Here is a 57671-nt window from a genome sequence, read left to right on the forward strand (position 1 = left end):
GTTGATTTTTGGCACGCTGTTGAGTTCTCAAGGAACGGTCGCTTCCTTTGTACTCACCCTCTCGGGCTTTCCTCCGGGCTTCCCTTCGGTGTTTCCGACTCTATCAGATCTTTTCTCGATCCGATTTCCTCGGTGCTTTCCAGGTTCTCGCTCTCGCGTTTCCCTTTCCGGCGGTTCCGACTCTATCAGATCCTTTCGGGCCTGACCCCCAGTCAGCGGGGTTTGTCTTCCCGGCTGTTGGGCCGTTCCGACGTCTCAAACCTTAGCGGATCCTTCCGGCGATTCCCAATCGGACCGCCGAGTCCCCATTCGAATTGAATTCGGGCACGCCGAAATCAACCCGGTCGGGAGATCGTGCTGAGTTGAGGTGCCGCTCGAAGCGGCGGAGGTGCTGCCGCAGAACCGTTACGGCCCCGTGGCAACCCGGAGAACTTTACGGATCGGGTAGGGGTGTGTCAAGCATCCCCTGTCAAGATCTTTTTTGGGTGCTCAGTCCAGGTCGCTGAGCCGGCCGCCGGCGTCCGGCTGGGCGTGTTCCACACGGCGCAGGAGCCTGGTCAGGACCTCGCCGAGCACCGCGCGCTCCGCAGGGGTGAGGTCCTGGAGCAGGTCCTCCTCGAAGACGGTCGCGCGGTGCATCGCCTCCAGCCACTTCCCGCGACCCTCGGGAGTCAGCTCGACGATGACCCGCACGCGGTTGGACTCGTCGCGCTCCCTGGTGACCAGACCTTCGGCGACCATGCGGTCGATCCGGTGGGTCATGGCGGCCGGGGTGAGGCCGAGCCGCTTGGCGAGGTCGCTGGGGCCCAGGCGGTACGGGGCGCCCGAGAGCACGAGGGCCTTGAGGACCTCCCACTCGGCGTTGCTGATGCCGAGGGCGGCGGTCTGGCGGCCGTAGGCGACGTTCATCCGGCGGTTCAGCCGGGACAGTGCCGACACGATCTTCTCGACCTGGGGGTCGAGGTCCTGGAACTCGCGCTGGTAGGCGGCGATCTGTTCTTCGAGCGTCGGCTCGGTGACGTCCGGGGTCTCGGCCATGTCCGCAGTATCGCACGAGACTCCTTTGCGTTGAAGTCCTTGAATGTGTAGTCTTTAGCTTCGAACTTTAGCTTTGAAGTCTTCACTCCTAACTAGTGAGAGAGGTGAACGTGACCAGGGCGATGGGCGCAGCGATGCGCCGGATCCACGTGGGCAACGCACTCAGCGCATTCGGGCTCGGCTTCACGGTCCCCTACCTGTACGTCTATGTGGCGCAGGTGCGGGGTCTGGGAGCCATGACGGCGGGACTCGTGCTCGCCGTCTTCGCCGTGGCCGCGCTGATCGTGCTGCCGTTCGCCGGCCGGGCGATCGTGCGGCGCGGCCCGCTGCCGGTCCTGCTCGCCGCCCTGGTCACGGCCGCGCTGGGTGCGCTGAGCCTCGGACTCGCGGGGAGCGCGGGTGCCGTACTGCTGTCGGCCGCGGCGCTCGGGGCGGGGCAGGCCGTGATGCAGCCCGCGCTGGCGACGATGATCGTGGACTGCTCGACGGCGGAGACGCGGTCGCGGGCGTTCGCGATGCAGTTCTTCCTGCAGAACCTGGGGCTCGGCGTCGGTGGTCTCATCGGCGGCCATCTCGTCGACACCACCCGGGTGTCCTCCTTCACGCTGCTGTTCGCGATCGAGGCGGCGATGTTCCTGCTGCTGGTCGTGTTGATGGCGACGGTGCGGATGCCGCACTCGCCGCGGATCGCGGACGCGCCGGCCGGTTCGGCGAAGGGCGGCTGGAAGCAGCTGCTCGGGAACCGGGCGATGGTGCAGCTGTGTGTGCTGGGCTTCGTGCTGTTCTTCGCCTGCTACGGGCAGTTCGAGTCGGGACTGAGCGCGTACGGCGTGGAGGCTGCGGGGATATCGACCTCCGCGCTCGGGACGGCGCTGGCCGCGAACACGATGATGATCGTCGTCGCGCAGTTCGCCGTGCTGAAGTTCGTGGAGCGGCGGCGGCGGTCTCGGGTGATCGCCGGTGTGGGTCTCATCTGGGCCGTGGCCTGGCTGACGGCGGGGTACGCGGGGCTCGGGCACGGCAGTCAGGAGATGGCGACCGCCGCGTTCGTGTCGACGTACGCGTTGTTCGGGCTGGGTGAGGCGATGTTGTCGCCGACCGTCGCTCCCCTGGTGGCCGATCTGGCGCCGGAGGGGATGGCTGGGCAGTACAACTCGGCATTTGCGCTGGTCAAGCAGCTGGCGCTGGCTGTCGGGCCGGCGGTGGGCGGTCCTCTCGGGGCCTCGCTGCATGCCCCGTACGTCGTGACCTTCCTGCTGTTCTCCCTGGGGATCACGGTGCTGGCGCTGCGGCTGGGGCGGAGGCTGACCGTGGCCCAGGATCAGCCGTGGGCTGCGGCGAAGAGCCGTGTCGTCGCCCGGGGTGGAGCTGCGGAGCCGGTCCCCGCGGAGGCATAGGGCACCCGGAGCTGCAGCCGGCCCGGGGTGGGTTTCGCTCGCCCGCGCCGGCGGGGTGCCGCTGCGCCCCGGACGGGCCGCAGCCCTGCGGCGCCTACCCCCTCGGCAGCAGGAACTCGCACCACACTGCCTTGCCCCCGCCCGGGGTTCGTCGCGACCCCCAGTTCGAGGCGATCGTGGCGACGATGGCGATGCCCCTCCCCGACTCGTCGCCCGGTTCCGCGCGGCGCCGCCTCGGCAGGTGGTCGTCGCCGTCGGTGACCTCGATGATCAGGCGGCGGTCGGTGCGGCGCAGTCGCAGGCGCATGGGTGGGGTGCCGTGCTGAAGGCTGTTGGCGACCAGTTCGCTCGTCGCCAGGACACCCAGGTCGTGCAGGTCGGCCGGGAAGCGCCAGCTGGTCAGGACGCCGGAGGCAAACGCGCGGGCGCGGGGCGCCGCCTCCACACCGCCGAGGAGTTCCAGCGCCGCATTGCGGAAGAGGTCGCCCTCGGGACCCGTACGAGCGGGGTGCTGGAGGACGAGGACGGCGACGTCGTCGTCGTGGTCGGCGGTGACGCCGGCCGAGCGGACCAGGCGGTCGCAGACGACCTGGGGGGTGCCGGTCGCGCCGGACAGGGCGCGCTCCAGGGACGCGATTCCCTCGTCCAGGTCTTCGTCGCGGCGTTCGACCAGGCCGTCCGTGTAGAGGACCGCTGTCGAGCCGGGGCCGAGCGCGATCGATCCCGACGCGTGCATCCAGCCGCCCGTGCCGAGCGGTGGGCCGGTGGGTTCGTCGGCCCGCTGGACCGTGCCGTTCTCGTCGCGGACCAGGATGGGCAGGTGTCCGGCGGAGGCGTACACCAGGCGGCCCTCGTTCGGGTCGTGGACGGCGTACGCGCAGGTGGCGATCTGGTTGGCGTCGATCTCTGTGGCGAGGCCGTCGAGGAGTTGAAGGACCTCGTGCGGGGGGAGGTCGAGGCGGGCGTAGGCGCGGACCGCGGTGCGGAGCTGGCCCATGACGGCTGCCGCGCGGACGCCGCGGCCCATGACGTCGCCGATCACGAGCGCTGTGCGGCCGCCGCCGAGGGTGATCACGTCGTACCAGTCGCCGCCCACCGCGGCCTCCGTGCCGCCGGGCTGGTAGGTGGCGGCGATGCGCAGGTCGTCCGGCTGCTCCAGCTCCTGGGGCAGGAGGGAGCGCTGCAACGTCACCGCGGTCTCGCGTTGGCGGCGCTCGCTGGCCCGCAGGCGTTCGGCGGCCTCGGCGTGGTCGGTGACGTCGGTGGCGAAGACGAGGACCGCGCCGTCGCCGCCCGCCCGGTCGCCGTCCTCGGCCACCGGCGTGCAGGTGAAGGTGTAGGAGCGGCCGTCGACGGCCTTGCGGGACTTCAGGGTGCGGGGCTTGCCGCTGCGCAGCACCTGGTCGAGGAGGGGGAGAAGCCCCAGTTCGGCGAGTTCCGGGAGCGCCTCGCGGGCCGGTGCGCCCGGGGAGCGGGTGCCGAAGGCCGCCGCGTAGGCGTCGTTGACGTAGGCGATGCGGTGCTCGGGACCGTGCACGAGGGCGACGAGGGCCGGGACGCGGTCGAGGACGTCGCGCGCGGGCAGTTCGTCGACGGCGGGCACGGGCGGGGGCCCGTCGGCCGGCTGTTCGGCGCGGGCCGCGGGCACGGAGCCTTCCCCCCGTCGGTCCGGGGAGACCGCGGTCTCGGTCCGCGCTGCGGCGCGGCGCTGCGTTCCGGGGAGCCGGGCGCTCCAGCGCGTGAAGTTCACAGTGGGGAAAGCCTCGTGGGTGCTGAGGGCGGGCAGGTGCCCGTCCGAGGACGTGGGGCAGTCTGGCAGGTGGCCGTCCGTGGCGGTATCCGTCAGACGCCGGGACGGGCCGGGTAGTTCCTGGGTCCGGTCAGGACGACCCCTTCGGGTCGTCCGAGGGGCTGTGAGGAGGCTTTCCACCGGCCGCGAGTTCGAACTCCGCTCGGGGATGTTCGAGCGAACCGAGCGAGACGATCTCCCGTTTGAAGAGCCCGGCGAGGGTCCATTCCGCCAGGACACGGGCTTTCCGGTTGAAGGTGGGCACCCTGCTGAGGTGGTAGACGCGGTGCATGAACCAGGCAGGGTAGCCCTTCAACCTGCGCCCGTAGACCTGGGCGACGCCCTTGTGCAGGCCGAGGGAGGCGACGGAGCCGACGTACTTGTGCGCGTACGTCTCCAGGGGTTCGCCGCGCAGCGCGTGGACGATGTTGTCGCCGAGGACCTTGGCCTGGCGGACCGCGTGCTGGGCGTTGGGGGCGGTCTCCGTGCCGGGTTCGGCGGCGGTGACGTCGGGGACGGCGGCGGCGTCGCCCGCGGCCCACGCGTGCGGGGCGCCGTCGACGGTCAGTTCGGCGGTGCACTTCAGCCGGCCGCGGCCGTTGAGGGGCAGGTCGGTGGCGGCGAGCAGCGGGTGCGGTTTGACGCCTGCGGTCCACACGACCGTACGGGTCGGGAAGCGCTGGCCGTCGCTGAGGACGGCGACGCGGTCGGCGCAGGAGTCCAGGCGGGTGTCGAGCAGGACCTGGATGTTGCGGCGGCGCAGCTCGGTGACGGTGTAGCGGCCCATCTCCTCGCCGACCTCGGGGAGGATGCGGTCGGAGGCCTCCACGAGGATCCACTTCATGTCCTCGGGGCGGACGTTGTGGTAGTAGCGCGCGGCATAGCGGGCCATGTCCTCCAGTTCGCCCAGTGCCTCGACTCCCGCGTAGCCGCCGCCGACGAAGACGAAGGTGAGGGCGGCGTCGCGGATCGCGGGGTCGCGGGTGGAGGAGGCGATGTCCATCTGCTCGATGACGTGGTTGCGCAGGCCGATGGCCTCTTCGACGGTCTTGAAGCCGATGCCGTACTCGGCGAGGCCGGGGATGGGCAGCGTGCGGGCGATCGAGCCGGGGGCGATGACGAGTTCGTCGTAGCCGAGGAGTTCGGCGGCCCGGCCCTCCTCGGCGGTGGCGAGCGTGGTGACGGCGGCGGTGCGCACCGCGTGGTCCAGGGAGGTGACCTCGCCGATGACGATGTGGCACTTGTCCAGGACACGACGCAGCGGTACGACGACATGGCGAGGGGAAATCAAACCGGCGGCCGCCTCGGGAAGGAACGGCTGGTACGTCATGTAGGGGTCGGGAGTGACGACAGTGATGTCGACCTCGCCCTGCCTGAGCTCCCGCTTCAGCCTCTGCTGCAGACGCAGGGCCGTGTACATCCCGACGTAGCCGCCGCCGACAACCAGAATGCGCGTACGTTCCTTCACCATCCCATGACGCACCCGGCGCTGTTGTTTGTCCACAGCCCCGGCAATTTGTGTGACCGGCGAGCGGGTGTGCGCAGGTCCGGGCACGCCGTCGGGGCGGGGAGAAAGCGGGCAGGTCAGCGGGGGCGGACGGGAGGGAGCTAAGGTGCGGAATCGGGATGTAAATGACCCGTACTCCGATCGGGGGGCGCACTGTGCGGAACCTGCCCCTTCTGAATTGACTGCCTCTCAACTATGTTCGTGTGTCGACGGGGTGTAGGGGATGTGGTCGAACGGGTCCGCGACGGGCGGATTCCCGCTCGTGGACCGACGCCAGTTCCGCGCACTCCGGCTTCAGTGGCGGGGAGAGTCTCCGGGGGGAGACGTCATTAACCGGGGGAAATACATGCATGTTCAGGACACTCATTGGTCATCGGCAGCCGCACTCGCATCGGGCGGCGCAGCGGTGAGCGCGGGGGCGGGCAACGGGCGCGGGGACGGCCCGCGTACGACGCCGCTGCGGGTGGACGCACAGCGCAATCTGGAGCACGTGCTGCGTGCGGCGCGTGAGGTGTTCGGCGAGCTGGGGTACGGCGCGCCGATGGAGGATGTGGCGCGACGGGCCCGGGTCGGTGTCGGCACGGTGTACCGGCGTTTTCCGAGCAAGGACGTACTGGTCCGGCGGATAGCCGAGGAGGAGACCGCGCGGCTGACCGAGCAGGCGCGGGCCGCGCTCGGGCAGGAGGACGAGCCGTGGTCGGCGCTGTCCCGCTTCCTGCGGACGTCCGTGGCGTCGGGGGCGGGGCGGTTGCTGCCGCCGCAGGTGCTGCGGGTGGGGGTCCTGGAGGAGGGCTCCGCCGGTTCGGGCGGCTCGTCCGAACCGGGCGAGGAGGCTCGGGTGCCTCAGCAGCGGTCTCAGCCGGGACTGGGTCCAGGTTCGGGTTCGGGTTCGGGCGAACTTCGGCTGGTGACGGAGTCGTCCGGGATCTCCGGCGGGGATGACAGCGGGGCCGGTGCGCTGCTCGAGGTCGTGGGGCAGTTGGTGGATCGGGCTCGGGCTGCGGGCGCGCTGCGGACCGACGTGTCCGTGGCGGATGTGCTGCTGGTGATCGCCACGGCGGCGCCGTCCCTGCCGGATGCGGCGCAGCAGGCTGCGGCTTCTGCGCGACTGCTGGACATCCTCCTGGAGGGACTGCGGTCGCGGCCGGCGTAGGGATTGCTTTCCCGACCGTGCCACCCGTGCAGTTGTCGCGGTCGGGTGCGGGTGGCCGGGCCGGTGCCGCCGGGGCTTCGTCCTCGACGGCTGTTCGTCTGCTTTCTCGTTCGGGTGAGGTTCGGTGTCCGTCGGTGGCAAGTGCGCTCGGATGAGTGGATGGCGTGTACGGCAGTCCTTGACCGAAAGACAATGTGGCACCCTGAGCCGGTGACGGGTTGGGCTGGGCCGGTGTCGGGGGCTTTGCGCGATGAGCGTTGACGGGTGGGACGAGTCACGCGGTGACGGTGACTCGGAGGCCGGAGGGCTTACCTCGCCGCAGATGCCGCAGGCGCCCAAGGTGCCGAGTCAGGGCGGGCGGCGCGGGGGTGCTCCGGCTGGGGCACCCGGCGAGGAAAGCGTGCCTGCTCAGCGTGACGGGCGTGTGCTGCCGCCTCGCGAGATGCCGCGCGCCGATGGTGAGTTGATCGAGCGGATGCGTGCGGGGGACGACTCCGCGTACGAGGAGTTGTACCGGCGGCACGCCGATGCGGTGCGCCGGTACGCGCGCACCTGTTGCCGTGACGGGCACACCGCGGACGACCTCACCGCCGAGGTCTTCGCCCGCATGCTGCAGGCGGTGCGCGGCGGGTCGGGGCCCGAGCACGCCGTGCGGGCCTATCTGCTGACCTCGGTGCGGCGCGTCGCCGCGCACTGGACCAAGTCCGCCCGGCGCGAGCACCTCGTGGACGACTTCGCCGTGTTCGCCCAGCAGGCCTCGCGTGGGTCGGAGGTGTCCGAGAGCGACACCCTGGACTCGGGCGCCGATGTGCGCGCCCTGCACGAGGCCGAGCAGTCCATGGCCATGCAGGCCTTCCGCTCGCTGCCCGAGCGCTGGCAGGCCGTGCTGTGGCACACCGAGGTGGAGGACGAGTCGCCGAGCGAGGTGGCCGTCCTGTTCGGGCTGGACGCCAACGGCACCCGGGTGCTGGCGAGCCGCGCCCGTGAGGGGCTGAAGCAGGCCTATCTGCAGGCGCACGTCAGCGCCTCCCTGGCCGGCGACGAGGAGTGCGCCCGCTACGCCGACCAGCTCGGCACCTACGCCCGCCGCAAGCTGCGGATCCGTGCCGAGCGGGGCCTGCGCAAGCACCTGGACGAGTGCGCCAGGTGCCGGCTGGCGGCCGCGCAGATCGAGGAGGTCGCGAGCGGCATCCCCGCGGTCGTACCGGTCGCGGTCATCGGCTGGTTCGGGGCCGCCGGGTATGCGAAGGTGCTCGGCATCATCGCCGGAGGCGCCGGGGTGGGCGCGGCGGGTGCCGCTGCCGCCGCCGGCGGTTCCTCCGGAGGCGCGAGTGCGGGTGGCGGCGCGGCGGCCTCGGAGGGGCTCGCAGCGCCGGTGAAGGCCGGGATCGCGGCCGGTGTGGTCGCGGTGGCCGCCGCCGCGGTGGCCCTGGCGCTGGTGCACGACGGCCACCCGGCCAAGGAGGTGGCCAAGCCGTCGCCGCCCCCGCCGGCCGTCGAGCAGCCGCAGACGCCGGTCCCCACCCCCACGCCCACTGCACCTGCCAGGAAGAAGCCCGCGCCGCTGCCGGTGGTGCTGGCCCCGGAACCGGACCCGACGCCGACCCCTTCTGCGGCGCCCACGCCCGAACCCACCCCGAAGCCGACACCCACGCCCACCCCGAAGCCGACGCCCAAGCCGACCCCGACCCCGACGCCAACGCCGACGCCCATCCCCACGCCACCGCCGGCTCCCGTCGTCTACGAGTGGAGCGACCTGCGGTACGACGTCGGCGGCGACGGCACCCGGCCCGAGATGCGGCTGCGCGAGAGCAGCTGGGTGTGGCAGCGGTACGGGATGTCGATCGGCGGCAAGCAGTACGCGCGCGGTGTCACCGTGCACGGCCGGTCCTCCGTCACCATCGACCTCAACCGCCGGTGCACGGCCTACGACGCCCTGGCCGGAGTGGACGACATGGCCCTCGGGCTCGGCAAGGTCTCCTTCTCCGTCTACGCCGACGGGGTCCGGCTGTGGCAGTCCGGGACGGTCAAAGGCTGGGCCGCGGCCGTGCCCGTCCATGTGGATCTGACCGGACGCAAGACCGTACGGCTCGTCGTGGAACCGCATCGCGACATCATCGACCCGGCGGCGCCGGCCGACTGGGCCGACGCCAGGTTCACCTGCCGATAGCAGGGTTCGCGGCCCCGAGCGGGACTCACGGCCCCGGGGCGGTCGCCGGCGCCTCCAGTGCGCGCAGGATGTCCTCCATGCCGAGGGCCGCGCCCCGGGCCCGCTCGGCCGCGTAGCGGTCCGGGGGCAGTGTCGCGCGGGCTTCGGTGTCGATCTGCCCGGTCCGGGTGCGCTCCGGCTCGGGGCGCGGGTTCCCGGCGCGCCAGTGGTCGGCGGCCGCGAACAGCCGAACCGCCCCCGCCAGGTCGCCGAGCCGGGCCAGCAGGTCGGCGCCGATGTCCACCAGCCCCGCCGTGACCGACTCGGCGCAGCGCCGCTCCACCGCTTCCCGCAGCCCCTCGGCCACGATCGGCAGGGCCTGCCCGGGACCGGACTCGCCGGCCGTGATCTGGGCATCGGCCGCGTGCAGGGCGGCCGTGAACTGCGGTGGCGGCGTGCCGCCCGCCGTGACCGCGAGGCACGTCTCGTAAAGCTCCCGCGCGCGGGCCAGGTCGCCGTCGCACGCGGCGATGTGCGCCCGCAACAGCAGGACGAACGCCCGGGACTCCGCCACCCCGTACTCGTCGGAGGTGCTGCCGGCCTCGTCCAGGGCGGCGAGGGCGCCCGCGCGGTCGCCGGAGCGGTAGGCGATCTCGGCGAGCCGTGCCATCAGAAACGGGGCCTCGGCATAGGCACCCACCTCGTAGGCGAGGCGCAGTGCCTCGTCGTACTCGACGCTGGCCTCCTCGAACCTGCCGCGCGCCATGGCCGCCTCGCCGGCCGCGCTGCACACCTGCGCCCGCATCCAGCGGTCTCCCACGCGCAGGCTGAGCGTCCGCAGCTCCGCCAGGTCCTCGTCCACGCCCTGCAGGTTGCCCGGCGAGTCGACGACCACGTGGGTGCGGTACATCAGGGCGACGCCGACCTCCCAGTCCCCGCCGTACCTGCGGCAGTTGGCGACCGCCGCGGCCATGTCGGGGCCCACGTCGGCCGGGCCGCCCAGGTAGTAGGCGGTCAGCGGCCAGACGATGCCGGGCAGGCGGGCGGCCTGCGGACCGCCGTGCTCGTAGGCCGCCCGTACCCGCGCGATGTACTCCGGGGCCCGCTCGTCGGCCGCGATGTTCCACGAGTTCGACTCGGAGGTCAGGAACAGGTCGAGCATCCGCAGATCCATGCGCAGCTCGCGCAGCGGGTGGCCCGCCTCGCCGTCGGGAGCGTCGAGGAAGGCGCCGACGAGGTCGGCCGAGTCCACCGGCGGGACGGGGTCGAACGGCCGCGTCCCCTCGGGCAGGGTGTCCCGGGCGGCGGTGCCCAGGCGCAGCACCCGCCGCACCCACTCGATCGCCTCCTGGCGGTAGTTGCGCAGCCACCAGAACCAGCCGATCGCCAGGACGATCGCGCCCGCCTGCGCCTCGTCGCCGGCGCGCAGCGTCCGGTCCAGGGCCGCGCGGATGTTGTCGAGTTCGCTCTCCAGGTGGGCGATCCAGGGCAGTTGGGCGGCCGACCGCATCCGGGGCTCGGCCTGCTCGACCAGTGCGCGCACCCACGCGCGGTGGCGCCGCTCGGCCGCGACGCGCAGCTCGGGGACCTCGGCCGCGCGCTCGGTGGCGTACTCGTGGATGGTCTCCAGCATGCGGTACCGCATGCCGCCGAAGCCGCCCGGGCAGTCCGGGGCGCCTGGGGCGGCCGGTCCTTCGGGGGCCGCCACGACGAGGGACTTGTCCACAAGAGCGCCGATCAGGTCCGCCGCCGGGCCGGTGCACACGGCCTCGGCCGCCGCGAGGTCCCAGCCGCCCGCGAACACCGACACCTCGCGCAGCACGGTCCGCTCCCGCTCGTCCAGCAGCTCCCAGGACCAGTCGACCACCGCGCGCAGGGTCTGCTGGCGGGGCAGGACCGTGCGGCTTCCGGAGGTGAGCAGGCGGAAGCGGTCGTCCAGCCGGTCGGCGATCTGCCGCGGGGTCAGCAGTCTGAGCCGGGCCGCGGCCAGCTCGATGGCGAGCGGCAGCCCGTCCAGGCGGCGGCAGATCTCCGCCACGGCCCCGGTGTCGCGGAGCACGGCGTCGGCGTCGGGACGGACGGTCCGCGCGCGCTCCGTGAAGAGGCGGTACGCCTGCTCGGGGACGAGGGGTTCGACCGGGCGCACCGACTCACCGGGGACGCCCAGAGGTTCACGGCTGGTGGCGAGGACCGTGAGCCCGGGGCAGTGGGTGAGGAGGGTCTCGGCGAGGGCGGCGGCCGCGCCGATGACATGTTCGCAGTTGTCAAGGATCAGGAGGTGGCTGCGCGGGGCGCAGTACTCGATCAGCAGGGCCGTGGGGTCGGCCTGCGGTGTGACCAGGTCGTTGGTCAGCAGCACGGTCTCGCGCAGACCGAGCGCGCTGACCACCGCGCCGGGCACCGCCTCCGGCCGGTCGAGCGGTGCCAGCTCGACCAGCCATGCCTGGGGCAGCCCTGCGGCGGCCTCCTCGGCGAGGCGGGTCTTTCCTGAGCCGCCCGGTCCGGTGAGGGTGACCAGGCGGGCCCTGTGCAAGTCGGAACGAATGGCCTCGAGTTCTGGTTCCCGACCGACGAAGGAGGTCAGGCGGGGGCGGAGGTTGCCCGTCCGTTCCGGGGGGCGGGTGGGGGCCGGTGCGGCCGCGGGCGGCTCCTGCTTCAGCAACGACGCGTGCAGGGCCTTCAGTTCCGGGCCGGGGTCGGTGCCGAGGGTGTCGGCGAGGGTGCGGCGGGCCGACTCGTACGCGGCGAGGGCGTCGGCGGGGCGGCCGGTGTCGCGCAGGGCACGGATGAGGAGGGAGTGCAGGGGTTCGTCGTAGGGGTGGGACGCGGTCAGTTCCCGCAGTTCCGGTACGACGTCCTGGGCGCGGCCGAGGTCGAGGGCGGCGGTGGCGCGTGCGCGGGTCGCCTCCAGGCGCAGGGCTTCCGGGCGGGTGGCCGCGGTGCGGTCGGGGAGGTCGGCGAGGGCGGGGCCGTGCCACAGGGCCAGGGCGTCGGTGAGGGTGCGGTGGGCGGTGGCGGGGTCGCCTGCGGCGAGGGCCTTGGCGGCGGTGTGGGTGAGGCGTTCGAAGACGTACAGATCGACGTCGTCCTCGGTTGCTTCCAGGCGGTAGCCGCCCTGGGCGGAGGTGATGGTGTGTCTGCCGAGGGTGCGGCGGAGGCGGGCGACGAGGGCCTGGAGGGCGGCGGGGGCGTCCTGGGGCGGGGTGTCCGCCCAGACCTCGTCGATCAGGGTGTCGGGGGTGGCGGTGCGGCCTGGGCGCAGAGCGAATGCCGTGAGGAGGGTGCGGAGGCGGGGGCCGCCGATGGGTAGGGGGGTGCCCTGGTCGTCCGTCGCTTGGGTTACGCCCAGGATTCTGTACCGCACCCGGTCATTGTCCCGGGGGGCGCGGGGTGGGGCCACGTGTTTCGGAGCGGGTGCCTCCTGGGCGGCTCTCGCGTGCGAAGCCGGTGCTGGATCGGCGCCCGGTGCTGCAGCGGGCCGGGGGGCGCGCGCCCACGCCGGGCTCAGGCGCCCGAGGCCAAGGCGTCTCTCCTCGGCTGGATTCCGGAGGGGACCGCCCGGGCTCGGGCCGGGGTGCCTGTCCAGCAGGTTCCGCGGCGGGAGAGGAGGCGGCGGAGCCAGAGTTCGAGGGAGACCAGGTCGGCGAGGCCGTCCAGGGGGACGGGTTCGCCCGCTGCGGCGGCGCGGAGGGCCTTGCGGACGACTCGGGCCTCGACCAGGCCGGCCTCGGCCAGGAGAGGTGTGGAGAAGAGGTCCACCAGGGAGTCCGCGGCTACGCGCAGGCCCGCGCGCGTGGCCGCCGCGGAGGAGGCGTGGGAGGGGGCGCCCCAGCCGGGCGGGAGGTTGGTGACGCCGGCGCCCTCCAGGACCGTACGCAGGACGGCGGAGCGTGCTCCGGGCTGGACGCGCAGCGCCTCGGGGAGGGCGCGGCAGGCGCGGACGACCTGGTTGTCGAGGAACGGCGCGTGCAGGCGCTGGGAGCGGATCTCGGCGGCCTGCTCCAGGACGCGCAGGTCGGCCGCGTAGCGGGCCAGGACCGCACGCGCGCGGAACTCGCCGGGGCGCTGGGCGAAACCGCCGGAGGAGCGGTCCGCCTGGAGCAGAACCGATACTTCAGCCAGCGCCTCTCCCGTCAGCCAGCGTGCCGCCGGCCCCGGTCTCGCCCAGGTCAGCCCGGCGAGGGACGCGCCGACCGCACCCTTGGGCTCGTCGAAGCGGCGCCGGATCAGCCGCTCGGCGAGCAGTTCCATGCCCGCCCGGTACGGCGTACGCGCCAGCCGCCGGGCCGCGCCGTACACGCGCGCGGGGACCATCACCGAGCCGTCGGCCCGGGCGAGCGCGGCGACCGGCCGGACCAGGTGGCGCCGTTTGCGGTCCATCAAGAGGTCCGCGAGGCGGGCGGGGTGGGCGTCCAGGACCTGACGGGCGCCGTGGCCGGTGAAGTGGTCGGCGCTGCCGGCCGCGAAACGGGCGCGGTGGCGGGCCGCGGTGACCAGCGAGGGGCCCGGCTCGTCGGTGAGGGGGCCGTCGAGGTCGGCGAACGGCAGCGTCTCCTCCCCGCCGGTCACCACCACGTGGTGCAGGCGCGGGTTGGCCGCGAGGGTGCCCGCACGCTCCAGTTCGGCCTCGCGGCCGCCGACGACCAGGTCGTTGAAGGTGACGGCGAGAAGCCGCTCCCCGGCGCCCGTGCCGTGCCCTAGCAGCGTGCCGGGCCGGCCGGGCAGTCCTGCGGCCAGCAGCGCCAGCGTGCCGGAGGCCGGTCCGCCGGACAGGTCGGCGCCGATCCCCGGCACCGGCATCCCGCGCGCGGCCCGCCGCTCCGCCGGGCCCATGCCGGGCACCGGACCGGGGTCGAGGTCGGGCACGTGCCGCGGTGCCGACAACCGCGCGCGTACGGCCTCGACGAGCGCGTCCCGTACGCCGTCCAGCGCGCTGTCGGGATCGGCCGGGGGCGCGGCCACGGCGAGGGAGGCGACCGGCTCGTACCCGGCGATCTCGCGTGCCCCGGCGCGCAGCACGAGCGCATGCCCCGGGGGAATGCGCCGTACGCCGTCGTACGGGGTGGTGTCACGCAGTACGGCCGGCACCTCGGGGGCGGCGAGCAGGGCTGCCAGGTGGCCGAAGTCGAGGTTGGCCTCGATGAGGTCGGCGAGCGGCAGCGCGGCCGTGGCGTAGGCCGTGCCGCCGGCCCAGGCGGTGTGGAACACCGGACGGGCGCCCGCGAGGTCGCCGCAGACGGTGATCCGGCGGCCCACCTGGACGACGGCCGTGTAGCTGCCGGGCCAGGCGGTCAGGTGGCGCAGTGCGCCCCCGCGCGCGGCGAACAGACCGCGCCGCAGCTCCTCGTCGGTGGCGCCGCAGGTGCCGAGGACGGCGATGCGGGTCTGCGCGTCGGCCTTCACCACGCGCACCTCGTCCGGGCGCCAGTCGCCGACGGCCCACAGGGGATCGGGGTCGCCCCACAGGAGTTGGGAACCGACGGGGTGCAGCGTCTCGCCGTCGTATCCGGTGGCACCCGCGGAACCGATTCCAGCGGCGCCCGCGGCGGTGCTGCTCCAACCCACCAACCACCGCATCGACGCCTCCACAGGCTGTGGACAACCCCTGCACCGTACGAACCGGGTCCCCATGCTGCCATGAAGAACGCGCTGTGGAACGGCGGTGGCGCCGCCTTCGATCGAGGGAAAAACCGAAGGGAGGCCCAAGGGGCGCCGCGGGAAGGCCGGGTGAAGCCCGAGGGGAGATCGAGGGAGAGTCGCGGGGACGCGGGGAAACGCGAGCGAGGGGCGGGCGGGTGAACGTCCGTGCGACGCGCGGCGGGTGGGAGGACGGGCCGAGGCGGGTGCGACGCGAATGCGCCCCCGAAACGCGCCCCGAAGACGCCCTTCGCGCCCTCAAGTTCCATGGTGGGAGCGGGAATCACACGCGGAAGCCGGGGTCGATTTTCAGCCAAATCGACGGCGGGCTCCAGAATTTGAGCACGCTCCGTACAGGCTTGCGGAGCGCGCGGAGGCTCGGGAACGCGCACAGTCCGGGAGGCGGGCATCGCCTCCCGGACCGGTCCGCCACCCGCGGGGATGAAGGTGGCGGTGTCCCCCAGCCCACTGGATCCAGTACAGCGGGCCGACCCACGCAGAAGCCATGGAACCGCTCCCTCGGTGGCCGGAGAAGAGCGCACGGGCGGGCGCACGGCCACACGGGCGGGGGCACGCCGCGACGGTGTGTGCACGGTGCGTACAGGGCCGTACTCCCGTACGGACCACAATCCCGCCATCCGGAACAATGCCCCTTAACGCTTGGGATGCGGCGAACTACGCTGGGTTTACGAATGCCGCATGGTTATGCCAGCGCGGCAGCCGTCTGTGTCGAGGGGTGGCGCATGTCCAGGGAGCAACGCGGGCCGAACGAAAAACTCGGCACCGTTCTCGCCCTCGCGGGAATCAGCAACGCAGGACTCGCACGACGCGTCAACGACCTTGGTGCGCAACGCGGGTTGACTCTTCGCTACGACAAGACCTCGGTGGCGCGCTGGGTGTCGAAGGGGATGGTGCCGCAGGGCGCGGCGCCGCACCTCATCGCGGCCGCCATCGGGCAGAAGCTCGGCCGCCCGGTACCGCTCCACGAGATCGGCCTGGCGGACGCGGATCCCGCACCCGAAGTGGGCCTCGCCTTCCCCAGAGACGTAGGACAGGCGGTGAGGTCGGCCACCGAGCTGTACCGGCTCGACTTCGCCGGGCGCCGGGCCGGCTCCGGCGGCATCTGGCAGTCGCTCGCGGGGTCGTTCGCAGTGAGCGCGTACGCAACGCCTGCCTCACGATGGCTGATAACCCCCGCCGACAGCTCGGTCGCGCGGGAGGCGAGTTCTGCCGAGGGCTCCGGCGCACCGATCAAAGTCGGCCACAGCGATGTGCAGAAGCTGCGGGAGGCCGCCGAGGACGCCAGACGCTGGGACTCCAAGTACGGAGGCGGCGACTGGCGTTCGTCCATGGTGCCGGAGTGCCTGAGGGTGGAGGCGGCACCGCTGCTGCTCGGCTCGTACTCCGACGAGGTCGGCCGCGCCCTGTTCGGGGCCTCCGCCGAACTCACCCGGCTCGCCGGCTGGATGGCCTTCGACACCGGCCAGCAGGAGGCGGCGCAGCGGTACTACATCCAGGCGCTGCGGCTCGCGCGCGCGGCCGCCGACGTACCGCTCGGGGGCTATGTGCTGGCCTCCATGTCGTTGCAGGCGACGTACCGGGGCTTCGGCGACGAGGGTGTCGATCTGGCGCAGGCCGCCCTGGAGCGCAACCGGGGGCTGGCGACTGCGCGCACCACGAGTTTCTTCCGGCTGGTCGAGGCGCGGGCACACGCGCGCGCGGGAGACGCACAGGCGGCGGGCGCCGCGCTGAAGGCGGCGGAGGGCTGGCTCGAGCGGTCCAGGGACGGTGACAACGATCCTTCTTGGCTTGGTTTCTATGGCTACGACCGGTTCGCCGCCGATGCGGCGGAGTGCTACCGCGATCTGAAGGCGCCGCGGCAGGTGCGGCGGTTCACCGAGCAGGCCTTGTCGAAGCCCACGGAGGAGTTCGTGCGGTCACACGGGCTGCGGTTGGTTGTCTCCGCCGTCGCCGAGCTGGAGTCGGGGAACCTGGATGCGGCGTGCGAGCAGGGGGTGCGGGCCGTGGAGGTGGCCGGGCGGATCTCGTCCGCACGGACCACGGAGTACGTGAAGGATCTTCTGCATCGGCTGGAGCCGTACGGGGACGAGCCTCGGGTGGCGGAGTTGCGGGAGCGGGCCCGGCCTCTTCTGATGACCACGGCGTAGGGCCGGGCCGCCGGCTCTCGCCGCCCTGGGTTTGACGGCATTGTCAGTGGCGCAGTGCACTATCGAAACCGGGAGGTGGTGCAGGTGCGGGAGGGTGCGTACGACTGCGACGTGCTGGTGGTCGGGGGCGGGATCGTCGGGCTGTCCACGGCGTATGCGATCACGCGGTCCGCGCCGGGTACGCGGGTGACCGTGCTGGAGAAGGAACCGGGGCCGGCCCGGCACCAGACGGGGCGCAACAGCGGGGTCATCCACAGCGGGATCTACTACCGGCCGGGTTCGCTCAAGGCGCGGTACGCGGTGCGGGGCGCGGCCGAGATGGTGAAGTTCTGCGCCGAGTACGGCATCGCGCACGCCGTCACCGGGAAGCTGATCGTCGCCACCGAGCGGGAGGAGCTGCCGCGGCTGCACGCGCTCGTGCAGCGCGGCCGGGAGAACGGGATCCCGGTGCGGGAGCTGGGCGCCGCGCAGATCGGCGAGTACGAGCCTGAGGTGCGCGGACTGGCCGCGATCCACGTCGGTACGACCGGGGTGTGCGACTTCGTCGGCGTCGCCCGGCAGCTGGCGCACGGTTCGGGTGCGGAGATCCGGTACGGGGCACGGGTCGTCCGGGTGGACCGGCGGCCGGAGCGGGGCGTGGCCGTGCTGACCGCGGGCGGGGACGTCGTACGCGGGCGGGTGCTGGTGAACTGTGCCGGGCTGTACTGCGACGAGGTGGCCCGGCTGACCGGGGACGAGCCCGGGGTGCGGATCGTGCCCTTCCGGGGGGAGTACTACGAGCTGGCGCGGCCCGAGCTGGTGCGGGGGCTGGTGTATCCGGTGCCGGATCCGGCGTTCCCGTTCCTCGGGGTGCATCTGACGCGCGGGATCGACGGGGGTGTGCACATCGGGCCCAACGCGGTGCCGGCGCTGGCCCGGGAGGGGTACGGATGGGGGGTCGTACGGCCCCGGGAGCTTGCCGGGACGCTGGCGTGGCCGGGGTCGTGGGTGATCGCCCGGCGGCACTGGCGGTACGGGGCGGGGGAGCTGCGGCGGTCGGTGTCCAAGGGCGCGTTCCTTGAAGCGGTGCGGAGGCTGTTGCCGGCGGTGGAGCAGGAGGATCTGGTGCGGGCCCCTGCCGGGGTGCGGGCGCAGGCGGTACTGCGGGACGGGACGCTGGTGGACGACTTTCTGATTCGGGAGGGGGCTCGGGCTGTGCATGTGCTGAACGCGCCGTCTCCTGCGGCCACTGCCTCCCTGCCGATCGGCAGGGAGATCGGGAGACGGGCGCTGGACATGCTGGGCTCGCCGTGAGGTGCCCCTGTGCCACGGGCGCCGTCCCAGGGGGCTCCCGGCCTATGCCACCCACCACCCGACTCGGTCAGCTGAAAGGGCACCGTCCCACCTCGACCCGGACGGCCGAGAAGGCCCCGTAAAATCGGTGTCACTGTGTCTGACTCCCTCAACGCCCCCGAAGCACCCCGGCCCGCCCCCGCCGAGCCGCAGTCCCCGCATGTTCCCGGTCTGTCCGTTCGGCACAGCCGGGCCAAGGGGGAGCCGCGGTTCCCGGACGGGCCCAAGGCCGATCCCGCCGGATCGCACTTCGAGCGGCGGATCCGGAGTTTCCAGCCGCGGCGGAGCCGGGTCACCGCCGGGCAGGCCGATGCGCTGCAGCGGCTGTGGCCCCAGTGGGGGCTGGACATCGACGGACAGTGTGTCCTCGATCTCGGCGAGATGTTCGGGAACGGCAATCCCGTCGTGCTGGAGATCGGGTTCGGGATGGGCGAGGCCACCGCGCAGATGGCGGCCGGGGATCCGGACACGAACATCCTCGCCGTCGACGTGCACACGCCGGGCCAGGGGAACCTGCTCAATCTCGCCGACCAGAACGGGCTGTCCAACATCCGGGTCGGGAACGGGGACGCCATCATCCTGCTCAGGGAGATGCTCCGGCCCGACGCGCTCGACGGGCTGCGCGTGTACTTCCCGGATCCCTGGCCCAAGAAGCGGCACCACAAGCGGCGGCTGATCCAGCCCGAGTTCCTGACGCTGGCCGCGACCCGGCTGCGGCCGGGGGCGACCGTGCACTGTGCGACCGACTGGGAGCCGTACGCCGAGCAGATGCTCGAGGTGCTCACCGCGCATCCCGACTTCGAGAACACCCAGGCCGACGGCGGTTTCGCGCAGCGTCCCGAGTTCCGGCCGCTGACCCGTTTCGAGGGGCAGGGACTGGACAAGGGACATGTGGTGAACGATCTGCTCTTTCGTCGCGTACCGCATCAGGACCGATAGCACCCTGTCACCGTTAGGGTCGATGCCGTGGCCAGCAGTCCTCCGTACCCGACCTACTCCCCCGGCCCCGGGCGCGGAGCGCATCCGCACTGGTGGCAGCGTCGGTGGGTGCGTTACGGAGCGCTGATCACGCTGCTGGCCCTGTCGGGTCTGGTCATCCTCGCGCTGGTGCGCCGGCAGACCGGCACGGAGGGCTTCCTGGTCGGGCTGGGGCTCGCCGTCCTGCCCGTGCCCTGGCTCATAGCCGCCTTCCGCTGGCTGGACCGCGTCGAACCGGGCCCCTGGCGGAACCTGGTCTTCGCGTTCGCCTGGGGCGCCTGCGCGGCGGCGCTGATCGCCATCGTCGCCAACAGTTTCGCGACGAGGTGGATCGCCACGGCGACCGCCGACCCGGCCAACGCCGACACCCTCGGGGCGACCGTGATAGCGCCCGTCGTGGAGGAGTCCGCCAAGGCCGCGGCCGTGCTGCTGGTCTTCCTCTTCCGCAGACGGGACTTCTCCGGGATCGTCGACGGTGTCGTGATAGCCGGGGTCACCGCCACGGGGTTCGCCTTCACCGAGAACATCCTCTACCTGGGCACGGCCTTCGGGACCGACCAGGTCACCGGCGACCGCGGCATCGCCTCCGTCACCGCCGCCACCTTCTTCGTGCGCGTCGTGATGTCCCCGTTCGCGCACCCCCTGTTCACCGTGCTCACCGGCATCGGCTTCGGCCTCGCCGCGCTCTCCGCCGAACGGCAGCACGCCCGGCGCGGGCTGATCCCGCTCGGCGGGCTGCTGCTCGCGATGAGCATGCACGCCTTCTGGAACGGCTCCTCGGCCTTCGGCGAGTTCGGGTTCTTCGCCGTCTACGGCGCCTTCATGGTGCCCGCGTTCGGCCTGCTGACCTGGCTCGCGATCTGGACGCGGCAGCGGGAGCTGCGGACCGTGCAGGAGGAGCTGCCGGCGTATGTGTACGCGGGCTGGCTGGGGCCGGCCGATCCGTTCGTGCTCGGGTCGATGCGGGCGCGGCGGACGGCCCGGGATCACGCTCGGCAGCACTTCGGGGGGTGGCCGGCGGCGCGGGCGGTGGCACAGTACGAGGCGTACGCGACCTCGCTGGCGTTCCTGCGGCACCGGGGCCGGCAGGGGCGGGCCGGGGCCGAATTCGTCGTACGGGAGGGGGAGCTGCTGGCCGAGCTGTGGAAGCGGAGGGAAGTGGCTCGCCCGGCCCTGGAGTACGCGGCGAGGGTGGCCGCGCCGGCTCGGCCACCGTACGGGGCGCCCATGCCTACGGCGTACGGGGCCGCGTACGGGTATCCGTCGGTGCCGTATCCCGCGTATCCGTCGCTGCCGTATCCGGCGAATCCCGCGTATCCCGCGTATCCCGCGTATCCGACGGTGCAGAATCCCGCGCACAACCCGTATCGGTCGTAACCGTGTCGGTCGTAGCCGTGTCGGTTGCGGAGAGTCCGGCACCGCCGGGTCGCGCCGGCCCGGCTGAGCGCCGTGGCGGCCGGGGAGAAGTCAGGCGGAGGCCTGGGTCAGGCGGTCCAGTTCCTGCTGGGTGAGCCGCAGCTCCGCCACGCCCAGCAGGGCCGGAAGCTGTTCCACCGTGCGGGCCGAGGCGATCGGGGCGGTCACCGTCGGCTGGGCGGCCAGCCAGGCCAGGGCGACGGTGGCCACGGGGGCCTCGTGGGCGGTGGCGATCTCGTCCAGGGCCGTGAGGACCTTCTGGCCGCGCTCGGATGCGAGGTGCTTGGCGGCCGCGCCGGCGCGGGCGCTGTCGACCGTCGCACCGGGGCGGTACTTGCCGGTGAGGAAGCCGGCGGCGAGGGCGAAGTACGGGACCGCCGCGAGGCCCTCGCGGGCGGCGAGGTCCTGCAGCGGGCCCTCGTAGGTGTCGCGGGAGACCAGGTTGTAGTGGGGCTGGAGGGCCACGTACCGGGCCAGGCCCTCGCGGTCGGAGAAGTCCAGGGATGCCTGGAGGCGCTCCGGGGTGATGTTGGAGGCGGCGATGTGCCGGACCTTGCCCGCCTTCACCAGTTCGTCGAGCGCGCCGATGATCTCCTCGACCGGCACCTCGGGCTTGTCGAAGTGGGTGTAGTAGAGGTCGATGTAGTCGGTGTCCAGGCGGCGCAGGGAGGCGTCCGCGGCCGCCTTGATGTTGGCCGCGGACAGGCCCGGGTACTCCGGGTGCTGGCTGACCTTGGTGGCGATGACGACGTCGGAGCGGTTGCCGCGGGCCTTGACCCACTGGCCGATGATCGTCTCGGACTCACCGCCCTGGTTGCCCTCGATCCACGCCGAGTAGGAGTCCGCGGTGTCGACGAAGTTGCCGCCCTCGGCCGTGTAGGCGTCGAGGACGGCGAAGGAGGCTTTCTCGTCCGCGGTCCAGCCGAAGACGTTGCCGCCGAGGGCGAGCGGGAAGACCTCGAGGTCGGAGGAGCCGAATGTACGCAGAGCAGTCATGCCTTACGTCAACAACCGGAGCGGTTGATCGGATTCCGCTCCGGTGCGCAAAGGCCGGACAAACGATCCGTCAGGGGGTGAGACCCTTGCCGCGCAGCCAGGCCATCGGGTCGATGCCGGTGGACTGGCCGTTCGGGTGGACCTCCAGGTGGAGGTGCGGGCCGGTGACATTGCCGGTGGCGCCGACGCGGCCGATGACGTCGCCGGTGCTGACCTTCTGGCCGACGGACACGCTGATCGAGGACTGGTGGCAGAACCACAGCTCGGTGCCGTCGTCGAGGGTGAGGATCGTGCGGTAGCCGTAGGAGCCGGCCCAGCCCGCCTCGGTGATCGTGCCGCTGTGGATGGCCTTGATGAGCGTGCCGGTGGGCGCGGCGAAGTCGAGGCCGGTGTGGTAGCCGGAGGACCACATCGAGCCGGCCTGGCCGAAGGTCGAGGTGATCGTGTAGGACGAGGTCGGCAGCGTGTACTGCTTGGCCAGCGCGGCCAGGCGCTCCTCCTCGGCCTTCTTCTTGGCGGCGGCCTCCGCCTCCTTCTTGGCGGCGGCGGCCTTGGCGGCGGCTTCCTTCTGCGCCTTGGCGGCCGCGTCGGCGGCCTCCTTCTCGGCGGCTGCCGCCTTCGCCGCGGCGGCCCTGCTGTCGGCCTTGCTCTGCTGCTGCTCGGCCTGGGCCATGATCCGGTTGCGCAGGGCCTCGCCAGCGTCGGAGCCGTCCTCGTCGCTGTCGGCGGAGGTCGTGCCGACGTTGCTCAGCGAGGCCGTGGTGGCCTTGGGCGCGTCGGAGGACGAGTCGTCGTCGAAGAGGGAGCCGACGGAGGGCAGGTCGGGCATGGAGATGGACACCGGCGGCTTCCCGGTGTTGGCGCTGGCCATGCCGCCCGCGCCGACGGCGGCGATGACGCCGACACCGAGGACGGTGGAGCTGCGGGCGAGTCCGCCGCGCTGCTTGGCGACACGGTGCCGACCGCGAACCGGCCGTATGGACTCCTCGGTGGGGTTCCACTCCTCCCAGGAGCCCTCGTCGGTGCGCTGGGCGCCGAAGTAACCGAAGGTCTCGGTCTCACTCGGCATGAACGGGGCTTCGGGGGCAGGCCGGTTGGACGCCACGCGGGCGTACTCCTTTCCTTCCTCCGCCTACCGGGTTAGCTGACGGGTTCGGAGCAGGAAGGTCTCCTACGCGCGTATACCGGCCGTGGACTCAAGCAGTTCACGACGGCATCCGCGCGATTCACCCCAAGGTGGTGGTTCCCCGGTTCCCTTGCAGGATTCGGCGCGTGCGCACGGAGCCGCCTCTTGTGACGGCTGGGACGACCGCGCTGCGTTATCGAACGTTAATAGACCCACGTGCCAGATTCCAAGCCGTTCGGCTTGATCATTAACGATTCCGAGGCGGGACGTAGGGGTCAGGAGCGGTGGAAAACGGGCGACTTGACCGGCGTTCAGGAGTCACCACGTTTTTGATGGTGACTCAGCTGTTATGCGGAGGGCTCCGATCCGATCACCGTGGGTGACATCGGTCAGGGTCGTCGTACGGCGAGCAGCGCCATGTCGTCGGTCGTGCCGCCCCCGGAGTGCCGGCGTACGTCCGCGGCGAGCCGGCCGAGCAGGGAGCGGGGGTCGGGGAAGCTGCGTCCGGCGAGCCGGCGCCGGGGGTCGTAGAAGCGGCCGTGGGCGTCGCGGGCCTCGGACAGGCCGTCGGTGTAGAGCAGCAGCGTGGCGCCGCTCGGGAAGCCCGACTCGGTCACCCGGTCGGGCCACAGACCCAGGTCGGCCATGCCGAGCGGCAGGGCGGGCTCGTGGGCACTGAGGGCGCGCAGGGTGCCGTCGCCGTGCAGGAGCAGCGGCGGCGGGTGACCGCGGTTCACGATCCGTACGACACCGTCGCCGCTGTCGCCGTGCGGGAGTTCGGCGAGGACGGCGGTGGTGAAGCCCTCGAGGGCGTCGATCCCGCTGCGCCGGGTGCCCTCGCGGGCCAGCGCCCGCTCCAGCCTTCCGGCCACCGCCTCCAGCGTGGCCTCCTGCTCGGCGGCCTCCCGGAACGCCCCGATCAGCACGGCGACGGCGGCGACCGCGCCCATGCCCTTGCCGCGCACGTCCCCGACGACCAGCCGTACGCCGTGCGGGCTGTCCTGCACCGCGTACAGGTCGCCGCCGATGAACGCGCCCTCCTGCGCGGCCTCGTAACGGGCCGCGATGTCGAAGCCGTCGATGCACGCGTCCGGTTGGGGCAGCACGGCCCGCTGGGCGGCCTCGGCGATCTCCCGGGCGGAGGCGAGCCGCCGGTCGCCGAGGCGTACGACCCTGTTGATGGCGGCGGCCAGGACGGCGACCGTGGCCACGGTGACGACCTCGGTGATCGTGGTGGCGTCCGGGTCGAGTCCGAACCGGGCGTGTACGACGCAGGTTGCGGCCAGGGCGGCGAGGCCGGTGAGGAGCGTGGTGCGCAGCGAGGACAGCGGCGCGGCGATCAGCGGGGCGGCCGTGAAGAAGGGGACGGCGGTGAAGGCGCGCGGGGTGAGGAGGTCGTACACGATCCCGCCGGCGATCAGGAGGGCGGGCAGAGCGCGGGCCAGGGTGCGCGCGGCGGGACGACGGCCACGGCGCTTCTCCGGCGGGCGGGGTGCAGGCTCCTCGCCGAAGCCGGGCTCCGGGGCGGGGCCGGGTTCCGAGGCGGGGCGGCCGGGGCGTCGGCCGCCGGCCCTGGCATGCGGGCCCTCCTCCACCTCACCAGGGCACACTGCTCGTCTCCCGTGTCCTTGACGTACGTCCAGCGTGGCCGGAGAAGGGACGGCGGGCGACTGCGGTGGACCGAGCGGATGACCGCATGTGACGTACGCCACGCGCGTATACGCCTCGGCGTACCCCGGGAGGACGGGAAAACACTCAGGGCCGGAATCCATTGCTGAATTCCGGCCCTGAGCCTTCAGTAGCGGGGACAGGATTTGAACCTGCGACCTCTGGGTTATGAGCCCAGCGAGCTACCGAGCTGCTCCACCCCGCGTCGTTGTGACTCCAGTGTACGCCATGCGCAGGACACGAAGCACACGGGTTTCCGCGGGGTGACGTCTCAGGGCAGCAGGTGGGTGTTCGGCGCCTTCGCCGGGCCTTCGTACTCCGGCAGCAGGACGACCTCCACGCCCGCGCCCACCAGCACCCCGGTCCCGTCGGCCGCCGTCACGAACGTGTCCGGCTCGCGCCAGGCCGTGACCACCCGTCGTACGCCCGCCCGCAGGATCAGCTCGGCGCAGGGGGCGGGGCGGGAGGCGCGGTGGGAGCAGGGTTCCAGGCTGCTGTAGACGGTGGCGCCGGGCCGGCGAGGGTCGGCGGGGTCGATCTTCGCGAGGGCCGCCTCCTCCGCGTGCACCACGGGGTCGCCGCCCTCGCGCGAGTGGCCGCGTGCCAGCTCCGTGCCGTCGGCGGCGACCACCACCGCGCCGACGCTGAAGGCCGTGCGCGAGGGCGGGCAGAGGGCGGCCAGGTCGCAGGCGGTGCGCAGCCAGTGGCGGTCGGCGGCGACGGGCTCCGGGCCGGTGCCGGGGGCGGTGGGCTCGTAGCGCATGAGGACTACGTCCTCGATCCGGCGGGTCTCGGTGAGGCGGAGGCGGCCGCCCTGGTACGGCCCCGGCCCGAACAGGCGCGGGGCCGCCGGGTCGCCGACGAAGAGCGGGGCGAGGACCAGCTGGAGTTCGTCGGCGAGGCCCTGCCGCAGGAGCTGGGTGTGGACGGTTCCGCCGCCCTCGACCATCAGGCGCCGCACCCCGCGCACGTCGTGCAGGTGCTCCAGCAGGGCGCGCCAGTCGAGGGCGGGGCCGAGGGAGACCACGTCGGCGGTCCGGCCGAGGGCACGGGAGGCCTGCTCGGCGCCCTGGTCCGTCGTGTACACGAGCTTCTCGCCGCCCGTGTGCCAGAAGTTCGCGGCCGGGTCGAGGTCGCCGGCGGCGGTGACGGTGACCTTCAGGGGGTACGGAGCCTTGCCTTCGGCGGTGCGGGCCGCCCTTCGCTCGGGCGAGTTCACCAGCAGGCGCGGGTTGTCGGCGCGGATGGTGCCGGCGCCGATCAGAATGGCGTCGACCGAGGCCCGTACCTCGTCGACCCGGTCGAAGTCGGCCGGGCCGGACAGCAGGAGCCGGTCCGGGCCGGTGTCGTCCAGGTAGCCGTCGAGGGAGACAGCGGCGGACAGCAGGACGTACGGGTACGGCATGGACGCGGTCTCCCTGGCGAGCGGTCACGACGGGCGGGCTTGGTCCTGGACCGGCCGGCCCGGTCCAGGACTGGCGGTCCTGGCAGAGCACGGGCGATCTTGGTTCAAGTTTGAAACAAACCTACACTGGCGGCATGACGACCCGCTGGCTCACCCCCGAGGAGCAGCGCGCCTGGCGCGCGTACATCGCCGCCTCCCAGCTCCTGGAGGACGCGATCGACCGGCAGCTCCAGCAGGAGGCCGGCATGCCGCACCTGTTCTACTCCGTGCTGGCCAACCTCTCCGACGCACCCGAGCGGCGCCTGCGCATGACCGATCTCGCCGAGAAGCTGAAGATCACGCGCAGCAGGCTGACGTACGCGGTGACCCGGCTGGAGCGGGACGGGATGGTGCGGCGGGAGGACTGCAGCTGGGACAAGCGCAGCAGTCTCGCCTCGCTGACGGACGAGGGGATGGCCGTGCTGGAGCGTACGGCACCCGGGCACGTCGAGACGGTCCGCGCGACCCTCTTCGACCGGCTCACACCGGAGCAGGTCGGGCAGCTGGAGGCGATCTGCACGGGGATCGCGCGCGGGCTGCAGGAGGAGGAGACGGGGGGCGCCGCGGAGGACGTGCCGTGGCGGCGGCGGTCGTCGCCCTGTTCGGGCGGGTCCGAGGCATCGCCGTAGGGGCCGGTACGCCCGCACGGCCGCGTGCTCCACGCCCCGCGCGCCCGCATGCCGCACCCAAACCCGTTGCTTTAACTTTGAAACATGAGGTAGGGTCCCGGACCGAGCATCTGCTTCAAATCTGAAGCAGATGCAGGGAACGGAACCGGAGGCCCGCATGCCCGACACCCCCGCCGCCACACCGCGCTCCCGCGTCCGGGTACCGCTGCAGTTCCACGACGGCTACCGCGTCGACGCCGAACTCGTCACCTTCCACGGGCTGGCCGACGGCCAGGAGCACGTGGCCGTCGTCCTCGGCGAGCCCGGTCCGGTTCCGCTGGTGCGGCTGCACTCCGAGTGCCTGACCGGGGACGTCTTCGGCTCGGCCCGCTGCGACTGCGGTCCCCAGCTGCGCGAGGCGGTCGAGCGGATCGCCGAGCGCGGGGGCGTCCTGCTCTACCTCCGCCAGGAGGGGCGCGGCATCGGCCTGTACAACAAGCTCGACGCCTACGCCCTCCAGGACCAGGGCCTCGACACCTATGAGGCGAACGCCGCGCTCGGCCTCCCGGAGGACGCCCGCGACTACACGGCCGCCGCGCAGATGCTGCGCGCCCTCGGCATCGGGGAACTGGACCTGCTCTCCAACAACCCCGACAAGGCGGAGCAGTTGCGCTCGCTCGGTGTCGTCGTACGGGACCGGGTGCCGACCGGCGTCTTCACCACGGACCACAACGTCCGCTACCTGCGCGCGAAGGTCCTGCAGACCCAGCACACGCTGCCGCTGGGCGAGTTGGGCGGCCTGACGGAGCTGAACGCGGGCTGAGCGCCGGCCGTCCGCCGAGCAGGGGCCGGCCGTGCGCCGGCCTCAGCCGCGGTGTCCCGGCAGTCGCAGCGCGGGCAGGAGCGCAAGGGCCAGCAGGGCCGCGGCGATCGCGTACGTGGTCCGGAAGCCCGCCGGGTCCATGCCCGCCGAACCCAGCACCACCGACAGCACCGCCGTCCCGACGGACGCCCCCAGCTGGGAGTTGATGCTCAGCGCGGTGCTCGCCGCGGCCACGCGGTCGGCGGGCAGGTCGCGGGTCGCGGTCATCATCGTCGGCATCAGCACCGTGCCGGCCCCGACGCCCATCACCATGGCCGGTACGATCACCCGCCACATGGGCACCCCGCTCACCCCGCTCTGCAGTGCGACCAGCGCCATCCCGAGAGCACCCACCGCGATCCCGGCCGGAACCAGCCGGCGCGGCGACACCGTGTCGATCCGCCGCGCCGCGATCTGCATCGCCACCCCGACGGCCAGCCCCACCGGAGCGCCCAGCAGCCCGACGCCGGTCGCGCTCACGCCCCGCTCCTGCTGCCAGTACAGCGGCCCGAGCAGCATCGACCCGAAGTACCCGCAGGTGAACAGGGCGAGCGTGGCGATGCCGGCGGCGAAGGTGCGGTCGCCCAGCAGCCGCAGGTCCAGCAGCGGCGCGCGGACGGTGCGGGCGCGTCGTACGAAGGCGGCGGCGAGAACGGCACCGGCTAGCGTGGGCAGGAGTGCGCCCGGTGCCGTGAAGTCGCCGCGCTCACCGCCACGGGCCAGGCCGTACAGGAGCAGGGCCAGACCGGGCGAGAACATCAACAGGCCGGGGACGTCCAGGCGGGGCACCCCGGTGGTACGGGCATCGGGCGCGTCCCCGGGCAGCAGCCGTGCCGCGAGTGTCAGGGCGAGCGCGCCCACCGGCAGGTTGACCAGGAAGATCCAGCGCCAGGACGCGGAGTCGACCAGCCAGCCGCCGAGCAGCGGCCCGGCGATCGGCCCGACCAGGACGGGCAGCCCCAGCAGGCCCATCGCGCGGCCGAGCCGGGCCCGGTCGGCGATCCGCATCACCAGCGCCATGCCGACCGGCATCAGCAGCCCGCCGCCCAGCCCCTGCACCGCGCGGAAGGCGATGAGGCTGCCCGCGTCCCAGGCGCACGCGGCGAGCACCGAGCCCAGCGTGAACAGGGTGAGCGCGGTCAGATAGGTGCGCTTGGCGCCGATCCGGCCCATCGCCCAGGCGGCGGCGGGAATGACCGCGGCGAGCGCGAGCGTGTACGCGGTGGCGGTCCACTGGATGGTCTCCAGCGGCGCCGAGAAGGACTCCGAGAGGCGACGCAGCGCGACATTGACGATGGTCATGTCCAGCACGGACATCACGGAGCCGATGACGACGACGGCGACAACGCGGTGGAGCGCGGCGGACGTGTCCGCGGTGGGCGGTGCGCCGGCCTGCGGTGTCTCGACGGACGGCGCCCCGGCCCTCGGTGTCCCGGCGGGACCCGTGGTGTTCATCTCCCCCGCCCCGCCCTCAGCCGGCGTACGGGAGCTCGGCGCGGCCGGTCCGCAGGACCCGCCCCCACCAGGCGAGTTGGCCGAGCATGCCCTTGGCGGCGCCCGCGCACACCGCCGCGTCGCGCGGTTCCCCGTCCTGGCCGAGGCCGGACCACGGCCCGTGCAGGCTGACCGAGTCCCGCACGGTCACCGCGTGCAGTTCGGCGAAGACCAGCCGGAGCTGCTCGACCGCGCGGAGACCGCCGCCGAGACCGCCGTACGACACGAAGCCGACCGGCTTGGCCTGCCACTGGGCGTGGTGCCAGTCGATGAAGTTCTTCAGGGCTGCCGGGAAGCTGTGGTTGTACTCCGGTGTGACGACGACGAACGCGTCCGCAGAGGCGAGCCGGGGCGAGACGTCCGCCAGCGCGGCCACGGCCTCGGGGCTCGGTCTGCCACCCCAGCCGGGCATCACCAGCGGCAGCTCCACCTCGGCGAGGTCGATGACGTCCAGCTCCAGGCTGTCGTCGCCGGCGGCGGCGCCGAGGAACCACTCGGTGACGGCCCGGCCCTGCCGGCCCTCGCGGACGCTGCCGACGATCACGGCGACACGGAGCGGGACTTCGTGGCGTTCGGACACAGGGATCCCCCATTTCGGACTCGCGGCGGTACGACCGCCCGGTGCGGCCGCCGCCCTTCCAGGAAAGTACAACGAGCGTTGTAAAAAGTACAACGCTCATTGCAAGTCGGGTACAGTGCAGGTCCAGGAGGGAGCCGGAGTGGGCGAAACCAACGAGAGCCGGACGGCACGGGCGCGGCGCGAGGTCTCACCGCGCAAGCTGGAGAAGCAGATCGCCCTCGCGAGCGCGTCCTGCACGCTCTTCGGCCGCGAGGGCTACACCCGCGCCTCGGTCGACGCGCTGGCCGCCGAGGCCGGCGTCTCCACGCGCACGCTCTACAACCACTTCCCCGGCGGCAAGGCGCAGCTCTTCGAGACCGTGGTGACGTGGACGTCCAGCCAGGTCCGGGACGCCCAACTGGCCCGCCTCAAGGCCGTCCTGGACCCGGAGCGCCCCCCTCACCCCGACGACCTCGAACGCGACCTGGTGGCCCTCGCCCGCGCCTTCGTCGGCCTCATGACGGACTACCCGAACCACTTCGCCCTGGTCCGCCACATCCACGCCGAGGCCGACCACGTACCGGGAGAGGTCCTGAAGGCCTGGCACGAAGCGGGCCCGGAACCGGTCGGCCGGGCCCTCACCGAGGCCATGGCTCACCTGGGCGCGGCCGGCCTGCTCGACGTACACGGCGACCCGGCCCTGGCGGCCGGCCACTTCACGGCACTGACCTCGCACACCATCGTCCAGTCCACCCACTACGGCGTCCTGCCCCTGCCCAAGGAGGAGACCGACCGCCTGATCACGGGCGGAGTGTCGGCCTTCCTCCGGGCGTACCGGGTGAACCGGACGGACTGAGGGGCTCAGCTGCGGGGAGCGCCGACGGCTTGCTGGTAGCGGAACAGGCCGGTGGGGTCGTACCGCCGTTTTACGGTGACCAGGCGGTCGTAGTTGGTTCCGTAGTAGGCGTGCCGCCAGTCGGGGAGGTCCGGGTCCGGGAAGTTGACGTAGGCCGCTTGGGTGGAGAGGCGGCGGCAGAGCATGTGGTGGGCGGAGCGAGTCTGTTCCAGTAGGGCGCGGACCTCGGACGGCGGGGCGCCTGGCTTCCAGTGGGTGCCGATGTCGATCACGAACGTTGCCCTGCGGTGCGGGTAGGCCGTCTCGTACGGGCGGGGCGTGGCGCTGTCGCCGCCCATGGCGAACAGGGTGATGTAGCCGGTGGCCCGGCCGGCTCCCGGCTGCCAGCCGCGTACCCAGTCGGCGACGGCGGCCACCGTGTCGGGCGTGGGCCACCGGTCGGGGACGAGGGACTTGGAGGCGTAGGCGTCCTTCGCTCCGGGGGTTTCCATGAGGTAGTCCTGCGCGGACCAGAATCCGTGTTCCTCGATGACGGTCCGCGTCGGCCGCAAGGCCAGAAGAGGACTGAACAGGCGTCGCAGTGTGTCCGCGTGGCCCAGCCGCTGTCCGAGCAGCCAGAGCGAGGTGGTGCCGTCGCCGGCGTGCTTGAAGCCGATCCGTACGTCGAAGTCGTGGTGACGGTCCCCGTCGAGGATGTGCCTGAGTTCTTCCATCACCTCGACGCCCGCGTCCAGGCCGAAGGTCACGTCGAAGACGGTGGCGCGCAGTTGGTCGACGCGTACGGCGTCGAAGACGAAGCCGGTGTTGATGCCGAAGTTGCCGCCCGCCCCGCCCCGACAGGCCCAGAACAGGTCGGCGTTCTCGTCGTCGGCCGCCCGCACCAGCGTCCCGTCTGCGAGTACGACCCGGGTCTCGGTGAGCCGGTCGCAGGTCAGGCCCCACTTACGGTCGTTGAAACCGAGCCCGCCGCCGAGGGTGAGCCCGGCGACGCCCACTCCCGGGCAGCGCCCACCGGGGAAGTAGAGGTTTGCCGCACGTGCTGCGTACACGTCCGAGTTGGTGGCGCCACCGCCCAGCCGCAGCCGCAGCCCTTGCGGCACCACCTGCTTCAGCGCGCGCAGACTGATCACGAGACCGGGGGTGGTGGAGTAGCCCGCATAGTTGTGACCGCCGGAGCGAGGCGCGAAGGGCACTCCGTGCTTGGCACACCACCGGATCGCCGCGGCCACGTCGCCCTCGGTCGCGCACGCGAGGACGCCGGACGGCCGGACGGAGGCGTAACGCTGGTTGTCGGGCGCGGCCTGCGCCGTGTACGCCGGAATCCCGGGGCGGTACAGGGCTGCCGCCGGGCTGAGGACCTGCCTCAGTTCGCGCCACGCGGCCGGCTCGACACCCTCACCCGCGACGGGCGGACGGGCGGCGGCTGCACCGGACCGGGTGCGAGCAACGGCCGCACCGCCGCCCGGACCGATCAGGCTCCCGGCGGCCGCGAGGGCCGCTGCGGTCCTCAGTACTTTTCGTCGGTCGGTCTCCACGGGTGGACCCCTTCACGGTGAACCCGGACACCGGGCGGCAGGCCCGGGTACCGGGGAGCAGCAGCCCTGGTCGGCGGGCCGGATCCACGATGCGGGCGGATCGGGACAGTCGTCGGCTGTGGCACTCGGACAGGACCGCAATTCACGCGAACGGAGCCGGACGCCCCTGCCCGGTGAATGCCACCCCAGAGAAACGATTACCCAGAGTATTCAATGACTCCATTCCGTTACCATGCGGAAAGTGTCGACGACCCATACGCTCCGGCCGGAGGCCGATCTCGGCGTGTCCGGCCCGTTCCCGCGAGCTCCGTTGAGCCATCCGCTGGACCGCCGCTGGCTGCACTACGCCTTCCTGTCCCGACAGGGCGGACAGGCGGTGATCGCGAACCTCTCCGTCCTGGGGGCCTCCACAGGCACTGTCTCCGCCGAGCCGGGGGCGGCCCGCGAAGACGAAGTGGCCCTCCGCACCGGCCCGGAGCCGCAGCGCATGGCGATCCTGCTCGTCCACGAGGAAGGCCGGGGCTGGTCGTCGAGCCAGTTCAACGCGGAACAGCCGTCCGCCCCGTGGTCGGCCTTCCGGCTTCCGCGCCCGCGCCCGCACGGCAGCCCGGGCGCGGGGGACGGTTTCCGTGTGGCCGGGCGTGGTGACGGACCGGTGGTCGATCTGCGTCTGCGCCGCACGAGCAGGCCCTGCACATCCCAGTGCGCGCCGTTCGGTGACGGCGAGCACCTGCGCTGGCAGTCCGAGCCGGGCGTCCTGGCGACGGGCGCCCTGCGGTGGTCCCGGGCGGAGAAGGGCGACGGCGCCGGCCAGTACGCCGACCTGATCGGCTATCACGAACGGGTCCGGGGACGCTGGAGCTGGCCCGCGCTGGGCGGCTGGGTGTTCGGCTTCGTCAACGATCCGGCGGGCGAGCCCACCGGTCCGCCGCCGGCGGCCGTGGTCTTCACCCTCGTCCAGCCGGCCCGCCCGAGCCGGCCCGTCGACGCGGCGAACGGCTCGGTCATGCTGTGGCGGGACGGCCGGCTCGTACGCCACTTCCCGCGTCGCAGCCTGCGCATCACCGTGCAGGACACCCTGGCCAGGGATCGGGTGGTCCTGGTCCCGCCGCTGGCGGGGATGCTGGGCACGGCCCCCGCGGCCGCCGTTCCCCGGCGGCTGCTCATCACGGCGCGGATGGGCGAGGACCGGCTCGTCATGGACTTCCTCGCCCGCACGGCGGGCCGTATCGCCAACCCCTCGGAGACGAGCCTCAACCCGTTCAGCGTGCACGAGACCCTCGGCGAGTGCGAGGTGGACGCCCGCGTCTCCGGACGGCGTACGTCCTTCTCGGCCCTGGGCATCGTGGAGTTCGCCGGTGGTGCGAGCGGTGACTGAGCCGATCCCGCTCCGAACGGGGGCGGCCCTGCTGACCGCGACCGTCGAGGAACTCTCGCAGCGGGCGCCGGCGATCGTCGCGGCGGCGGCCGACCAGATGCGCGGCATCCGGCTGGGGCTCGGCTTCCACGACGGCAGCCGTGCCCTGCTGTCCGCCCGGCACAGCCGCCTGGTCGTCGAACATCCCGCCGACGGTGCCGAGACCGACGGCGTCGAGCCGGCCGACCCGGATGTCGAGGTCGTCTTCGACAACCGGGCGCTGAACCTCCTGTTCGACCTCCAGCACCGCCCGGCCGACCAGGCGCTGCCGGACAGTCTCGACACCCGCGGCCCCCGGGAGCAGGTGCTGGCGGTCTGGCGTGCCTTCAGCCTGCTCGCCCAGCGCGCCGCGGGGTTGCGCTCGGTGCAGGAGCTGTGGCGGTGCTACCGGGACGAGGCGCCCGTCCCGTGGGGTGGGACGGCCGACGAGGACGAGCCGCCGGAGCCCGCCGAGGACGCCTCCGGCTGGGCGGGGACGGACTACCTTCTGCGCCGCCGGCCGCAGGACGCCACGGGCGGCGAGCCCGAGCTGATCGGCGGGACGGTGGTGACCCGTCCGCGCCTGCTCTGGGACGGCCGTGGCAGCTCGCCGTGGTGGCACGAGTCGCCGGTCCACGACGCCGATCTGCTGGAGACCATGGCGGCCTGCCGGGCCCGCACCAGTGAGGCGATGGCCTCCTTCGTCCCGCATCGGGAGCCCAAGGCCGAGCTCTACGACCTGATGCGGCTGTATCCGTCCCGGCAGGGCAAGGGACTGCGACCGACCCTCACCATCGCCGCCTGTGCCGCCTTCGGCGGGCGCCCCGAGGACGCCGTACGGGCCGCCGCCGCGCTGGAGCTCTTCCACAACGGCTTCCTCGTCCACGACGACATCGCCGACGAGTCCACCCACCGGCGTGGTCTGCCGACCCTGCACGAGGAACACGGCATCGGCCTGGCGGTCAACTGCGGTGACGGGCTCAACCTCCTCGCGGTGGACGCGATCCTGTCCAACCTGGACACGCTCGGTCTCTCCCGCACCCTGGCCCTCATCCACGAGGCGATCCACATGTGCCGGGAGTCCGTGGAGGGCCAGGCCATGGAACTCGGCTGGATCCACAAGCACGTGGTGCCGGCCGAGGACGAGGCGTACTTCACCATGAGCACCAAGAAGACCGGCTGGTACACCTGCATCAGCCCGTGCCGCATCGGCGCGGTGTGCGCGGGGGTGACGGACCCCGCCCTCCTCGGCCGCTTCGACGAGGCGTTCCGGTTGATCGGCATCGCCTTCCAGATCCAGGACGACATCCTGAACCTCGTCGGCCAGGAGGAGCTGTACGGCAAGGAGCCCCTAGGCGATCTGCTGGAGGGCAAGCGCACCGTCATGCTGATCCACCTCTTCCGCCACCTGACCGAAGCGGAGCGGCCCCGGATGCAGGAGGTCCTTCAGCGCCCCCGGTCCGCCAAGGCCCAGCAGGACGCGGAGGAGATCCTCGCCGCCATGCGGCGCCACGGCTCCATCGACTACGCCGTCGATCTCGCCGCCCGCCTTGCGGACGAGGGCATCACCCGGTTCGAGGAGGACCTCGCCGTGATTCCCGAGAACGAGGGCAAGGCCGTCCTCCGCCAGATCGCCCACTACGTCACCACGAGGCTGCTATGACACACGGGACCGAGACACCCGGGACCGAGACACCGGAGACACCCGAGCCGGGCACGGCCGGGACCGCCGAAACCCAGGATGCGGCGGTGCTCGACCTCGTCCGCCGCGGCAACGCCCGGACGCGCGCGGTGCTGTGCACCCTCGCCCGGCACGGGATCGCCATGCGCCGCGAGGAGCCCGAGCGAGCCGCGCGGCTGCTCGAAGTCCTCGGCGTGTGGCCGGTGTACAAGGGCGGACAGTTCCTGTTCGACCTGCTGGAGTGGGAGGACTTCATGCTCGACGGCGACCCTCCGCCGCCGGTCCCGCCCCAGGACCTCGCGGCCACGCTGCGCCTGCCGCTGCGCCTGCTCTCCGAAACCGTCGGCGCCGCGCCGACCGTGCTCCAGGCGGTGCCGCTGCCGCGCACGGCCGCGGTCTTCGACCTTCCGCTGCGCCTGCTCACCGTCGCGGCCAAGGCGACGCTGGACGGCATCGCGGGCGACCTCGGCTCCATGGCCGCGCCCCCGGCCGACGCGCCGGCCGAGGAGGATCCGGGCGAGTCAGAGCGGGAGCTTCCCCAACTGGCGGGCGGATTCCATCTGTACCAGGACGTCGCCCTCGGCACGGTCGCGGTCGCCGGGCCGCTGCTCGACGGCGGAGCCCGCTAGGCCGTAGGCGTCGGCGATCAGCTCGTACGAACGGATCCGGGCCGGCAGGCTGTGGGCGGGCGAGACGATCATCAGCTCCTGCGCGCCGGTACGGTCCACCAGCTCGTCCAGCCCGGCCCGTACGTCCTGCGGGGTGCCGCACACGGTGTCGGCCAGACAGCCGTCGACGAACTCCTTCTGCGTCGGTGTGAGTTCGCAGCGCTCGCAGTCGCCGGGATCCGGCACCAGGCCCGGCGGTCGGCTGCTGCGGATCCTCATCATCGTGTGCGCGCCGGTGAGCGCGTGCCGACGGGCCTCCGTCTCCTCCGCCGCGGCGAAGGCGAGGACGGACACCATGGCGTACGGCCGGTCCAGCACCGCCGACGGCCGGAACGCGCGCCGGTAGAGGTCGAGCACCGCAACGGTGGCGGCGGGCGCGATGTGATGGGCGAACGCGAACGGCAGCCCCAGCGCCGCCGCCAACTGGGCGCCGGTGCCGCCGGAGCCCAGCAGCCACACCGGTGGCCGTCCCGATGCCGGCACACCGCCGGGTACGCGGCTCTGCACCGGGCCGGGCACCGCGTGCACGCCGGCCAGCGGATGGCCCTCGGGGAAGTCGTCGTCCAGGAACCGGATCAACTCGCCCACCTGGCGGGGGTAGTCCTCGGCGCGCTCCAGCAGCGGGTCGGTGCGGCGCAGCGCGGTGGCCGTGGGCAGATCCGCGCCCGGGGCGCGCCCCACGCCCAGATCGATCCGCCCCGGCGCCAGCGCCTCGAGCGTGCCGAACTGCTCCGCGACGACCAGCGGGGCGTGGTTGGGCAGCATCACGCCCCCCGAGCCGAGCCGGATGCGCCAGGTGTGCGCGGCCAGATGAGCCAGGATCAGGGCGGGGCAGGACGTGGCGACGCCCGGCACCGAATGATGCTCGGTCACCCAGAACCGGTGATACCCCCGCCGCTCCGCCGTCCGGGCCAGCGTCACACCGCCCCGCAGTGCCCGTGCGGCGGTGGACCCACTGCCGACGACCACGGGGTCCAGCACGGACAGCGGCACCGGAGCCCTGCCCCGCAGCGGCCCCCGGATCTCTGTGTTCATGCGCTCGACTCCCTCGGCCTCACTGCGCCTTGTCCCGCTCGCGGGTGGGTGACCGGAGCCGGCTCCGGTCACCCACTCTTTCTCCGTACGGCCCTCTCCGGGTCAGAAGAGGTTGCCGCCCAGCGCGCACTTGGTGACGCCGTTGATCGTCGCCAGGCCGTCCTTGTTCTTTCCGGGCTTGGCGCCGTCGATGTGGCGTACCGACGCGGAGATCAGCCAACCGTGCTGGTCGGCCTCGTCGGTGCGGACGTGGAAGTCACCCGTGACCACCATCACCCGACCGCCCTCCTCAAGACGATGCGTGGGACGCTCCGCCTCGGAGACCGGCGTGGGCGAGTAGAGGTAGGAGGGCGTCATGTAGTCGTCGAAGACCATGCCCGTCGGGGCGGTGATGCGCAGTTCGACGCGTCCCGGCCGCACCGGCACTCCGCCGGAGGTGATCAGGACGGCCAGACCGGCCGGCTTGGGGTCGTCGAGGTCGATGCTGGGGGTGACGGCCTGGTCCACGCGCAGTTGGGCGTCCACCCCGGTCGTGGTGGTCTGGCCGACGGGCTGCTGCGCGCCGCCGTTGCCCTGCCCGCGCGCCTTCAGGCCCTGCTGGTATCCCCAGTCGTAGCCGTCGGCGTAGTAGTCCTGCTCTCCGCCCCGGCCGTCGCGAGGCGGCGAGGTGCTCGGCCGTCCGGCCAGCGCGTCCATGCGGCCCTGGTCCTCGCCGCGGTCGTAGGCGTCCTGTTTCGTGGTGTCGATGCTGACAGTGGTCATGTCCAGCTCCTCACTGTGACGGGGATGACGGTGCGCCTGGGGCGACTAGAGCGTGACCTGGCCGGTCTGCTGCCACTGCTTCATGGCGGCCTCACGTCCCTGCCGCTTGCCCCGGACGTACTCCGCGGCGGCATCCCGCTGGTTCTGGCGCAGTTCCTCGGAGTTCTTCTGGCACTCCGCCAGCTTCGCGGTGAGGTCGTTGACCTGACCGGTGAGGTCGTTGACCTTGTTCCGGAGGTCCGTGAGCTGCTGGTCCTGACCGGTGGTGGTGGTGCCCTGGTTCTGGTTCTGGGTCGTGGTGCCGGTACCCGCGCTCTGGCCGTCCGTCAGGCCGATGACCGACACGTTGGTGATGGCCGACTGACAGCTGCTGGGTGCCATACCCAGGAAGCTGATCATCGTGCGGCCGCTCTTCGCCTGGAAGGAGAACTCCTTCCGCTGCCAGTTCGCCTGGCCGCGGCCCACTCCGGGGTCGAAGTCACGGGAGGTGATCTCGGTGCCGCCGGTGTCGTCGGTGACCTTCACCGTGAAGTTGTTCTGCCGGCCGTTGCAGTTGGGCCACTCGTCCGGACTGCACTCGAACGAGAGGTTGTAGGTGGCACCCGCTTTGGTCTCGATGGTCTGCTTGATGCCGCCCTGGGTGAACTCACGGCCCAGGTCGACGGCCTGAAGGCCGTTCGGGTGATGCGCGAACGCGGCGTTGAGGTGGTCATAGCCCCATATGTTCACGGGCTCCCAGCCAGTGGCCCGATGGGGCCAGGCCGGGTGGACACCGGCCCAGGACTTGCTGGCGCCGCCTACGCGGGGCTCGGTGAATGTGCCGTTGCGAACGAGGTTCTCCGTGGGCATTCCAGGTTCCTTCCAGAGAACGAACCGGACACCGTCACCGCGCATGGAGGCGTGGGGCGTCACGGTTCTGCCAGCCCTCGGTGGGATCCCCCCTCCGCCGCCACAGTAGATTCGAACTGCAACACCTGCATCTCGTGACGTCGCAGGCGTCGCACACGACCACGACCGTCCAATGTTCGATTAACAGTTCAACGACGGGGCGCCTGCCCGGTCGTCGCGCAGTCGCGGATCTACCCCTCGACGAACGTGACCGTCTCGTCGAGCGGCGCCCGGCCCGTACGGACGTAACCCACCGAGGTGTCCTCGAACCCGATCGACATTCCGCAGAAGAGCATGAACTCGTCCGGTGGTGACAGGATCTCCGCGACAGTCCTGCGATACACCGACCACGCCATCTGCGGGCAGCTGTGCAGCCCTTCGGCACGCAGCAGCAGCATGATCGTCTGCAGATACATGCCCACGTCGGACCATTGAGGCCGGCCCAAGTCGCGGTCGATGTAGCAGAACAGGGCGGCAGGCGCACCGAAACAGTCCCAGTTCGCGGCAGCGGCCCTCTGCCGCGCCTCCCAGTCCTCGCGCTCAATACCAAGGGCGCTGTAGCGCTCATGACCGAAGGCGGATCGGCGCTCGCGGTACGGAGACTTCAGTGCGGCCGGATACATCTCGTACTCCCGCTCGTCCCAGGGATCACCTGAGGCCACGCGCTCGCCGGCGCGCTTCTTGAGCTCGGCCAGCGGTCCACCGGTCACCACGTAGGCGCGCCACGGCTGGAGGTTCGATCCGGACGGCGCCCAGGCCGCGGCGGACAGCACCCGCTCCAGCACCTGCCTCGGGACGGGCCGGTCGGTGAACCCGCGCACCGCCCGTCGGCTCGTGACCGCCTCGTAGACATCCAAGATCATCCACCTCGCTCATCCACGAAACGACTGCCGGACCGGGGCAGGACACGCAGGAGGCGGAGACGGCGGCTAGGAGAGCCAGTCGGCGTAGCGGGTGGCGGCGAGGTGGGCGTCCTTGTCGGTGAGGACGTCACCCTTGACGGCGGCGAACATGCCGGCGGTGGGGTCGGTGACGACGGTGCGGTGGTCGCCCTTGTGGGACAGGGTGATCCGGCCCAGCTCGTCCAGGGAGAAGATCTCGGGGCCGCCGATGTTGCGGATGCCGTTCAGCGGGGCGCCGGCGGCAACCGCTGCCACCGCGTCGGCCACGTCCTTGGCGGCGATCGGCTGGATCGGCGTGGCGGGCAACCGGACGGTGTCGCCGTCGGCGGTCCAGGACAGGACGTCGTCCATGAACTCCATGAACTGCGTCGCCCGGACGATCGAGTAGGGAACCGACGCGTCCACGAGGAGGTTCTCCTGGAGCGCCTTGGCCCGGTAGTAGTCCAGCTCCGGCACCTGGTCCACGCCGACGATCGAGAGGATGACGAAGTGGCCGACGCCACCCTTCCGGGCCGCGGCCAGAAGGTTGTCCATCGAGGTCTGGAAGAAGGCCGGGGAGGCTTCGTCGAAGGTCGGGGAGTTCGTCAGGTTGACGACGACGTCGGCTCCCGCCACCGCCTCTTCCACTCCCCGGCCACTGATGACGTCGACGCCACTGGACTTCGAGTGCGGTACCGCCTCGTGCCCGGCGGCGTTCAGGTTCCTGACGACCTGCGACCCGATCAGCCCGGTGCCGCCGATGACTGCGATCTTCATGACATGCCTTTCGTCGGTGTTATGTGCGGAATATGTCATATGAGCGGTTACGTGGGCGGGGCAAGACACGGCGCCTTGATCAGCCGAGGGGCGGCGGTGTCACGGGCCGTGGCCGTCGACGAAGGTGACCGTCTCGTCGAGCGGCGCCCGGCCTATGCGGGCGTCTCCTGCGGTGACGTCTTCGAAGCCGATCGACATGCCGCAGAAGAGGAGGAGCTGGTCCGGGGGTGACAGGACCTCCGCGACGGTGCTGTGAAACTTCGCCCAGGCCATCTGCGGGCAGCTGTGCAGCCCTTCGGCGCGGAGCAGCAGCATGACGGTCTGCAGGTACATGCCGACGTCGGACCATTGAGGCCGGCCCATGTCACGGTCGATGTAGCAGAACAGGGCGGCAGGCGCACCGAAACAGTCCCAGTTCGCGGCAGCGGCCCTCTGCCGTGCTTCCAGGTCCTCGCGCGGAATGCCGAGTGCGCCGTAGCGCTGCTCACCGAAGGCGGATCGACGCTCACGGAAGGGCGACTTCAGCGCGGGCGGGTACATCTCGTACTCCGGCTCGTCCCAGGGGTCGCCCGAGGCCAGGCGCTCACCGGCGCGCTTCTTGAGCTCGGCCAGCGGCGCGCCGGTCACCACGTACACGTGCCACGGCTGGAGGTTCGATCCGGACGGCGCCCAGGCCGCGGCGGACAGGACGCGCTCCAGCGTCCCCCTCGGGACAGGGCGGTCGGTGAACCTGCGCACCGCGCGTCGGCTCGTCACCGCCTCGTAGACGTCCATGATCGCCCGCCTCCATCGACTCAACGGGTTCGCCTTCGCTGCACTCACGATAGTATCACTCGATACCGTATCGTGTGAAACCATCTCGGTACCGAATCCTCAGCCCCCGGCCCACGCCTCGGGCGCCGCACCTTGGAGAAAGCCCATGGCCACGCTGCTGCACATCGACTCGTCCGTGTTTCCTGGCGAGGCGTCCTCGTCCCGTTCGGTCACGGCCGCCTTCCGCAGGACATGGGAGGAGCAGCACCCGGCGGGCACGGTGATCTACCGCGACCTCGCCGTCGCCCCTGTCCCGCACATCACCGCCGACGCCTGGTCCGCCGGCTACGCCGCCCCCACCGAGCGCACCTCGGAGCAGTCCGCCGCGTTCGCCGCGCGCGTGCAGCTCATCGAGGAGCTGGAGCAGGCGGACGCCGTTCTGATCGGTGCTCCCATGTACAACTTCTCGATCCCGTCGACCCTCAAGGCGTGGCTGGACAGCGTGCTCCTGCTCGGCCGCACCGCCGGCGAGACTCCGTCCGCCCAGGGCACCCCGGTGATCGTCGTCGCCAGCCGCGGCGGCTCCTACGCGCCGGGCACCCCGCGCGAGGGCCACGAGTTCGTGCAGAACTACCTGGAGGCCGTCCTCAAGGGCACCCTCGGCCTGGACCTCGACTTCATCGTCCCGGAACTCACCATGGCCCCCCGCAACCCGGCCATGTCCGGACTGGTCCCCCTCTACGAGGCGTCCCGGATGCGCGCCTTCGAGGAGGCGACCACCAAGGCCAAGGAACTCGCCGAACGTCTCGCCGCGTAACTCTCGCGAGCTGCAGACGTCGTGTGCCCCCTGGCCCCGGGTCGTCACACGGCGTCTTCGGCACCTGCGCCCTCTTCGGCGGTGCCGATGGCCCTCCGTACCCAGGGGCAGGCGGCCCGGGACCGGGAGGTCTGCACCTGGGAACAGGCGGCCGGCACGGGGAGCGGACCGGCGTTCGGCCTGCCGGCACGACTCACGTCGAGACGACGGTGATGCCGGGCGTCGGTGAAGAGCACACCGGCCGGGCATGCGGCGCGGCAGCCGCCGGCGGCGGGTACGCGGGTGCGCCTACGCCTCGTTGTCCGCGGGATGGGCAAGCCGGGTCAGCAGATCCGTCAGCTGCTCCGGGTCGCCGGGCCCCAGTTCGGCAACCAGACGCTCGGCCAGCGGCTCCGCCGCCACGTGGGCCGCGTCGAAAAGCTCCAGTCCCTGAGGGGTGATCTCCACCGCCCGCACCCGCCGGTCCCCCGGAACGGCCTTGCGTACGGCCAGGCCCTTGCGCTCCAGGTCGTCCACGACCCGCATGATTCCCGCCTTGTCCGACCCCGTCGCCGCCGCCAGATCCCGCTGCACCGTGGGCCCGCGATTGACCAGCACGATCAGCACCGCGAAATGCCGCAACTCGATGCCGAGGGGTCGAAGCGCCTCCGTCATCACCTGCGCCGCGCGCCAGTGCGCCCGGCGCAGCAGCAGGCCGAGAGCGAAAGGCGAGGGATCCCCGGGGCGGTCGGTCGCACGCGAGGCGGTGGCTTGGTCAGGAACGTCGGCGGCCATGGGGCCAGAATACTTCATTCGATACGGTATCGTTTGAAACTAAATGCGGCGACGGGACGCCGCCTGTCGTGGTGCTTCCAGCCCGCCAGGCAGGCGAGTTCTGCGACCGCGCCGAACGACGCTGTGGAGACCCGGCCGGCTGATCACCGCCGACGTCTGCAGCCACCCCCTGGGTCGCCCTCTCCAGCCTCGGCACCTGTCTCAGCTCGGCCCCGTTCCGCGTATTCCTCAGTACCACCCGGAACTGGGGACTGACCGGGCAGACAGCGGGCATCACATCCATGCGCCTCGATGACTTCCAGTTCATGGCGGCCTCCGGCGCCAACCCCGGCTGATCCAACGCCCATCCACTCCCCACGCCGAACGGCCGGGGCTGCCTTCTATGCCCTGGAGGGCTGATGGCATCACCACTCACCGCGGGCCAACTGCTCGCCGCACTACGCTCCGAGGGCGTCACGGTCAAAACCCCGCACACAGGCTGGACCACGCACGAGCGCGACGAGGCAACGGGCAAGCCGTTCGGACCCGTTCATGGTGTGCTCATTCACCACACCGCGGCACACGGTGACTACGAGGTCGTCTACACCGGCAATTCGGCTCTGCCCGGCCCCCGGGCCCACGCATACATCACCAAGGCAGGCGAGGCGCTGATGTGCTCCGCCGGCCGGGCCAACCACGCCGGAGGCGGAGACCCGGACGTCCTGAACGCCGTCATCGACGAGTCCTACACGAGTCGGCCCCCGGCCACGCACTACGGCGAGGGCGACGCCGGTGCCGCGGACGGCAACGACTGCTTCTACGGCTACGAGTGCGAGAACCTCGGCGACGGCCAGGACCCCTGGCCGCGAGTCCAGTACGTCGCCATGATCAAGGCCGCCGCCGCGATCCTACGGCACTACGGCTGGAGCGAGAAGAGCTGCATCGGCCACCTGGAGTGGTCCGACCAGAAGATCGACCCTCGCGGCTTCGACATGGTGACCTTTCGCGCCGACGTGAACGCCTGCCTGGCACGGCCGGCAGGCGAGTGGGGCGCACCACCGGCGGACCAAGGAGGAGAGGATCCCATGCCCAAGTACGTCAACCTCGGCGCCGCCGAGGTCACGCTGAAGCCCGGCCAGGACTGGACCACCCTTGTGTTCACCACCGAGTGGACCGACGAGACCGGCGACCACGCCACCGGCGGCAGCGTCTTCGCCAAGGGCGCCGCCCGCTTCACCGGCGAACTCAACCTCCAGCTGTCCGGTCTCCCGGCCGGCTCGCAGCTGCAGGTCCGCCAGTCCGAGTACGACAGCCAGGGCGCCCACGTCCAGGACCACCCCGTCGGCGAGGTCATCGGCACGCCCGGCGACACCTTCGGCAAGGTCCCGATCACCGGCCGCCTGGCCTCCGGGCGGCAGATGCGCATCCGCGTGAAGGCGTTCGAGAACGCCCCCGTGAAGATCACCGGCGCCGTCCTCAAGGTGCTCGTCTGGAAGGAGAACTGACCGTGAAGGACTCCACCAAGCGCACCGTGCGCACCGTCCTGCAGACGCTGGTCGGCATCGCCGTGGCGCTCCCGGCCATCGTCGGCGCCTCCGGCATCCCCGAGTCCCTGCCGTGGGTCGCCTGCGCGCTCGCCGTCGCCGGCGGCCTGGCCCGCGTGATGGCGCTGCCCGCCGTGCAGGCCCTGCTCCCGGCCTGGCTGCGGACCGATGAGCCCGCGAGCGGCCAGTGAGAACTCCGGACCCCGTCGTCTGCCTCCCGCCCGCACAGATGTGCCTGCCAGTCGGCTGAGCTTCGACTGAGCCGGCGATCGAGCAGGTACCCCAAAAGGAACAGGACCCCAGCTCAGTTCGTCACTGAGCTGGGGTCCTTCTCGTAGGCCCTGTGGGACTCGAACCCACAACCAATGGATTAAAAGTCCTGGCCAAAGCTTGTTGGGTGGTTCCGGACGGTTCTTGGGTGTCCGGAACCACCAGGTCGGAGAGGGCCTCGGAGGATGCACGATCCACTCCGTGATCGTCCGTTCTACGTCATCCGCTCACGCATCGCTCACGCACGACCAGCCCGAGCGTCAGCGCTTTCGCAGGTCCTCGTGAGGCACGAGGAGGGTGCTGCCTCCCGCCCACTTCGTTCCACACACATGGCAGATCACGTACCAGTCGTCGCCCGGCGCGCTCTCGTCCATGCGCCCGTGCTGACCCGTCCCAGGGCACTCGTTGGTGATCTCTTCCTGACGCATTGCATCTCCCCTGTGTCTGGTTGATCAAGCCGCGCCTTCGCCCGCGACAGCGGTGGAGCGGATCGAGTGGATGACGGACACCATCGCGTCTACTTCGGTGTCGGGAAAGATCGCCTCGGGACCGGTCGGCGCGAGCGCGGTGAACGGCGACTCATACAGCGCGTCGACGTCAATGGTGCCGTTGCGCGCCAGATAGTCGATCAGCTCGTTGAGGAAGCGGAGCTGGTTGGCTGTGAACGTCTTGCCCTGCTGGAAGGTGTCGAAGGCCAAGGCTGCTGCTTCCCGCTCCAGGCCCGTCAGCGACCGTAGGAAAAGGCCGAGGCCGCCCTTGGCATCCTTGATGTAGTCGATGTCTGCAGTGGTGCCGAGGCCGGCCTCCACGAAGATCTGTTCCAACTGTGACAGGTCAGTCGCGGTGATCTGCTTGTTGCGACGGATCTTCTGGACGGCGAGCTGGTCCTGATGCGTGTTGAGGTAGATACGGATCTTCTGCTCGAAACGTGTGAGATCGGTGCCAATCTCCATGCCGCTGAGCGTGGCAGCGGTCAGCTCGCCGAGCTCGTCCTCGAAGTCGGTGTAGACAATGCTGCGCTTGGTCTTCTCGATCAGCCGGACGAGCCCGCGCAGACGGCGGCGCATCGTCTCCAGCAGGGGAAGCGTCACATCCTGCCACCACTCATCGCCGGCCACTTCGTCGAGCAGGGGCCGCTGGGCCTTGACCGCGGGGATAGTCAGATGGTCGAGCAGTGTGGACGCAATCTCCTGGACTTGGTCCCGCAGGCGAATAAAGCTCGGGTCGCCATTCAGAACGGCGAGTTGGAGTCGGAGCGAAAGCAGGTCGAATCGCTTGGCCTCCTCCCCGGTGTCGTCCTTGTCACGGAAGGCCGTCGGAAGTCCTGATAGGTGATCGACGACTTGGCTGTGCGCGTCAGGTGTGAATGCAAGCCACGTATCGAAGTCTGCGAAGGTTTCAATCTGCTCGCGGTGCGGACGGACAAGGAAGTTGTCCGGATTCATCGCCGTCACCTCGTCGTGCAGGCGTGTGGCGAGGTCCCAGCGCAGGCCCTCATCACTGACCGTGCCATCGGACTGTGGACGTACGGCGGACTCCGCTGCCTCTTGGCCAGGGTCTTCTGCCTCGTCGAGGGCGAGGAGCAGGTCGGCGCGGCGTTCGAAGATCCGCTGGCTCAGAGAGGGAGCGACCTTGCCTTCAGCGCGCATCAGGTTCTGGTTGAAGAACTCGATGTTCTGGCACAGGTCAAAAACCAGGAAGCCGTCCTTGCTGCGGTTCGGGCCGAACAGGTCGGGTGCGAGGCGCGTGCCGCGGCCGACCATCTGCCAGAACTTGGTCTTGGACCGCACCAGCTTGAAGAAGACGAGGTTGACGACCTCAGGCACATCGATGCCGGTGTCCAGCATGTCCACGGAGATGGCGATCTGGGGAAGCTCCGCAGCTTCGGAGAACTTGTCGATGAGGCTCTGGGCGTACTCGGTGCGGTAGGTGATGACCTGGGCGAAGGCGCCCTTGAGGTGCGGGTAGTTCTTGTCGAACCGTTCTGCGATGAACTCCGCGTGGCGGTTGTTGGCGGCGAAGATGATGGTTTTGCCGAGCTTGTCGCCGCCGTCGACCTTCAGGCCGTGCGTCATGAGGGTCTGCAGGACCTTGTCGACGGTGTCGGCGTTGAAGAGGTACTTGTTCAGTTCCTCTGTGGTGATCTCGTCAGGGATTTGCCCATCCTCGCTCCACTCCGTCTCGTCCCATTTCTCCTTATCCTCGTCGGAGAGGTCGTCGTACTTGATGCCACCCCGCTGGAACTTCAGCGGGACATCGACAGCACGCGGCGCCACCAGGTAGCCCTCTGCCACCGCCTCGTCCAGGCTGTAGACATCAGTGGGAACGCCATCCTCAAGCTCGAAGCGACGATAGGTGTTCCGGTCGACTTCGTCCTTAGGCGTTGCTGTCAGGCCAACAAGGAGCGCGTCGAAGTAGTCGAAGATCGCTCCGTACCGCTGGTAGATCGAGCGATGTGCCTCATCGATAACGATCAGGTCGAAGAAGCCAGGGCCGAAGGGACGGCGGCCCGCAGCGTCGGTCTGATCGATTAGATTCATCATCGTCGGATAAGTGGATACGAATACCCGCGCGTTGGGGTCCTTCTCCTCTAGCAGGTTGACGACGGGGGCACCAGGCAGATGCTTCTTGAACTCGTTGGTGGCTTGCTTAACCAAAGCCGTACGGTCGGCGAGGAAGAGGATGCGCTTGGCCCAGTTTGCGCGCATCATCAGGTCGCTCAGCGCGATTACGGTGCGGGTCTTACCGGATCCGGTTGCCATCACGAGCAGGGTGTGGCGCAGTGAGTCCTTTTCAAAGGAGTCGGCAATCCGTCTTATTGCGCGGGACTGATAGTGGCGGCCGGCGATCTGCTCGTTGATCGGCATCTTGGCGAGGCTGCGGCGGCTGGCCCGCCGTTGGACCAAGAGACGAAGTTCATCCTTGGTGTAAAAGCCTTGCACCTCACGGGGAGGGTAGCTGAGGTCATCGAACAAGTAGGTGCGGTAGCCGTTGGTGTAGAAGATCACCGGCCGCTGCTTGAACTGATCTTCCAGGGCCTTGGCGTAGACGGTTGCCTGATACTTGCCCTGCTGCGGGTCGCGGGTGGTTCGCTTGGCCTCGACGACGGCCAGGGGTTTGCCGTCGTCGTCCCACAGAACGTAGTCAACCTTGCCCTTGCCAGAGGGCGCGGCCGAGGGCGGCAACCCAGTCACCGGGTATTCGCGGTCCCTTGGCTGGTCCAGGTCCCAGCCAGCCTCCTTGAGGAGGAGGTCAATGATCAGGGTGCGGGTCTGGGCTTCGTTGTAGTCGTGTGTGTCCGGCTGTGCCTCGTTCGCGACCTTGGCCGCCTTGATTTCTGCCCGCAGCGCAGCGATCTCCGCGTCGAGATCCTCGTTCTTCTTCCGCTCGGCGATCAGCGCGGCATCTTGCTCAGCGTGCTTCTCTGCCTGGGCCTTCAGCTCGGCCTGCTTGGCGATGCGCACCTCTGCGGAGACCGGTCGAGGTATCAGCGTCGCATCGAAGGCAAGCGTGGACGGAGGCAGTTGGGCCTGGTCGCGGGTGTAGGTGCGGGCCATCCAGTACAGGACGTGGAATAGCTCCGCAAGTGTGCGCACCGCGTCCTGGGGGGTGATGGGTGTCTTGCGGTGCACAGCGATATTGCCTTGCCGACGGATTACATCCATTTTCGCCCGGACCGCTGGGCCAGCAACCCGCACTAGCGTCGGCTCGGCAATCAGTGCTGCTAAATCGCGACGATAAGGCAACCTAAGCGTGTCATCGGCTTCGAACAACCAGGCCACCGTGAGTTCCAGCACCCGGCGCGCATAGAACGAGGATGCCCTCGGGTCCGCATGTGCCAGCCGTTCGGCGTGTATCGCTTCACGGTGCAGGTCAGGCCACTCGGCCTGGAGGAACTCAAAGTTGCTCACTCTAGTGACCTTTCATTAGCGGTATGGAGGTTGGTACAAGGAGGACACACCGCGGCGTCTGCCGCCGCTACAGCAACACCCATTCGGCTATACAATCGGCGCCGTCGACGCAAGCCACGGTTCGTCACGAAACGCGCGGTGTTGGAGCGCGGCGAACAGAGCATCAAGCTCGGCGAGATGAGCGAGACATGCACTCTTAACTCTTCTTAGTGACGTCACTCGCTTCACAAATTTCCGCTGCGCCTCTACCGGTGGAAGAACGATAGGAAGGTCCTTGATGATTGACATATTGAGCCCTGCCATGATTGCACCCTTGGCGGTTCGGCGCAGATAGCTCCGAGCATCTGGATGCATCAAGAAATAGCTGTGCAGAAATTCTGGTAGGCACTTTTCTTGATCCAGGGTGATGCAGCACAGATGCTTGGTGTTGATGGCAATCGGGATGTCATCGGGAACGACCGCGCAGCGGCCACACGTTCCCATGATGGTAATCAGTACGTCCCCGGGATAAACCCTGTACCGTGCTAGCTTCTTATACTTCTCGTCAGTGATGAATCTCCGCCCCTGCCAAGCGAATTCATTCGTCACTGCATTGTCGATCCCGAGCACCGAAATTCCCGAGTCGGTAAACTCCTCGCGCAGTAGCTGGCTACCAAAGGGACCCGTTCGGATCGAGCCCTTGGATTTCTTCGCTACGTCGTTCACTGTGGTATGCGACCAGGTCGGGTCCGGAGCACCGAACATGTCGAGAAATGTCGATCGCACGAGGTCGTCAAGGAGGCCGATGGCCTCGCGACGTTTGGTGCGCAGCGAATCCACTCGCTCCAGCACCTGGGAGATCCGGGATTGGTGCGGAAGGGGAGGAACCCTCAGCTCAATCTCGCCGAGAGTTTTTTGATTCACCTTAAAAATTCCCGATGTCGTACGAACAGATCGCTCGATCTGGCTCCGCACGTAGGGGGAATCCCAGATTTTTGACAGATAGGCGGTGGAAATAACATCAGATCGCACTCGAATGCGGATCATTGTATCGGGAAATGCGGCCTCGATGGAACTTTCCCGAACCAGAGCACCCCTCCCAACTAGATCCAGTGACCCGTTGCCACGGCTGACTAGAAAATCACCCTCTTTGATCAAGAAGGGGGAGGCTTGATCTCGACTCCAGTCGCCGCCCTTATGTTCAGAAACGTCGATTCCGCCCGGCTGGATAGCCGTCAGTCGCAATACGGGAAACCCGCCATCGCGAGTATTCACTGAACGCCCGTTAATCATGGGCTCGCTCAATAGGTCTTTGAGCTTTACCAAATGCCATTCCGAGGGCTCGAGGGCCTCGCTCACGACGTCCTCCCGTTAGAGCCTGCGGTGAGAAGAATCTTCAACTCGCTCATGCCCTGCTGGATTTCCGACTCGATCCGTGCCAAGTCATCCATAATCTCGCCAGGAGCGCGATGCTCGACCTCCTCGTGGACGGTCTCCTTGTAGCGGTTGAGGCTCAGGTCGTAGTCCTGCGCGGCAATTTCTTCCTTCGGAACGCAGAAACTCTGCTCAGTCCGCGCCCGCTCCTGTTCGCTGCCGTTGCGGCGTCGCCAACGTGCCAGAACGTCGGGCAGGTTGTTCTTCGCATGCTCGGCCTCGTTCAACATGCCATCGCCCACGAGCGGGCCGAGCTTCTCCTCCGACAATAGCGGCGCACGCTTGTCGTCAAGGCTCCAACCGTCTGACGCAACCTCGTAGAACCAGACGTCGTCCGTGCCCCCGCTGTTGGTCTTCGTGAAGAACAGGATTGCCGTGGAGACTCCAGCGTATGGTTTGAAGACGCCCCCAGGTAGCTTGACCACGGCGTCCAGCTTGTGGCCCTCAACAAGCAGCTTTCGCAGGTCCTTGTGCGCCTTGCTAGAACCGAACAGCACCCCTTCCGGCACGATGACCGCAGCCCGACCGCCGGGCTTGAGTAGGCGCAGGAACAGCGCCAGAAACAACAACTCGGTCTTCTTGGTCTTGACGACCTTCTGCAGGTCAGACGCCGTCGCGTCGGAGTCCAGACTTCCGGCAAAGGGCGGGTTGGCGAGGACGAGGGAGTATTGGTCGGCCTCGCCTGCCGCGCTCTGTGCGAGAGAGTCGCGGTGGCGAATATCGGGATTCTCGACCGAGTGCAGCAGCATGTTCATGCTGCCGATCCGGAGCATGGTGTTGTCGAAATCGAACCCGTGGAACATGCTCTCGTTGAAGTGTTGCCTCTGGGCCGGCTCGAACAATGCCTCGCGATGCGTGCGCTCGACGTACTCGGCAGACGCCACCAGAAAGCCAGCCGTCCCGCACGCCGGGTCGCAGATCTCATCTCCCGGCTGCGGGGCCATCATCTCCACCATCAGCTGGATGATGTGCCGAGGAGTACGGAACTGGCCGTTCTGCCCAGCCGTGGCGATCTTGCCAAGCATGTACTCGTACAGGTCGCCCTTGGTGTCCTTGTCGCCCATGTCGATGCCGTTGATCATGTCGACGGCCTTGGTGAGCAGGTTCGAGGTTGTGATGGTGAAGCGTGCGTCCTTCATGTGGTGCGCGTAGGTGGACTCCTCGCCACCCAGCGTGCGCAGCCAGGGGAAGACGCCGTCCCGTACCCGAGTGAGCATGTTCTCGGGGGACTCGTTGATGAACACGGACCAGCGCAGGACCTGGGTATCGTCCGTGTAGATCGGGTTCTCGACCGGCCGCCCCGTGCGATTGGCCCTGTTCTCCTTGGCCTGCTCCAGGATGTCGAGGCGCCGGATGAACATCAGATAGGTGATCTGTTCGATGACCTCCAGCGGGTTGGAGATACCCCCTGACCAGAAGGCGTCCCACAGTCGATCGATCTTGCTCTTCAGCTCACCTGTAATCACGGATGCAGGCTAGCGCAGCCCACTGATACGAGCGGGGCACCCGAAGAATCGTTGGTCGCGAGACTGTGCCGTCCATAGCAAGGCGGTCTCACAGAGTCGACAAAGATCGCCGAGAATCGCGACAGTCACCCCGCCTGACAGCCGGGTACGGTGCACGACTCCGGCTGGCGGGCGGACGGGTTGTGAGCTCGCCAGAGGGCTTCCAGATCCAACGTGTCGCGCGCGGTGCGCATGCGGGTCAAGGCGTTGTCGGAAAAGCGCTTCAGGCGTTGGGAGCTGAATACGAACTCGTGGCAACACGCGGGATCAGCGTCGATGCCCAGGTGTCGCCGCAACGCGACGCACTTGGGTTGGGTCAAGCCAAGTGCCTCAGCGAGCTCGGCCGCCGAGCGGTGGTACTTCGCCTGGAGGTCCACCTCTCGGATCGCGGCGGCGGGCACGGTTTCATCAGCTGCATAGCGCACAGGCGGAGCAGTCTGGTTCTTGACGAAGCGCAGCTTGATCAGCAGCCCCTCACCGTCCGTAGCAGTAGCCAGCTCCTCCAAGCGAGGGAAGACTTCTGAGCGTGCCGCTCCTCCGCGTATGCCAGCCTGAACACGGTCGACGTCCTTGCTCGAGACGCGAGTCTCCGGCCCGGTGTGGGCCTCCATAGCCAACAAGGTTCGAATCCGGGCTCGCGCCTCGTGTGTCGCGCGTCGGCCAGGCTTGAGCAGGGCTGCGATCTGCGTGTATTCCTCGTCCAGAAGGAGGGCAAGGTCACGGGGCGGGGCAACCGACACCGGCAGTACGCGGTCGGGCAGGTGGTCAGCCAGTGGCTCCTTGAATACGCCCCTGAGTAGGTCGTCGAAGAGTGTCACGGCAGCTCGGGCATGCACGTACAGCAGCTGCTCGGAAACCTGGTTGAACCAGTGCTGCTCGTCATCGCGCATGGCGTCGATGGCTCTGAGCGTCCCTGCGTCAGGCTCGCTGAGCTTGATGTCCGGGTGTTCTGCAGCCTTGCGTACGCAGGTCTCAAATCCGAGTGACCGGCCCAGGGCTGGGTCGAAGACGCTAATGCCCTTCTGGACGAGCGCGGCTTTCAGCAGCATCTCGAAGGAGTGCTGAAGGTGCAGAAGTACCTTCGTTTCTCGCCCTCGGTCGTGTGGGGAGTTGAATGCCTCGGCCGCCGCAACCATCGAAGAAACGGCCTTCTCCTTGAGGACACGAGCTTCTTGCCTCAGTCTCACTCGCAGCCCTCACGTTCCAGACGCAACAGACAATAGGTCCAGGGTAGAGGTTTCCTGTCAAATACGGGCTGATAGATGTTGCGACGAGCACCAGCCCTGCTCGGTCGCCCCGTCTGTGGCCCAGCAGGTTCAACGAGGCCCCGCCGGACGTACTCCGCGACTGGGCCTCGCGGGTCAATTCCAGCGCTGCCCACCCTCTGGGGTCATCGGGTGTCGCGGATCATCACTGTGAGGACCGGTGAGGCCGGTGACGGTTGGCTCTGCCCGATGTCTTCGTACCCCCACAACTTGTAGAGCGCGTGGACCTTTCCGTCGCCGGCGGCCGAGTTGACCATGAGTGTCACGTACGGCTCGTCGCGGGTGGCGATGAGGGCATCGTGGATGCGGCGGGCGGTGCCGGTCTTCCGCCAGGTCGGCCGGACGCCGATCTCCTTCAGGGCCACGGCCGGACGCTCGGTGTACTTCTCGGCCGGCGGCGGGCTGGTGCGCTGCCAGTAGCGGTCGCCGTGCTCGATGGTGTTGCCGTAGGCGTAGCCAACTGGATGTCCGTCTGCGTACGCGAGGACGGCCGTGAACCCCGGCTCGGTGCTGTGTCGGTCCAGGCGTTCGCCGAACGCCGTGACGGCGTAGTTCGGCAGGTGGAGGAGCGGGGCGCGCACGTCGGCGTACACGTCGAGGAGGTCGCCTCGGGCGGTGTCGAGGGTGGTGAAGGTGCGCAGTTCGATGGCGGGCGCCGTGGTCATGCGGCCATCCTCCAGGTGGCGGTGTGCTCGGTCCAGGTCTGCGCGGTGGAGCTGCCCGGCGCGGTGGCGCGCAGTGCGGCCCCGAACTCCTGGAGCATGCGCGTGACCCGGGCGTGCTGGGTGGCGGCTTCGGCGGGGACCTTCATCGCGGTGGCTGTGGCGGCGTCGGGGGCGCCCTGGGCGAGCTGGGCGTGGGCGAGCCGGGTGGTGGTGATGGCCCGGGAACGGATCATGTGTGGGCGGAGGGCGGACAGGCAGCGGTGGGCGTGGTATTCGGCGGTCGAGTAGTCGCCGAGCGCCAAGTGTGCGGAGAGGGCCAGGGAGTCCAGTTCGGCTTGGTCGTAGAAGGCGAGCATCCACACCGGCCGGTAATCGGTGGGGTCGGCACGCAGCATGGCGTCCTGGGCCTGCTCGAAGGCGCGGCGGGTGCCGGTGCGGTCCTGTGCCGTGCCGTGGATGGCGCCCTGGCGGGCCAGGCCGAGGGAGGCGAACAGGGGGTCTCGGCGGGTGAGGTGCAGGTTGCGGGCGACGTCGTTGGCGGCGAATGCGTCGGCGGGGCGGCCCATGTGGCGGTACATGGTGCCCGCGTGGCTCCAGATGCGGAACTTGATCGCCTGGTCGCCGGACATCTCGGCGAGGGCCTGGGCCTCGCGCATGTGCGCCTTGGCGACGTCGTAGCGCCGGCCGTCGATGGCAGCCCACATCGCGGAGGAGCGGAAGGCGGCTGCTGAGGCGTAGAGGTTGCTTCGTACGCGCTGGGTGGCGCTGCCTGCGTTCTGGAGGTTGAGCGCCTCGTCGGCGAGGGCGGCGGCCCGCTGTTCGATGCCGAGTTGTCCGCCGTGGCGGTGGTCGCTGGCGATGATCTCGGCGAAGCGCTTGTTGAGGCGGTTGACGTCGCTCATGCCGATACGGCGCGGTGATGCGGTGCCGGGTGCGGCTGCTGCGGCGGCAGCCGCCGCGATGCTGCCGACAAGGGTGCGGCGCTTCATGTCGGGGTCCTCCTGCTGCGGTGGGGCCGGGGTGGCCGACGGCCGGCCCCGTGGCACGAACCCTAAAGCGACGGCGGGTAGCCCGGTGACGTCCTCAAGTGCTTTGCGGGCTGCTGACTTTGGCCAGGTCACCCGGCCCGCTTTCCATGCCCGGACCGATGAGCCGTCGAGTCCACCAGGGCGCCCGGTCAACCGTTCAATGGCCCTGTTCACGGCCTCGGCGAGGCTGTTGGAGCTGTAGCCGTGTTCGGTCATCCACGCCTCAAGAACGGTGTTGCGGGTGGTGTCCATGCGGGCACGGTAGTCCGCGCGATCCCTGCCCGCCAGGTAAAGGAGAGGTCAAAACGCCCTAGGCCGGTCCGTCGACTGAGCACCTGAACGTCCTAACCAACCTGCTGGGAAAGGGAGTTGTCTGGGTGCTGGTCGCCCGCCGCGCCCCACCGTGCGGGCGGCTGTTGACGGCCCGGCCCGCCCCTGAGGTTCCCCCGCGGGGGCGGGCCGGGCGCCGAGACGACACGAAGGCTCCACCCCAATGACGAGTCTGAGAACACAAGTTGAGGCCCTGTCCGTCGGCCATCCCACGTACAGCCAGACCTTCCCGTGCGAGCCGTCCACGGCCGAGCTCGGCCGCGAACTCGTTCGGGACGTCCTCGGCGTGTGGCACCTCGACGGTCTCGCCGACCGTGCCGCGCTGATCATTACGGAGCTCATCGCGAACGCCTCCAGGCACACTCCGTGTCCCGAGATTCGCCTCATGGTTGGGCGGCCGAGTGCGACTCGACTGCGTGTCGGGGTCCTGGATCGGGAACCATCGCGTCTTCCCATACTCGGCCAAACGGCTGACGACGACGAGTCGGGGCGCGGGCTGCTCCTCGTCGACGCTGTCGCCGACCGCTGGGGCTACGACCTGCACGGCTCGGACAGGCGCCCTTGGGGCAAAGAGGTCTGGGCGGAACTCCGTACCGAAGGTGGCAAGTGAGCATCCCGGCCACGGCATCCTCGCCCCTTCCGGATCTGGCACGACTCTGGCCCCGCCAGCAGATGGCCATGGACTGCGCCCTCTGCGCCTGGCCGTTGGGAGCAAGCGACGACGGCTGGGCGAGATGCGCCACAGGGGCGTGCCGTTCCAGCTCGGGGCCTGCGCTCCCAACTGCCAGGCCGCCAGATCGACCATCCCGACCAGCTGAGAAAAGGGGACGTTCCTCCATGGAGTGGCCGTGGATCACCGGCGACTGCTGGCTCGGCTGCGGGCGTACCGGAGTCCTGGTGGTCTGGCTCGGCCCGGTGCAGTGGGACGGGCAGCACGCTCCCTTCTACGCGTGCGAGCCGTGCCTCGATCGTCTCAAGGCCCAGGCACTCGCCTACTTCATGGAGCGGCGGCCGGCATCCGCTTGATCGGACTCACGGCACACGACTTCCCGGCGTGAGGCATGCAACCCGCAAGGACTTTCCTACGCGGAGCACGTCCCCTCGTGCTGGGCGGCCAGGAGCCGTCCTGGGAGCAGCCGTCTGGCAACGCTCCCGTGACGGCACCTGGTGGGCGCTCCAGCCCAGTAACACCACAACGATTACAAGGAGTTGAAGCATGACGCGCAGCACCGTAGTTCCCAGCCGCACCGAAGTACGCCCGCACATCCCTGGGGCATCGGACGGCTTCGACCTGGACGTCTCCCTCGTCGAGATCGCCGACCCGGCGGGGTTGGTCAACCTGACCGACGACAACTGCGGGTCCACCTGCGGCGCCTGCACCACCAACGTCGCCTGACCTGGACCCAGGTCACCCCGGCCTGGTGCCGCCGCGTCTCCGCGCGGCGGCACCAGCCGCCCGTCCCCTCGCTTACGGAGGTACTTGGTGGTTGCTTCGCCTGCAGCGTTCCGCAACGGTTCCACCGCTCTCGTGCGCGCCGTGGCCCGGCCCTCGCTGCCGTTCCCGCCATGCCCTGACCTCGATGACCGCTCGCACAGTGGTTCATCTGCCCGCGTGGCGTGGCTACGCGCGGTCTGGGCGGACAAGAACGTCGCCGAGGCACTCCGGCACTCCAGCCCTGTCCTGGCCGCGCAGGTACGGGCCCTGTGCACGGCTGAGCATCCCGCCCTCCGTGATGTGCAGCGCGCAGCGATGTCCGTGGCCCGCTACCTCCTGCGGGCCCAGCACCGAGCGACACCCTTCGGCCTGTTCGCCGGCGTGGCCACCGCCGAGTTCGGCCCCCAGGCCCGGGCCGACTGGAGCGAGGAGCACGTGGCCGTCGGCCGCGCGGGGGCAGAGTGGCTGACTGCCGTGGTTGAACGGCTGGAGTCGTGCCGAGACCTCCTCGAACGGCTACCCGTTGTCGTCAACAACACCGTGACGTACCGGGGAGACCGGCTCGTCGTGCCGTTCCAGCCCGACGTCCAGGACGACCGGACTCGCGCGGTCGAGGCGTCCTTGGCCCTGACCGAACCGGTGCGCGCCGTCCTTGCCGCGGGCCGACTCCCGATCCGGTTCGGCACCCTCGTGGAAAAGCTCCAGGCGGAGTTCCCCGAGGCCGGTCCCGAGAAGGCGCGTCAACTGCTGGCGGAGCTGATCCGGCGGCGGGTGCTGATCACGGGCTTGCATGCTCCGAGCACCGAGACCGATGCCCTCGGGTATCTGGTGAGCCAGCTCGACGTGATCGACGCTGGAAGCCTCGCCCCGGTCGCGGAGACCGTACGCGAACTCCAGGCGGTCCGGGCGGGCCTGGAGGAGTGCACCACGCACGGCGGTCGGGACAGCGTCGCGGCGCGGATGCGAGACCTCGTCCCTGGCCTGCATCGCCACCCCGTCGCGCTCGACCTCCGCCTGGACGCGCAGATCGTTCTGCCGGAAGCGGTCGCCCGTGAGGTCGAGCGCGTTGCTCTTATCCTGACCCGCTTGAGCAGCCGTCCGTACGGGACCGCCGCCTGGAACGAGTACCACCAGCGGTTCTACGAGCGGTACGGCATCGGCACGATGGTGCCGCTCATGGAGACCGTGGCGGACAGCGGCACCGGCTATCCCGATGGCTACCCAGGCGCTCCGGCCAGCCCACGCAGGCCCCGCGTCTCCGCTCGGGATGACGTCCTTATACGGCTGGCCCAGGCCGCTGCGCTCGACGGCCGTGACGAAGTGCTCCTCACGGACGAACAGATTGAGGCCCTGGACGTGGGGCCTGACGAGCCTCGGCTGCCGCCGCACTTGGAGATCGGGGTGCGGGTGCATGCGGTCAGCTTGGAGGAGTTGCAGCGCGGGCGGTTCCGGCTGGAGGTCGTGAGCGTGTCCCGTGGTGTCGGCGTTTCCACGGGCCGGTTCCTCAGCGTCCTGGCCCCCGCCGACCGGGAGGCTCTGGCCGCCGAGCTTGCCGACCTCCCGGCCGCAGACGGCAACACCATGCCCGCACAGTTCTCTTTCCCGCCCCTGCTCCCCGAGAGCGCCCACGTCACCCGCTCCCCACAGGTTCTCCCCACCGTGATCAGCCTTCAGGAGCACCGCACCCCGCAGGACACCGTCCTCACCCCGGAGGACTTGGCTGTGGGGTGCGACGGCCGCCGCATGTACCTCGCCGTCCCCGAGCGGGGCCACCGCGTGGAGGCCGTCGGAATGCACGCGCTGAACCTGCGCACCCACACCCCGCCGCTCGTGCGGTTCCTCACCGAGCTGTCCCGCGCCCAGTGCGCGCAAGTCACCGTCTTCGACTGGGGCGCCGCAGCGGCGATGCCGTTCCTTCCACGTCTGCGGTACGGCCGGACCGTGCTGGCCCCGGCACGCTGGCGGCTGGAAGCGTCCGAACTGCCCGGCCAAGCCCGCCCTCGGGCCGAGTGGGACGCCGCGCTCAGCGACTGGCGTGCCCGGCGGAGGCTGCCGCGCCCCGTTTACCTCGTAGAGGACGACCGGCGCCTCTTCCTCGACCTCAACGAGGCTGGCCACCGTGCACTCCTGCGCAGACACCTCGACCATTCGCGCCTGGCCGTACTCGTCGAGGCCCCGGAAC

At 70.3% G+C, this 57671-nt stretch carries 45 protein-coding genes, 2 tRNA genes and 1 riboswitch (1 of these 48 running past the window's edge); of the genes, 20 read left to right on the forward strand and 27 right to left on the reverse strand.

Annotation, left to right across the window (positions count from 1 at the left end):
• Nucleotides 1-489 precede the first annotated feature (489 nt).
• Complete coding sequence (locus tag ABZ471_RS16530; protein WP_359066976.1) at nt 490-1038, reverse strand: MarR family transcriptional regulator; 549 nt, start codon at nt 1036-1038, stop codon at nt 490-492.
• Nucleotides 1039-1148: 110 nt separating this feature from the next.
• On the opposite strand from ABZ471_RS16530, the gene ABZ471_RS16535 reads away from it, so the two are divergent.
• On the forward strand, nt 1149-2435 hold the full coding sequence (locus ABZ471_RS16535) for an MFS transporter (protein ID WP_359066978.1): 1287 nt from the start codon (nt 1149-1151) through the stop codon (nt 2433-2435).
• Between the two features lie 94 nt (nt 2436-2529).
• Here the strand turns inward: ABZ471_RS16535 and ABZ471_RS16540 are convergent, their stop codons facing one another.
• Both ABZ471_RS16540 and ABZ471_RS16545 read right to left on the reverse strand, forming a co-directional pair.
• Nucleotides 2530-4185 carry a SpoIIE family protein phosphatase gene (locus ABZ471_RS16540; RefSeq protein WP_359066980.1) on the reverse strand — a complete coding sequence of 552 codons (1656 nt, stop codon included), beginning with the start codon at nt 4183-4185 and terminating at the stop codon, nt 2530-2532.
• Nucleotides 4186-4315: 130 nt separating this feature from the next.
• The gene (locus tag ABZ471_RS16545) at nt 4316-5695 is read right to left on the reverse strand and encodes an NAD(P)/FAD-dependent oxidoreductase (protein ID WP_359066982.1); all 1380 of its coding nucleotides are present in this window, start codon (nt 5693-5695) and stop codon (nt 4316-4318) included.
• 382 nt (nt 5696-6077) lie between these two features.
• Between ABZ471_RS16545 and ABZ471_RS16550 the strand changes: the two genes are divergently transcribed.
• Nucleotides 6078-6884, forward strand: a complete 807-nt coding sequence (locus ABZ471_RS16550) for a helix-turn-helix domain-containing protein (protein ID WP_359066985.1) — start codon at nt 6078-6080, stop codon at nt 6882-6884.
• A 250-nt stretch (nt 6885-7134) separates the two neighbouring features.
• On the forward strand, nt 7135-9054 hold the full coding sequence (locus ABZ471_RS16555; protein ID WP_359066987.1) for a sigma-70 family RNA polymerase sigma factor: 1920 nt from the start codon (nt 7135-7137) through the stop codon (nt 9052-9054).
• A 25-nt stretch (nt 9055-9079) separates the two neighbouring features.
• Here ABZ471_RS16555 and ABZ471_RS16560 read toward each other — a convergent pair whose 3' ends face one another.
• Both ABZ471_RS16560 and ABZ471_RS16565 read right to left on the reverse strand, forming a co-directional pair.
• Nucleotides 9080-12397 (reverse strand): BTAD domain-containing putative transcriptional regulator, encoded by a 3318-nt coding sequence (locus ABZ471_RS16560; RefSeq protein WP_359066989.1) that lies wholly within the window; start codon nt 12395-12397, stop codon nt 9080-9082.
• 140 nt (nt 12398-12537) lie between these two features.
• Entirely contained in the window at nt 12538-14610 is a 2073-nt protein-coding gene (locus ABZ471_RS16565) for an asparagine synthase-related protein (RefSeq protein ID WP_359066991.1), read from the reverse strand.
• A gap of 803 nt (nt 14611-15413) precedes the next feature.
• Between ABZ471_RS16565 and ABZ471_RS16570 the strand changes: the two genes are divergently transcribed.
• The 4 genes from ABZ471_RS16570 to ABZ471_RS16585 all read left to right on the forward strand — a co-directional run bounded on the left by ABZ471_RS16570 (nt 15414) and on the right by ABZ471_RS16585 (nt 20525).
• Complete coding sequence (locus ABZ471_RS16570; protein WP_359066993.1) at nt 15414-16838, forward strand: MFS transporter; 1425 nt, start codon at nt 15414-15416, stop codon at nt 16836-16838.
• A 75-nt stretch (nt 16839-16913) separates the two neighbouring features.
• Entirely contained in the window at nt 16914-18131 is a 1218-nt protein-coding gene (gene lhgO / locus ABZ471_RS16575; protein ID WP_359067169.1) for an L-2-hydroxyglutarate oxidase, read from the forward strand.
• A 135-nt stretch (nt 18132-18266) separates the two neighbouring features.
• The gene (trmB, locus tag ABZ471_RS16580; RefSeq protein ID WP_359066995.1) at nt 18267-19109 is read left to right on the forward strand and encodes a tRNA (guanosine(46)-N7)-methyltransferase TrmB; all 843 of its coding nucleotides are present in this window, start codon (nt 18267-18269) and stop codon (nt 19107-19109) included.
• A 27-nt stretch (nt 19110-19136) separates the two neighbouring features.
• Complete coding sequence (locus ABZ471_RS16585; RefSeq protein ID WP_359066997.1) at nt 19137-20525, forward strand: PrsW family intramembrane metalloprotease; 1389 nt, start codon at nt 19137-19139, stop codon at nt 20523-20525.
• A gap of 90 nt (nt 20526-20615) precedes the next feature.
• Here ABZ471_RS16585 and ABZ471_RS16590 read toward each other — a convergent pair whose 3' ends face one another.
• The 5 genes from ABZ471_RS16590 to ABZ471_RS16610 all read right to left on the reverse strand — a co-directional run bounded on the left by ABZ471_RS16590 (nt 20616) and on the right by ABZ471_RS16610 (nt 25759).
• Nucleotides 20616-21560 (reverse strand): aldo/keto reductase, encoded by a 945-nt coding sequence (locus tag ABZ471_RS16590; protein WP_359066999.1) that lies wholly within the window; start codon nt 21558-21560, stop codon nt 20616-20618.
• Between the two features lie 70 nt (nt 21561-21630).
• Complete coding sequence (locus ABZ471_RS16595) at nt 21631-22665, reverse strand: M23 family metallopeptidase (protein ID WP_359067001.1); 1035 nt, start codon at nt 22663-22665, stop codon at nt 21631-21633.
• 7 nt (nt 22666-22672) lie between these two features.
• A riboswitch (cyclic di-AMP (ydaO/yuaA leader) is annotated at nt 22673-22841 on the reverse strand.
• Between the two features lie 234 nt (nt 22842-23075).
• Entirely contained in the window at nt 23076-24296 is a 1221-nt protein-coding gene (locus tag ABZ471_RS16600; protein ID WP_359067003.1) for a PP2C family protein-serine/threonine phosphatase, read from the reverse strand.
• Nucleotides 24297-24485: 189 nt separating this feature from the next.
• A tRNA-Met gene (locus ABZ471_RS16605) sits at nt 24486-24559 on the reverse strand.
• Between the two features lie 66 nt (nt 24560-24625).
• Complete coding sequence (locus ABZ471_RS16610; RefSeq protein WP_359067005.1) at nt 24626-25759, reverse strand: dihydrofolate reductase family protein; 1134 nt, start codon at nt 25757-25759, stop codon at nt 24626-24628.
• A 134-nt stretch (nt 25760-25893) separates the two neighbouring features.
• Between ABZ471_RS16610 and ABZ471_RS16615 the strand changes: the two genes are divergently transcribed.
• Both ABZ471_RS16615 and ribA read left to right on the forward strand, forming a co-directional pair.
• Nucleotides 25894-26427 carry a MarR family transcriptional regulator gene (locus ABZ471_RS16615; protein ID WP_359067007.1) on the forward strand — a complete coding sequence of 178 codons (534 nt, stop codon included), beginning with the start codon at nt 25894-25896 and terminating at the stop codon, nt 26425-26427.
• 157 nt (nt 26428-26584) lie between these two features.
• A complete protein-coding gene (ribA, locus tag ABZ471_RS16620) occupies nt 26585-27229 on the forward strand; it encodes a GTP cyclohydrolase II (protein ID WP_359067009.1) in 645 nt (214 codons plus the stop codon).
• Between the two features lie 42 nt (nt 27230-27271).
• Here ribA and ABZ471_RS16625 read toward each other — a convergent pair whose 3' ends face one another.
• Together ABZ471_RS16625 and ABZ471_RS16630 are read right to left on the reverse strand one after the other, a co-directional pair.
• Nucleotides 27272-28723, reverse strand: coding sequence for a DHA2 family efflux MFS transporter permease subunit (locus tag ABZ471_RS16625; protein WP_359067011.1), 1452 nt, complete (start codon nt 28721-28723; stop codon nt 27272-27274).
• 16 nt (nt 28724-28739) lie between these two features.
• Complete coding sequence (locus ABZ471_RS16630) at nt 28740-29348, reverse strand: NAD(P)H-dependent oxidoreductase (protein WP_359067171.1); 609 nt, start codon at nt 29346-29348, stop codon at nt 28740-28742.
• A 133-nt stretch (nt 29349-29481) separates the two neighbouring features.
• Between ABZ471_RS16630 and ABZ471_RS16635 the strand changes: the two genes are divergently transcribed.
• Nucleotides 29482-30177, forward strand: coding sequence for a TetR/AcrR family transcriptional regulator (locus ABZ471_RS16635; protein WP_359067013.1), 696 nt, complete (start codon nt 29482-29484; stop codon nt 30175-30177).
• 5 nt (nt 30178-30182) lie between these two features.
• Here ABZ471_RS16635 and ABZ471_RS16640 read toward each other — a convergent pair whose 3' ends face one another.
• Nucleotides 30183-31712, reverse strand: coding sequence for an FAD-binding oxidoreductase (locus ABZ471_RS16640; RefSeq protein WP_359067015.1), 1530 nt, complete (start codon nt 31710-31712; stop codon nt 30183-30185).
• A 241-nt stretch (nt 31713-31953) separates the two neighbouring features.
• Here ABZ471_RS16640 and ABZ471_RS16645 point away from each other — a divergent pair, with 241 nt between their 5' ends.
• Genes ABZ471_RS16645 through ABZ471_RS16655 form a run of 3 tightly spaced genes read left to right on the forward strand, consistent with a single transcriptional unit; the run spans nt 31954 to nt 35418 of the window.
• A complete protein-coding gene (locus tag ABZ471_RS16645) occupies nt 31954-33090 on the forward strand; it encodes a hypothetical protein (RefSeq protein ID WP_359067017.1) in 1137 nt (378 codons plus the stop codon).
• Nucleotides 33083-34771 carry a polyprenyl synthetase family protein gene (locus ABZ471_RS16650; protein WP_359067019.1) on the forward strand — a complete coding sequence of 563 codons (1689 nt, stop codon included), beginning with the start codon at nt 33083-33085 and terminating at the stop codon, nt 34769-34771. Before ABZ471_RS16645 ends, ABZ471_RS16650 begins: the two co-directional genes overlap by 8 nt.
• Nucleotides 34768-35418, forward strand: coding sequence for a hypothetical protein (locus tag ABZ471_RS16655; protein WP_359067021.1), 651 nt, complete (start codon nt 34768-34770; stop codon nt 35416-35418). Before ABZ471_RS16650 ends, ABZ471_RS16655 begins: the two co-directional genes overlap by 4 nt.
• On the opposite strand, the gene ABZ471_RS16660 is transcribed toward ABZ471_RS16655, so the two are convergent.
• The 6 genes from ABZ471_RS16660 to ABZ471_RS16685 all read right to left on the reverse strand — a co-directional run bounded on the left by ABZ471_RS16660 (nt 35311) and on the right by ABZ471_RS16685 (nt 40574).
• Nucleotides 35311-36492, reverse strand: a complete 1182-nt coding sequence (locus ABZ471_RS16660) for an LLM class flavin-dependent oxidoreductase (RefSeq protein WP_359067023.1) — start codon at nt 36490-36492, stop codon at nt 35311-35313. The two genes, ABZ471_RS16655 and ABZ471_RS16660, sit on opposite strands and share 108 nt — an antisense overlap.
• Nucleotides 36493-36594: 102 nt before the next feature.
• Nucleotides 36595-37254, reverse strand: coding sequence for a hypothetical protein (locus ABZ471_RS16665; RefSeq protein WP_359067025.1), 660 nt, complete (start codon nt 37252-37254; stop codon nt 36595-36597).
• 45 nt (nt 37255-37299) lie between these two features.
• Entirely contained in the window at nt 37300-38103 is an 804-nt protein-coding gene (locus ABZ471_RS16670) for a DUF642 domain-containing protein (RefSeq protein WP_359067027.1), read from the reverse strand.
• 230 nt (nt 38104-38333) lie between these two features.
• The gene (locus ABZ471_RS16675; RefSeq protein WP_359067173.1) at nt 38334-38999 is read right to left on the reverse strand and encodes a nitroreductase; all 666 of its coding nucleotides are present in this window, start codon (nt 38997-38999) and stop codon (nt 38334-38336) included.
• Nucleotides 39000-39071: 72 nt separating this feature from the next.
• A complete protein-coding gene (locus tag ABZ471_RS16680; RefSeq protein ID WP_359067029.1) occupies nt 39072-39800 on the reverse strand; it encodes an NAD(P)H-binding protein in 729 nt (242 codons plus the stop codon).
• A 99-nt stretch (nt 39801-39899) separates the two neighbouring features.
• A complete protein-coding gene (locus ABZ471_RS16685) occupies nt 39900-40574 on the reverse strand; it encodes a nitroreductase (protein WP_359067031.1) in 675 nt (224 codons plus the stop codon).
• A gap of 145 nt (nt 40575-40719) precedes the next feature.
• Between ABZ471_RS16685 and ABZ471_RS16690 the strand changes: the two genes are divergently transcribed.
• Entirely contained in the window at nt 40720-41370 is a 651-nt protein-coding gene (locus tag ABZ471_RS16690) for an NAD(P)H-dependent oxidoreductase (RefSeq protein WP_359067033.1), read from the forward strand.
• A 288-nt stretch (nt 41371-41658) separates the two neighbouring features.
• Here ABZ471_RS16690 and ABZ471_RS16695 read toward each other — a convergent pair whose 3' ends face one another.
• Nucleotides 41659-42144, reverse strand: a complete 486-nt coding sequence (locus ABZ471_RS16695) for a MarR family transcriptional regulator (protein ID WP_359067035.1) — start codon at nt 42142-42144, stop codon at nt 41659-41661.
• Nucleotides 42145-42542: 398 nt separating this feature from the next.
• Between ABZ471_RS16695 and ABZ471_RS16700 the strand changes: the two genes are divergently transcribed.
• Together ABZ471_RS16700 and ABZ471_RS16705 are read left to right on the forward strand one after the other, a co-directional pair.
• Nucleotides 42543-43628, forward strand: coding sequence for an N-acetylmuramoyl-L-alanine amidase (locus tag ABZ471_RS16700; protein WP_359067037.1), 1086 nt, complete (start codon nt 42543-42545; stop codon nt 43626-43628).
• A 2-nt stretch (nt 43629-43630) separates the two neighbouring features.
• Entirely contained in the window at nt 43631-43858 is a 228-nt protein-coding gene (locus ABZ471_RS16705; protein ID WP_359067039.1) for a hypothetical protein, read from the forward strand.
• Between the two features lie 144 nt (nt 43859-44002).
• On the opposite strand, the gene ABZ471_RS16710 is transcribed toward ABZ471_RS16705, so the two are convergent.
• From ABZ471_RS16710 to ABZ471_RS16740, 7 genes are all read right to left on the reverse strand, one after another.
• Nucleotides 44003-44116, reverse strand: a tRNA-Lys gene (locus tag ABZ471_RS16710).
• A 273-nt stretch (nt 44117-44389) separates the two neighbouring features.
• The gene (locus ABZ471_RS16715) at nt 44390-47848 is read right to left on the reverse strand and encodes a DEAD/DEAH box helicase family protein (protein ID WP_359067041.1); all 3459 of its coding nucleotides are present in this window, start codon (nt 47846-47848) and stop codon (nt 44390-44392) included.
• A gap of 87 nt (nt 47849-47935) precedes the next feature.
• Nucleotides 47936-49186, reverse strand: a complete 1251-nt coding sequence (locus ABZ471_RS16720) for a restriction endonuclease subunit S (RefSeq protein WP_359067043.1) — start codon at nt 49184-49186, stop codon at nt 47936-47938.
• Nucleotides 49183-50727: a class I SAM-dependent DNA methyltransferase gene (locus ABZ471_RS16725; protein WP_359067045.1), complete on the reverse strand. Its 1545-nt coding sequence runs from the start codon at nt 50725-50727 to the stop codon at nt 49183-49185. The genes ABZ471_RS16720 and ABZ471_RS16725 overlap by 4 nt, the downstream gene beginning before the upstream one ends.
• Nucleotides 50728-50852: 125 nt before the next feature.
• On the reverse strand, nt 50853-51953 hold the full coding sequence (locus ABZ471_RS16730; RefSeq protein WP_359067048.1) for a DUF3644 domain-containing protein: 1101 nt from the start codon (nt 51951-51953) through the stop codon (nt 50853-50855).
• A gap of 203 nt (nt 51954-52156) precedes the next feature.
• On the reverse strand, nt 52157-52696 hold the full coding sequence (locus tag ABZ471_RS16735; protein ID WP_359067050.1) for a GNAT family N-acetyltransferase: 540 nt from the start codon (nt 52694-52696) through the stop codon (nt 52157-52159).
• Nucleotides 52693-53976: an XRE family transcriptional regulator gene (locus ABZ471_RS16740; RefSeq protein ID WP_359067052.1), complete on the reverse strand. Its 1284-nt coding sequence runs from the start codon at nt 53974-53976 to the stop codon at nt 52693-52695. The genes ABZ471_RS16735 and ABZ471_RS16740 overlap by 4 nt, the downstream gene beginning before the upstream one ends.
• A gap of 241 nt (nt 53977-54217) precedes the next feature.
• Here ABZ471_RS16740 and ABZ471_RS16745 point away from each other — a divergent pair, with 241 nt between their 5' ends.
• The 4 genes from ABZ471_RS16745 to ABZ471_RS16760 form a co-directional block, all read left to right on the forward strand.
• Entirely contained in the window at nt 54218-54664 is a 447-nt protein-coding gene (locus ABZ471_RS16745; RefSeq protein ID WP_359067054.1) for an ATP-binding protein, read from the forward strand.
• A gap of 227 nt (nt 54665-54891) precedes the next feature.
• Nucleotides 54892-55080: a hypothetical protein gene (locus tag ABZ471_RS16750; protein ID WP_359067056.1), complete on the forward strand. Its 189-nt coding sequence runs from the start codon at nt 54892-54894 to the stop codon at nt 55078-55080.
• A gap of 190 nt (nt 55081-55270) precedes the next feature.
• Nucleotides 55271-55450 carry an FxLD family lanthipeptide gene (locus tag ABZ471_RS16755; protein WP_030750825.1) on the forward strand — a complete coding sequence of 60 codons (180 nt, stop codon included), beginning with the start codon at nt 55271-55273 and terminating at the stop codon, nt 55448-55450.
• 216 nt (nt 55451-55666) lie between these two features.
• On the forward strand, nt 55667-57671 hold the 5' portion of the coding sequence (locus ABZ471_RS16760) for a lantibiotic dehydratase (RefSeq protein ID WP_359067059.1). Its footprint extends 950 nt past the window's final position; only the first 2005 of its 2955 coding nucleotides appear in the window; its start codon is at nt 55667-55669; its stop codon lies off the right edge, out of view.

The sequence above is a fragment of the Streptomyces sp. NPDC005728 genome (assembly GCF_040630895.1).
In the GTDB taxonomy this organism is placed as follows: Bacteria; Actinomycetota; Actinomycetes; order Streptomycetales; family Streptomycetaceae; genus Streptomyces.

What these genes read in the sequence shown, in the direction of transcription:
- ABZ471_RS16530 (WP_359066976.1), bottom strand. Translation starts at nt 1,038, where the DNA reads ATGGCCGAGACCCCGGACGTCACCGAGCCGACGCTCGAAGAACAGATC.
- ABZ471_RS16545 (WP_359066982.1), bottom strand. Translation starts at nt 5,695, where the DNA reads ATGGTGAAGGAACGTACGCGCATTCTGGTTGTCGGCGGCGGCTACGTC.
- ABZ471_RS16550 (WP_359066985.1), top strand. Translation starts at nt 6,078, where the DNA reads ATGCATGTTCAGGACACTCATTGGTCATCGGCAGCCGCACTCGCATCG.
- ABZ471_RS16555 (WP_359066987.1), top strand. Translation starts at nt 7,135, where the DNA reads ATGAGCGTTGACGGGTGGGACGAGTCACGCGGTGACGGTGACTCGGAG.
- ABZ471_RS16565 (WP_359066991.1), bottom strand. Translation starts at nt 14,610, where the DNA reads ATGCGGTGGTTGGTGGGTTGGAGCAGCACCGCCGCGGGCGCCGCTGGA.
- ABZ471_RS16570 (WP_359066993.1), top strand. Translation starts at nt 15,414, where the DNA reads ATGTCCAGGGAGCAACGCGGGCCGAACGAAAAACTCGGCACCGTTCTC.
- ABZ471_RS16590 (WP_359066999.1), bottom strand. Translation starts at nt 21,560, where the DNA reads ATGACTGCTCTGCGTACATTCGGCTCCTCCGACCTCGAGGTCTTCCCG.
- ABZ471_RS16610 (WP_359067005.1), bottom strand. Translation starts at nt 25,759, where the DNA reads ATGCCGTACCCGTACGTCCTGCTGTCCGCCGCTGTCTCCCTCGACGGC.
- ABZ471_RS16615 (WP_359067007.1), top strand. Translation starts at nt 25,894, where the DNA reads ATGACGACCCGCTGGCTCACCCCCGAGGAGCAGCGCGCCTGGCGCGCG.
- ribA (WP_359067009.1), top strand. Translation starts at nt 26,585, where the DNA reads ATGCCCGACACCCCCGCCGCCACACCGCGCTCCCGCGTCCGGGTACCG.
- ABZ471_RS16625 (WP_359067011.1), bottom strand. Translation starts at nt 28,723, where the DNA reads ATGAACACCACGGGTCCCGCCGGGACACCGAGGGCCGGGGCGCCGTCC.
- ABZ471_RS16655 (WP_359067021.1), top strand. Translation starts at nt 34,768, where the DNA reads ATGACACACGGGACCGAGACACCCGGGACCGAGACACCGGAGACACCC.
- ABZ471_RS16660 (WP_359067023.1), bottom strand. Translation starts at nt 36,492, where the DNA reads ATGAACACAGAGATCCGGGGGCCGCTGCGGGGCAGGGCTCCGGTGCCG.
- ABZ471_RS16665 (WP_359067025.1), bottom strand. Translation starts at nt 37,254, where the DNA reads ATGACCACTGTCAGCATCGACACCACGAAACAGGACGCCTACGACCGC.
- ABZ471_RS16670 (WP_359067027.1), bottom strand. Translation starts at nt 38,103, where the DNA reads ATGCCCACGGAGAACCTCGTTCGCAACGGCACATTCACCGAGCCCCGC.
- ABZ471_RS16680 (WP_359067029.1), bottom strand. Translation starts at nt 39,800, where the DNA reads ATGAAGATCGCAGTCATCGGCGGCACCGGGCTGATCGGGTCGCAGGTC.
- ABZ471_RS16685 (WP_359067031.1), bottom strand. Translation starts at nt 40,574, where the DNA reads ATGGACGTCTACGAGGCGGTGACGAGCCGACGCGCGGTGCGCAGGTTC.
- ABZ471_RS16690 (WP_359067033.1), top strand. Translation starts at nt 40,720, where the DNA reads ATGGCCACGCTGCTGCACATCGACTCGTCCGTGTTTCCTGGCGAGGCG.
- ABZ471_RS16695 (WP_359067035.1), bottom strand. Translation starts at nt 42,144, where the DNA reads ATGGCCGCCGACGTTCCTGACCAAGCCACCGCCTCGCGTGCGACCGAC.
- ABZ471_RS16700 (WP_359067037.1), top strand. Translation starts at nt 42,543, where the DNA reads ATGGCATCACCACTCACCGCGGGCCAACTGCTCGCCGCACTACGCTCC.
- ABZ471_RS16735 (WP_359067050.1), bottom strand. Translation starts at nt 52,696, where the DNA reads ATGACCACGGCGCCCGCCATCGAACTGCGCACCTTCACCACCCTCGAC.
- ABZ471_RS16740 (WP_359067052.1), bottom strand. Translation starts at nt 53,976, where the DNA reads ATGGACACCACCCGCAACACCGTTCTTGAGGCGTGGATGACCGAACAC.
- ABZ471_RS16745 (WP_359067054.1), top strand. Translation starts at nt 54,218, where the DNA reads ATGACGAGTCTGAGAACACAAGTTGAGGCCCTGTCCGTCGGCCATCCC.
- ABZ471_RS16750 (WP_359067056.1), top strand. Translation starts at nt 54,892, where the DNA reads ATGGAGTGGCCGTGGATCACCGGCGACTGCTGGCTCGGCTGCGGGCGT.
- ABZ471_RS16755 (WP_030750825.1), top strand. Translation starts at nt 55,271, where the DNA reads ATGACGCGCAGCACCGTAGTTCCCAGCCGCACCGAAGTACGCCCGCAC.